Annotated in this window: 31 protein-coding genes; 12 read left to right on the top strand and 19 right to left on the bottom strand. The window is 73.8% G+C overall.

Translation table 11 applies throughout. The features are described from left to right. Nucleotides 1-109 precede the first annotated feature (109 nt). The 4 genes from IF37_RS0123905 to IF37_RS0123920 all read left to right on the top strand — a co-directional run bounded on the left by IF37_RS0123905 (nucleotide 110) and on the right by IF37_RS0123920 (nucleotide 5,010). Nucleotides 110-1,942: an LpqB family beta-propeller domain-containing protein gene (locus IF37_RS0123905; protein ID WP_030746044.1), complete on the top strand. Its 1,833-nt coding sequence runs from the start codon at nucleotides 110-112 to the stop codon at nucleotides 1,940-1,942. A gap of 230 nt (nucleotides 1,943-2,172) precedes the next feature. Beyond that, a complete protein-coding gene (locus IF37_RS0123910; protein ID WP_030746047.1) occupies nucleotides 2,173-3,054 on the top strand; it encodes a ComF family protein in 882 nt (293 codons plus the stop codon). Between the two features lie 313 nt (nucleotides 3,055-3,367). Continuing rightward, nucleotides 3,368-4,060, top strand: a complete 693-nt coding sequence (gene raiA / locus IF37_RS0123915) for a ribosome-associated translation inhibitor RaiA (protein ID WP_030746050.1) — start codon at nucleotides 3,368-3,370, stop codon at nucleotides 4,058-4,060. 203 nt (nucleotides 4,061-4,263) lie between these two features. Further along, on the top strand, nucleotides 4,264-5,010 hold the full coding sequence (locus IF37_RS0123920) for a response regulator transcription factor (protein WP_030746054.1): 747 nt from the start codon (nucleotides 4,264-4,266) through the stop codon (nucleotides 5,008-5,010). Nucleotides 5,011-5,013: 3 nt separating this feature from the next. Here the strand turns inward: IF37_RS0123920 and IF37_RS0123925 are convergent, their stop codons facing one another. Both IF37_RS0123925 and IF37_RS0123930 read right to left on the bottom strand, forming a co-directional pair. After that, a complete protein-coding gene (locus tag IF37_RS0123925; RefSeq protein ID WP_030746058.1) occupies nucleotides 5,014-6,189 on the bottom strand; it encodes a winged helix-turn-helix domain-containing protein in 1,176 nt (391 codons plus the stop codon). A 52-nt stretch (nucleotides 6,190-6,241) separates the two neighbouring features. Beyond that, nucleotides 6,242-6,835, bottom strand: a complete 594-nt coding sequence (locus IF37_RS0123930) for a GNAT family N-acetyltransferase (protein WP_030746060.1) — start codon at nucleotides 6,833-6,835, stop codon at nucleotides 6,242-6,244. A gap of 253 nt (nucleotides 6,836-7,088) precedes the next feature. Here IF37_RS0123930 and secA point away from each other — a divergent pair, with 253 nt between their 5' ends. After that, nucleotides 7,089-9,899, top strand: a complete 2,811-nt coding sequence (gene secA / locus IF37_RS0123935) for a preprotein translocase subunit SecA (protein WP_030746063.1) — start codon at nucleotides 7,089-7,091, stop codon at nucleotides 9,897-9,899. 209 nt (nucleotides 9,900-10,108) lie between these two features. Here the strand turns inward: secA and IF37_RS0123940 are convergent, their stop codons facing one another. After that, nucleotides 10,109-10,588: an Rv3235 family protein gene (locus tag IF37_RS0123940; RefSeq protein WP_030746066.1), complete on the bottom strand. Its 480-nt coding sequence runs from the start codon at nucleotides 10,586-10,588 to the stop codon at nucleotides 10,109-10,111. Between the two features lie 330 nt (nucleotides 10,589-10,918). On the opposite strand from IF37_RS0123940, the gene IF37_RS0123945 reads away from it, so the two are divergent. Next, complete coding sequence (locus tag IF37_RS0123945; protein WP_030746069.1) at nucleotides 10,919-11,431, top strand: hypothetical protein; 513 nt, start codon at nucleotides 10,919-10,921, stop codon at nucleotides 11,429-11,431. Nucleotides 11,432-11,489: 58 nt separating this feature from the next. Then, a complete protein-coding gene (locus IF37_RS0123950) occupies nucleotides 11,490-12,158 on the top strand; it encodes an HAD family hydrolase (protein ID WP_030746071.1) in 669 nt (222 codons plus the stop codon). Between the two features lie 66 nt (nucleotides 12,159-12,224). On the opposite strand, the gene IF37_RS0123955 is transcribed toward IF37_RS0123950, so the two are convergent. Further along, a complete protein-coding gene (locus IF37_RS0123955) occupies nucleotides 12,225-12,791 on the bottom strand; it encodes a DJ-1/PfpI family protein (protein WP_030746074.1) in 567 nt (188 codons plus the stop codon). 625 nt (nucleotides 12,792-13,416) lie between these two features. Here IF37_RS0123955 and IF37_RS0123960 point away from each other — a divergent pair. Further along, the gene (locus tag IF37_RS0123960) at nucleotides 13,417-18,360 is read left to right on the top strand and encodes an NAD-glutamate dehydrogenase (RefSeq protein WP_030746077.1); all 4,944 of its coding nucleotides are present in this window, start codon (nucleotides 13,417-13,419) and stop codon (nucleotides 18,358-18,360) included. Between the two features lie 167 nt (nucleotides 18,361-18,527). Further along, complete coding sequence (locus tag IF37_RS0123965; RefSeq protein ID WP_253915832.1) at nucleotides 18,528-20,045, top strand: hypothetical protein; 1,518 nt, start codon at nucleotides 18,528-18,530, stop codon at nucleotides 20,043-20,045. Nucleotides 20,046-20,090: 45 nt separating this feature from the next. Here IF37_RS0123965 and IF37_RS0123970 read toward each other — a convergent pair whose 3' ends face one another. The 4 genes from IF37_RS0123970 to IF37_RS0123985 all read right to left on the bottom strand — a co-directional run bounded on the left by IF37_RS0123970 (nucleotide 20,091) and on the right by IF37_RS0123985 (nucleotide 25,887). Further along, entirely contained in the window at nucleotides 20,091-21,740 is a 1,650-nt protein-coding gene (locus tag IF37_RS0123970; protein ID WP_030746082.1) for a glycosyltransferase family 2 protein, read from the bottom strand. After that, complete coding sequence (locus IF37_RS0123975; protein WP_030746084.1) at nucleotides 21,737-23,974, bottom strand: CDP-glycerol glycerophosphotransferase family protein; 2,238 nt, start codon at nucleotides 23,972-23,974, stop codon at nucleotides 21,737-21,739. Before IF37_RS0123975 ends, IF37_RS0123970 begins: the two co-directional genes overlap by 4 nt. Before the next feature lie 136 nt (nucleotides 23,975-24,110). Next, the gene (locus tag IF37_RS0123980) at nucleotides 24,111-24,980 is read right to left on the bottom strand and encodes an ABC transporter ATP-binding protein (RefSeq protein ID WP_052845331.1); all 870 of its coding nucleotides are present in this window, start codon (nucleotides 24,978-24,980) and stop codon (nucleotides 24,111-24,113) included. Beyond that, nucleotides 24,973-25,887 (bottom strand): ABC transporter permease, encoded by a 915-nt coding sequence (locus IF37_RS0123985; protein WP_030746091.1) that lies wholly within the window; start codon nucleotides 25,885-25,887, stop codon nucleotides 24,973-24,975. The genes IF37_RS0123980 and IF37_RS0123985 overlap by 8 nt, the downstream gene beginning before the upstream one ends. A 203-nt stretch (nucleotides 25,888-26,090) precedes the next feature. Here IF37_RS0123985 and IF37_RS0123990 point away from each other — a divergent pair, with 203 nt between their 5' ends. Next, nucleotides 26,091-26,729 (top strand): TetR/AcrR family transcriptional regulator, encoded by a 639-nt coding sequence (locus IF37_RS0123990; protein ID WP_030746094.1) that lies wholly within the window; start codon nucleotides 26,091-26,093, stop codon nucleotides 26,727-26,729. A gap of 44 nt (nucleotides 26,730-26,773) precedes the next feature. Here IF37_RS0123990 and galE read toward each other — a convergent pair whose 3' ends face one another. From galE to IF37_RS0124005, 3 genes are read right to left on the bottom strand one after another with little or no spacing between them, the layout of a single operon-like run. Then, nucleotides 26,774-27,754: a UDP-glucose 4-epimerase GalE gene (galE, locus tag IF37_RS0123995; RefSeq protein ID WP_030746097.1), complete on the bottom strand. Its 981-nt coding sequence runs from the start codon at nucleotides 27,752-27,754 to the stop codon at nucleotides 26,774-26,776. Further along, nucleotides 27,751-29,475 (bottom strand): glycosyltransferase family 2 protein, encoded by a 1,725-nt coding sequence (locus tag IF37_RS0124000; protein ID WP_079165856.1) that lies wholly within the window; start codon nucleotides 29,473-29,475, stop codon nucleotides 27,751-27,753. Before IF37_RS0124000 ends, galE begins: the two co-directional genes overlap by 4 nt. Nucleotides 29,476-29,525: 50 nt before the next feature. Next, nucleotides 29,526-30,797, bottom strand: a complete 1,272-nt coding sequence (locus IF37_RS0124005) for a glycosyltransferase family 87 protein (protein WP_173456974.1) — start codon at nucleotides 30,795-30,797, stop codon at nucleotides 29,526-29,528. A gap of 240 nt (nucleotides 30,798-31,037) precedes the next feature. On the opposite strand from IF37_RS0124005, the gene IF37_RS0124010 reads away from it, so the two are divergent. Then, nucleotides 31,038-32,540, top strand: coding sequence for a glycosyltransferase family 39 protein (locus IF37_RS0124010; protein WP_030746107.1), 1,503 nt, complete (start codon nucleotides 31,038-31,040; stop codon nucleotides 32,538-32,540). Here IF37_RS0124010 and IF37_RS0124015 read toward each other — a convergent pair. Next, nucleotides 32,488-32,967 (bottom strand): MarR family winged helix-turn-helix transcriptional regulator, encoded by a 480-nt coding sequence (locus IF37_RS0124015; RefSeq protein WP_030746109.1) that lies wholly within the window; start codon nucleotides 32,965-32,967, stop codon nucleotides 32,488-32,490. The genes IF37_RS0124010 and IF37_RS0124015 overlap by 53 nt on opposite strands. A 128-nt stretch (nucleotides 32,968-33,095) precedes the next feature. Here IF37_RS0124015 and IF37_RS0124020 point away from each other — a divergent pair, with 128 nt between their 5' ends. Next, nucleotides 33,096-33,509, top strand: a complete 414-nt coding sequence (locus IF37_RS0124020) for an organic hydroperoxide resistance protein (protein WP_030746112.1) — start codon at nucleotides 33,096-33,098, stop codon at nucleotides 33,507-33,509. Nucleotides 33,510-33,563: 54 nt separating this feature from the next. Here the strand turns inward: IF37_RS0124020 and IF37_RS0124025 are convergent, their stop codons facing one another. The 7 genes from IF37_RS0124025 to IF37_RS0124055 all read right to left on the bottom strand — a co-directional run. Continuing rightward, complete coding sequence (locus IF37_RS0124025; protein WP_030746114.1) at nucleotides 33,564-35,762, bottom strand: bifunctional glycosyltransferase/CDP-glycerol:glycerophosphate glycerophosphotransferase; 2,199 nt, start codon at nucleotides 35,760-35,762, stop codon at nucleotides 33,564-33,566. Between the two features lie 6 nt (nucleotides 35,763-35,768). Then, nucleotides 35,769-37,970: a CDP-glycerol glycerophosphotransferase family protein gene (locus IF37_RS0124030; RefSeq protein WP_030746116.1), complete on the bottom strand. Its 2,202-nt coding sequence runs from the start codon at nucleotides 37,968-37,970 to the stop codon at nucleotides 35,769-35,771. A gap of 125 nt (nucleotides 37,971-38,095) precedes the next feature. Next, nucleotides 38,096-40,312 carry a bifunctional glycosyltransferase family 2 protein/CDP-glycerol:glycerophosphate glycerophosphotransferase gene (locus IF37_RS0124035; RefSeq protein WP_030746118.1) on the bottom strand — a complete coding sequence of 739 codons (2,217 nt, stop codon included), beginning with the start codon at nucleotides 40,310-40,312 and terminating at the stop codon, nucleotides 38,096-38,098. Nucleotides 40,313-40,466: 154 nt separating this feature from the next. Next, entirely contained in the window at nucleotides 40,467-41,375 is a 909-nt protein-coding gene (locus tag IF37_RS0124040) for a carbohydrate ABC transporter permease (RefSeq protein ID WP_030746121.1), read from the bottom strand. Beyond that, nucleotides 41,372-42,652 (bottom strand): carbohydrate ABC transporter permease, encoded by a 1,281-nt coding sequence (locus tag IF37_RS0124045; protein WP_030746124.1) that lies wholly within the window; start codon nucleotides 42,650-42,652, stop codon nucleotides 41,372-41,374. The genes IF37_RS0124040 and IF37_RS0124045 overlap by 4 nt, the downstream gene beginning before the upstream one ends. A 70-nt stretch (nucleotides 42,653-42,722) precedes the next feature. Continuing rightward, nucleotides 42,723-44,102 (bottom strand): ABC transporter substrate-binding protein, encoded by a 1,380-nt coding sequence (locus tag IF37_RS0124050; protein WP_030746127.1) that lies wholly within the window; start codon nucleotides 44,100-44,102, stop codon nucleotides 42,723-42,725. Nucleotides 44,103-44,328: 226 nt separating this feature from the next. Continuing rightward, the coding region (locus IF37_RS0124055) for an FtsK/SpoIIIE domain-containing protein (RefSeq protein WP_030746130.1) at nucleotides 44,329-47,402 on the bottom strand (3,074 nt) is incomplete at its 5' end.

A 47,402-nucleotide genomic window follows, 5' to 3' on the forward strand; every position in this document is an offset into this window, starting at 1 on the left:
CCCCGGCGCGCCGGGGACGGGCCGGCCGCGCGTCCGGCGCCCGACGCGGGCGGGGACCGGCCGGAGGCCGCCCGGCCGCAGGACTCGACCGAGCCAGGGGAGGCATTTCGTGGCCGCTGACCGCGAGGGGGGCGCACGGCGGCGGCCGGGGCGCGCGGTGGCGTTCGCCGCTTTGGGCATCGTTCTGCTGGCCGGTTGCGCCTCGATGCCCGACAGCGGGGACCTGCGGGACGTGGAGTCCACGCCGCGCCAGGACACCGGGGTGCGGGTGTTCGCCATGCCACCGGCCGACGGCGCCGGTCCCGGCGAGATCATGCAGGGCTTCCTGGAGGCGCTGACCAGCGACGACCCGCAATACGACACGGCCCGCAAGTATCTGACGACCGACGCGGCGCACACCTGGCGGCCGGAGCGGTCGGCCACCGTCCTGGCCAACGGGCCGAGCATCGAGACCGATTGCAGCCCGGGCGGCCGGGAGGAGACCAACAGCGTCACCTGTGTGCTCACCGGCAGCCGGGTCGCCACGGTCGACGCGCAGCAGGCCTACCAGCCCGCCGGCGGCACCTACCGCAAGAAGCTGCACCTGACGAAGAACCCCAAGAGCGGGCAGTGGCGCATCGACGGACTGCCCGACGGCGTCGTCATGGGCAAGTCGGACTTCCAGCGGAACTACAAGTCCGTCGACAAGTACTACTTCGCCTCCGACACGGCGGTCGGGGCGGGCGGACAGCCGGTGGCGGTCGCCGACCCGGTGTTCGTGCGCGGCAAGGTGGACCCGATGACCCAGCTGGTCCGTTCGCTGTTGAACGGGCCCACCGCCTGGCTCGGACCGGTGGTCAGGTCGAGTTTCCCGACCGGTACGGCGCTCGCCAAGGGCACGTCCGGGCTGGCGCCGGACGACCAGAACCGGCTGACCGTGCCGCTGAACCTCAAGCCGTCGCAGGTCACGGCCGGCAAGTGCACCGAGATGGCGACGCAGGTGCTGTTCACCCTGCGGAACCTGACACCGACGCTGGACTCCGTCGAGCTGCGGGGCACCGGTGACGACCGGCTGTGCGAACTGTCCGAGGAGCGCGCCGAGTCCGCCGCCTGGCACGGCTCGTCCAAGCGCCCCGAGTACGTGTACTTCATCGACGGCAAGCGCCGGGTGGTGCGGATGCAGACCGCGAGCACCGGCACCGGCTCCGTCCCGGTGCCGGGCCCGCTGGGCGAGGGCGGCAGGGGGCTGCGCTCGGTGGCGGTGTCGAGGGACGAGCACACCGCGGCCGGGGTCGGGGACGAGGGCGCGTCGCTGTACGTGACCTCGCTGGCGGCGGACAGCTCGCTCGGCGAGCCGCTGGTGACCAGCACCGGTGCGACCCCCGAGGAACGGCTGTCCACGCCGAGCTGGGACGCGCGCGGCGACCTGTGGGTGGCCGACCGCGATCCGAACCGGACCCGGCTGTTCGTGCTGGAGCAGGGCGCCGAGAAACCGGAGCAGGTCGCCGTGCCCGATCTGTCCGGGACGATCGAGGAAGCGCGCGTGGCCGCCGACGGGGCGCGGATCGCGCTGGTCGTGGCCAAGGACGGCAAGCAGTCCCTGCTCATCGGCCGCATCCAGCGCGACGACGGCACCGGGCAGGGCATCTCGGTGGACGGACTGCGCTCCGCGACACCGGACCTGGAGCAGGTCAGCGCCCTGTCCTGGGCCGGGGACAGCAGGCTGTTGGTCGTCGGGCAGGAGCAGGGGGGCGTGCAGCAGATGCGCTACGTCCAGGACGACGGATCCACCCTCGACGGTCCGGCACCGGGCGCGCTGACCAGCGTCAAGGCGATCGCCGCGTCCGAGGACGAGCACGTGCCGCTGGTGGCCCACTCGGAGGACGGGATCGTGCGGCTGCCGTCCGGCGCGCAGTGGCAGAAGGTCGACAAGGACGGCACGGCACCGGTCTATCCGGGCTGACGGCACGCGCATGGCGCCGGTCCGTCCGGGCCGACGGCACGCACACGGCTCCGGTCCATCCGGGCTGACGGCACGCGCATGGCACCGGTCCGTCGGGGCCGACGGCACGCGTCGTCCCCGCGTTGGACCGCGCTGGCCCGTGCCGGTCCTTCGCCGGTGGCGGGAGGTTGTCCACAGGTGGTTTTCCACAGGGGTGGCCGGCCCGCGGTGGTGTCGGCACAGTGGTGGTCATGCGGGGCTGGTGGCAGGACCTCACCGACCTGGTGCTGCCGGCCGACTGCGCGGGCTGCGGCGCACCTCGTACGGCGCTGTGCCCACGCTGCCGGGCGGTGCTGGACCGGGGCGTGCCGCGGCGGGTGCGGCCGTCGCCGGAACCGGCGGGGCTGCCACCGGTGCTGGCGGTGGCTCCGTACGCGGCGGAGGCGCGGGAGCTGCTGCTCGCCCACAAGGAGCGGGGCGCGCTGGCACTCGCGCCGGTGCTGGGCGCGGCGCTGGCGCGGGCCGTGCGGGCGGGTCTCGGCCGGGGCGGCGGTGCCGGTGCGAGCGGCGGTGACCGGCCGGGGGGTCCTGGGCGCGGGCCCGTGCTGCTGGTCCCGGTGCCCTCCGCCCGGTGGGCCGTGCGGGCGCGCGGGCACGATCCGGTGCGGCGGATGGCGCTCGCGGCGGCCGGGGAGCTGCGGCGCACCGGGACACCGGCCCGCGTGGCGGCCGTGCTGCGCCAGCGGCGGGCCGTGGCCGACCAGGCGGGGCTGGACGCCCGGCGGCGCCTGGAGAACGTGGCCGGGGCCCTGGAGGTGTCCGCGGACGGTGGCCGGCTGCTCGGCGCGGGCCGTGTCGTGCTCGTCGACGACCTGATGACGACGGGTGCCAGCCTCGCGGAGGCGGCGCGGGCCCTGCGGGAGGCGGAGGCATCCCGTCGCGATGGCGGAACGGCTGTGTATCGGGCCATAACCCGGGAAGGTAGGGAGGAACGATGGATGGGTGTACGCCGGGAGAGGAGGCAGTGGGTGCGCAGAGCACCGGAAAAAGTGCTGTCGAACGCCCTCGGACGGGTGTCGCTTGCCGCAGTGATCGCGGCTCCCGGCGATTCTTTCGAAAAGAACAGGAACTGATCGCCAACGTGCGTCGTTCCAGGTAGCGAGAGGCTCAATTCACTTGAACGGAGGTAAGTCGCAGTAGAGGGTGACGCCATCCGTCCGGGCGAGATATGTTCGGTTGTGAGGAAAGCCGCAGGCCACACCTCGCTTATCCGAATGCCGTGCCGCGGGTTTTTCCGCAATCACCCGCGGCGATGGGGTGGAGAACTCGCCCATGGGGGAGGAGGAGGTGGAAGTCACCGAGTCCGAGGTCCGGTGAGTACCGGACCTGGTGCGAAAGGGAGATGCTCCGCCGAGGCGGCGGAGCGATCCGGGAACGGAGTTCTGCGTGGACATCGTCGTCAAAGGCCGCAAGACCGAGGTGCCCGAGCGGTTCCGCAAGCACGTGGCCGAGAAGCTGAAGCTGGAGAAGATCCAGAGGCTCGATGCCAAGGTGATCAGCCTCGACGTCGAGGTGTCCAAGGAGCCCAACCCCCGACAGGCCGACCGCTGTGACCGAGTGGAGATCACGCTCCGCTCCCGCGGTCCGGTGATCCGGGCGGAGGCAGCGGCCAGCGACCCGTACGCCGCGCTCGACCTGGCGGCGGAGAAGCTTGACGCGCGACTGCGCAAGCAGCACGACAAGCGGTTCTCGCGCCGAGGCGCGCGCCGGATCCCGGCGGCGGAGGTCGCCGACCACGTCCCGGGCGCGGCGACACTGAACGGCGCCGGCCTCCCCGTCCACGACGAGGAATCGGACGGAGTGCCCACCAAGAAGATCGGCTCGCTGGAGGTCAAGGGTGAAGGCCCCCTCGTGGTCCGCGAGAAGACCCACGTCGCCTCCCCGATGACCCTCGACCAGGCTCTCTACGAGATGGAACTGGTCGGCCACGACTTCTACCTGTTCGTCGACTCCGAGACGAAGGAGCCGAGCGTCGTCTACCGGCGGCACGCCTACGACTACGGCGTCATCCACCTCAGCACGGACCCGATGGTCGCCGAGGCGCAGAACCCCGCGGCGGGTGGCACGCTGGGCGGCTGATCCGCCCGGCTGAAGCTGAGCCGGTGCCCCTGGAGCGCGCGTGCGCCCCCAGGGGCACCGGCGTGCGACCAGTTCGCGCCCCGCACGTCACCTCGGTGTCGCCCGGGCATGGAATCATGGCCGGACCGGCCCAACCGGTGGGCCGTTGCCTTGGGTTGGCGATGGCACAGGACAACAGGCCACAGCCTTCAGGGGGAGGAACGATGGCGGACACCTTCGGACCGATGCGGGCCGGGGATGCCGGCGGCGATGCCGACGGCAGGCGCCCGGAGGCGGACTCCGCGCGCGCGGAGCCGATCCGGGTCCTGGTCGTGGACGACCACGCCCTCTTCCGGCGCGGTCTGGAGATCGTGCTCGCGGCCGAGGAGGACATCCAGGTCGTCGGCGAGGCGGGCGACGGCGCCGAGGCCGTCGACAAGGCGGCCGACCTGCTGCCCGACATCGTGCTGATGGACGTCCGCATGCCCAAGCGCGGCGGCATCGAGGCGTGCACCTCCATCAAGGAGGTCGCACCCAGCGCGAAGATCATCATGCTGACGATCAGCGACGAGGAAGCCGACCTCTACGACGCGATCAAGGCGGGCGCGACCGGATACCTCCTCAAGGAGATCTCCACCGACGAGGTGTCCACCGCCATCCGCGCGGTGGCCGACGGGCAGTCGCAGATCAGCCCGTCGATGGCGGCCAAACTCCTCACCGAGTTCAAGTCGATGATCCAGCGCACCGACGAGCGCCGGCTGGTGCCCGCGCCCCGGCTCACCGACCGGGAGCTGGAGGTCCTCAAGCTCGTCGCCACGGGCATGAACAACCGGGACATCGCCAAGGAGCTGTTCATCTCCGAGAACACCGTGAAGAACCACGTCCGCAACATCCTGGAGAAGCTGCAACTGCACTCCCGGATGGAGGCCGTGGTCTACGCGATGCGCGAGAAGATCCTGGAGATCCGCTAGCGCCTACCCGAGGAGAGCGGCCAGCTCCCTGGCGAGGGGCTCGCGCAGCTCGGGCGCGTCCGCGCGCTCGACGCGGACGTTCGTGCAGTCCACCCAGGCCGCCGCCTCGACCAGCGCCCGGGCGACCGCCGGGACCGCCTTCGGACCGTCCAGGGTGACCTGCCTGGCCACCAGCGTGCGGCCCTCGCGCGCCGGGTCCACCCGCCCGACCAGCCGGCCGCCGGCCAGCACCGGCATCGCGAAGTACCCGTGGACCCGCTTGGGCTTGGGGACGTACGCCTCCAGCCGGTGGCTGAACCCGAAGATCCGCTCCGTGCGCGCCCGCTCCCAGATCAGGGAGTCGAACGGCGACAGCAGCGTGGTGCGGTGCCGGCCGCGCGGCGGTGCGGCCAGCGCCTCCGGGTCGGCCCAGGCCGGCCTGCCCCAGCCCTCCACCTCGACCGGCACCAGGCCCGAGTCCGCGATCACCGCGTCGACCTGCTCGCCCTTGAGGCGGTGGTAGTCGGCGATGTCCGCGCGCGTGCCGACACCGAGCGACTCGCCCGCCAGCCGCACCAGCCGGCGCAGGCACTCGATGTCGTCCAGTTCGTCGTGCAGCAGCGCGTCCGGGACCGCGCGCTCGGCGAGGTCGTACACCCGCTTCCAGCCGCGCCGTTCCACGCAGACCACCTCGCCGTACATCAGCGCCCGTTCCACGGCGACCTTCGTGCCCGACCAGTCCCACCAGTCGTTCGTCTTCTTCGCGCCGCCCAGTTCCGTCGCGGTCAGCGGGCCCTCCGCGCGCAGTTGCTTGATGACCTGCTCGTAGGCGCCCGCGGGGAGTTCGTGGTGCCAGTGCGGACGGTCACGGTAGGCGCGGCGGCGGAAGGCGAAGTGCGGCCACTCCTCGATCGGCAGGAGGCAGGCCGCGTGCGACCAGTACTCGAACGCGTGCGTGTCCGTCCAGTACGCCGCCTCCACGGCCGGGCGGCCGACCGCGCCCAGCCGGGCGTACGGCACGAGTTCGTGGGAGCGGGCGAGGACCGAGATCGTGTCGAGCTGGACCGCGCCGAGGTGGCGCAGCACCCCGCGGACGCCCGCGCGCCGGTCGGGCGCGCCGAGAAGGCCCTGGGCACGCAGCGCGATCCGGCGGGCGTCGTCCGCGGTGAGAGTGGTGAGGGGGCGCGGAAGGGTCGTCATGCGTCGGACGATAGAGGGTGCCACTGACAGCCCGCGACGGGCCGTTCCCGGATCAGCGCGGGTGCGGGCACGCGCTTTCGGCGTGCGCGGGCAGATACGGGGCCGTGGACGGCAGACCCAGGTCCGAGGGGAGCAGGGAGCCGATCCAGCAGTCCCGGCGCACCCCCTTGTTGTTGATCCCGGAGCGCAGCGTGCCCTCGACGGTGAAGCCCGCCCGTTCGGCCACCGCGCGGGAGGCGTGGTTGCCGACCTCGGCCCGCCACTCGACGCGGTCGACGCCGACCTCGGTGAACACCCACCGGCAGGCGGTGAGCGCGGCCTCCACGACATAGCCGCGGCCGCGGTGCTCCGCGGCCGCCCAGTAGCCGACCTCGGCCGTGCCGAGCGTGCGCATGGTGAGGGCGAGCATGGCGGCCAGCTCGCCGCCGGGGAGGAACACGCCGAAGGTGAACATCGACCCCTGCGCCCAGCCGTCGGGGACGATCCGCTCGGTGAAGCCGGTCGCGTGCTCGGGCAGATAGGGCGAGGGGATCGTCGTCCAGCGCTGGATGCCGGGGTCCTGCGCGGCCGCGTACACCGCGTCGGTGTCGCCGGGGCCGACCGGGCGCAGCAGGAGACGGTCCGTGGTGAGCGTGACGGGTTCCATCGCCCGATTCTGCGGGGGACGCCCGGGCGGAGCCACGTATTTTCGCGGCGCGTGAGCGGGTGATCACAATTCGCGCAATTCCCGGCACCGGTGCGGCACCATCCGGACGCCCCGTCCGTTGTCCCGGATGAAGCAGTCGTCGGATCGCCAGGCCTCCCGGCGCGGCCGGGTCCTCGCATACGATGGCCGTTGCTCAGTACGTCAGAAGGAAAACCGACCGTCCCAGGCCCGACCGGCAAGGAGACCAGCCCCCGTGTCCGTCCTCTCGAAGATCATGCGTGCAGGCGAAGGCAAGATCCTGCGCAAGCTGCACCGCATCGCGGACCAGGTCAACTCCATCGAAGAGGACTTCGTCGACCTCTCCGACGCCGAGCTGCGCGCGCTCACCGACGAGTACAAGCAGCGGTACGCCGACGGCGAGAGCCTGGACGACCTGCTCCCCGAGGCGTTCGCCACGGTCCGCGAGGCCGCCAAGCGCGTCCTCGGACAGCGTCACTACGACGTGCAGCTGATGGGCGGCGCCGCGCTGCACCTCGGCTACGTGGCGGAGATGAAGACCGGTGAGGGCAAGACCCTCGTCGGCACCCTGCCCGCGTACCTCAACGCCCTGTCCGGCGACGGTGTCCACATCGTCACGGTCAACGACTACCTGGCCGAGCGCGACTCCGAGATGATGGGCCGGGTCCACAAGTTCCTGGGCCTGGAGGTCGGCTGCATCCTCGCCAGCATGACCCCGGCCCAGCGCCGCGAGCAGTACGCGTGCGACATCACCTACGGCACGAACAACGAGTTCGGCTTCGACTACCTCCGCGACAACATGGCGTGGTCGCAGGACGAGCTGGTGCAGCGCGGCCACAACTTCGCCATCGTGGACGAGGTCGACTCCATCCTCATCGACGAGGCCCGTACGCCGCTGATCATCTCCGGTCCGGCCGACCAGGCCACCAAGTGGTACGGCGACTTCGCCAAGCTGGTCACGCGCCTCAAGCGCGGCGAGGCCGGCAACCCGCTCAAGGGCGTCGAGGAGACCGGCGACTACGACGTCGACGAGAAGAAGCGCACGGTCGCCATCCACGAGTCCGGCGTCAGCAAGGTCGAGGACTGGCTGGGCATCGACAACCTCTACGAGTCGGTGAACACCCCCCTCGTGGGCTATTTGAACAACGCCATCAAGGCCAAGGAGCTGTTCAAGCGCGACAAGGACTACGTCGTCATCGACGGCGAGGTCATGATCGTCGACGAGCACACCGGCCGTATCCTCGCCGGCCGCCGCTACAACGAGGGCATGCACCAGGCGATCGAGGCGAAGGAAGGGGTGGACATCAAGGACGAGAACCAGACGCTCGCCACGATCACCCTCCAGAACTTCTTCCGCCTCTACAACAAGCTCTCCGGCATGACCGGTACGGCGATGACCGAGGCCGCCGAGTTCCACCAGATCTACAAGCTCGGCGTGGTCCCGATCCCGACCAACAGGCCGATGGTCCGCAAGGACCAGTCGGACCTGATCTACCGCACCGAGGTGGCCAAGTTCGAGGCGGTCGTCGACGACATCGCCGAGAAGCACGAGAAGGGCCAGCCGATCCTCGTCGGCACCACCTCCGTCGAGAAGTCGGAGTACCTCTCGCAGCAGCTCAGCAAGCGCGGCATCCAGCACGAGGTGCTGAACGCCAAGCACCACGAGCGCGAGGCGTCGATCGTCGCGCAGGCCGGCCGCAAGGGCGCCGTGACGGTGGCCACCAACATGGCCGGCCGCGGTACGGACATCAAGCTCGGCGGCAACCCCGAGGACCTCGCCGAGGCGGAGCTGCGCCAGCAGGGCCTCGACCCCGAGGAGCACATCGAGGAGTGGGCCGCGGCCCTGCCCGCCGCCCTGGAGAAGGCCGAGCAGGCCGTCAAGGCGGAGAAGGACGAGGTCGAGGAGCTGGGCGGCCTCTACGTCCTCGGTACCGAGCGGCACGAGTCGCGGCGCATCGACAACCAGCTGCGGGGCCGTTCCGGCCGTCAGGGCGACCCCGGCGAGTCCCGGTTCTACCTCTCCCTCGGCGACGACCTGATGCGTCTGTTCAAGGCCGCGATGGTCGAGCGCGTGATGTCCATGGCCAACGTGCCGGACGACGTGCCGATCGAGAACAAGATGGTCACGCGCGCGATCGCGTCCGCGCAGTCGCAGGTCGAGACGCAGAACTTCGAGACCCGTAAGAACGTCCTGAAGTACGACGAGGTGCTCAACCGGCAGCGCGAGGTCATCTACGGCGAGCGCCGCCGCGTCCTGGAGGGCGAGGACCTCCAGGAGCAGATCCAGCACTTCATGAACGACACGATCGAGGCGTACGTCGGGGCGGAGACCGCCGAGGGCTTCCCCGAGGACTGGGACCTGGACCGGCTGTGGGGCGCCTTCCGGCAGCTCTACCCGGTGAAGGTCACCATCGACGAGCTGGAGGAGGCGGCCGGTGACCGGGCCGGTCTGACCGCCGAGTTCATCGCGGAGTCCGTCAAGGAGGACATCCACGAGCAGTACCAGGCCCGTGAGACGCAGCTCGGCTCCGAGATCATGCGTGAGCTGGAGCGCCGGGTCGTGCTGTCGGTCCTGGACCGCAAGTGGCGCGAGCACCTCTACGAGATGGACTACCTCCAGGAGGGCATCGGCCTGCGCGCGATGGCGCAGAAGGACCCGCTGGTCGAGTACCAGCGCGAGGGCTTCGACATGTTCACCGCGATGATGGACGGCATCAAGGAGGAGTCCGTCGGCTACCTGTTCAACCTGGAGGTCCAGGTCGAGCAGCAGGTCGAGGAGGTCCCGGTCGAGGAGGCCCAGCCGGTCGGCGAGGGCGTGCAGGACACGGTGCCGGCCCAGGCGGGCGCGCGTCCCGAGATCCGCGCGAAGGGACTGGACGTCCCGCAGCGCCGGGACCTGCACTTCTCCGCGCCGACGGTGGACGGTGAGGGCGGCGTGGTCGAGCGCGACCTGGAGGACGACGAGCCGGTGCGCTCCGAGTCCGACGGTCTGACGCGGGCCGAGCGGCGCAAGCAGGCGAAGGGCGGCCGGCGCCGCAAGAAGTAGCGCCGACGAGCCGACGAGCAGAGAAGGGCCGGGTCTCCCACGGGACTCGGCCCTTCCGCGTTGCCGGCGGTACCGGCCCCGGCCGCCCCGCGCCCACGGCGGTCGTACGCAGGCCGGTACCGGCCCGGGCCCCGCCCCCCGCTCACGGCGGTCGTACGGCGGCCTCCCGGCCCCCTCCCGGCGCGGTGGCGGGCGTTCGGGCCCGGGGGCTACGTCGGGCCCGTCTCCACCGCCGTGCAGCGCCAGCGGAGGTCCTGGCCCAGCTCCAGGCGGAACGCCATCGCCCGCAGCCGGTCGCCGGCGGAGATGCGGGCGAAGACCTCCAGGGCGCCCTCGCTCGGGACGTAGTAGCCGATGTCGTGGACGGCGGGGCGGGTACCGAAGGCGCGCAGCGGGCCGCGCTCGGCCAGGCGCACCAGGTCGTCGTAGGCGCGGCCCGCCGTGTGCCGGAGCATCCAGTGGACGGGCCGCCGCCCGCTCAGGACGGCGAGCAGGCGGTCGGCGAAGAGGTCGGTCGGGCGCGGCTGCGGTACGGCCGTCCCGGGCGCCGTGCGGGGCCGCTCGGCGCGCGTGGCCGCCGGCCGGCTGGGCGTGCGGGGTGGTGCGCCGCCCGGCCGGCGGGAGTCGCGGCGGGTCGGCGGACGATGCCGCGGGCGGGGCTGGGGGGTACGGCTCATGACCTTGTTCATGGGGGTCCCCGTTTCGGCGGGCCCGGGGGATACCGGGCGGTAACTCGCTGGTGGGCATCTTGTACGGGGTGCGGGAGGCGCCCGCAAGGAAGGAGCGGCGGGCGGGACGGGCTCCGCAGGTTCACCTATCCGAGTGAGGCGGGAGGCCGCCGCCCCCGTGGGCGGGCGGCGGGACCGGGTGAAACGGCAGCGCGGGGTGGACGTCCGCACGGGTGCGGGCAGGGACCCGAAAGGGGACGGGCGCACGTATCCTGAAGGCCCTCCGGGAGACGCGCCAGCCGCTCTCCCCGGGGCCCCAGCGGAGCCTTTGACCAGGAAAGAGCGGCCAGCATGCGCGTCTACGTCCCCCTGACCCTCCCCGCTCTGGCCGAGGCGCACCGGACGGGTGAGCTGGGGAGCGGTCCGTTCGTCGCGTACGCCGTCACGCCCGCACTGCGCGAGTGGTACCTCTCCGAGGACATCGAGGAGCTGGAGTACGCGGCGCTCGGCCGTGCCGCGCTGGCCTCGCTGCGGCTGCTGGCGGCGGACGCGGGAGCCGTCCGGCGCCGGGTCGTGGTCGCCGTGGACGTGCCCGACGGCGCGGCGAGCGCCGACCCGGACCGCGCGCTCGATCCGTCCGCCCTCGGTGAGGTGACCGTGGCGGTGTCGGTGCCGCTCGTGAAGGCGGCCTCCGTGCACCTCGACGCCGACGACGCGGAGGCGGACGTGGCCGCCGCGGCGGACGCGCTGGGCGCGGCGGACGGCGGGGACGACGACGCCCGGTTCGTCGTGGACGGGGCCGACGACCACGAGCTGCTGTGGTACGCCACGCAGGAGATCCCCAACCTGGTCGGCCAGGGCTGACCTGCGCCGATCGGGCCCGCAGCGCTGACTGTCAGTGGGGGCGGGTACGGTCTTGGACATGGGGACGCAGGCAAACGCGCACATCGTCTGGGACTGGAACGGCACGCTCTTCCACGACAACGACGCGATCATCGGGGCGACGAACGCGGCCTTCGCCGAGCTGGGGCTCGCGCCGATCACGCTGGAGCAGTACCGCGCGCTGTACTGCGTGCCGGTGCCGAAGTTCTACGAGCGGCTGCTCGGCCGGCTGCCCTCCGACGCCGAGTGGGAACTGATGGACGGCGTCTTCCACCGGTACTACGCCGAGCACCGGGTGCGGTGCGGGCTCACCGAGGGGGCGGAGGGACTGCTCGCGGGGTGGCGGTCGGACGGACACAGCCAGTCGCTGCTGAGCATGTACGGGCACGAGGAACTGGTGCCGCTGGTCCGGGGCTTCGGGATCGAGACGCACTTCCTGCGGGTGGACGGGCGCACCGGGCCGTCCGGGGGCAGCAAGGCCGAGCACATGGTGCGGCACCTGGAGGCGCTGACCGGGGTGGCGGCGCCGGAGCGGACCGTGGTGATCGGGGACGCGGCGGACGACGCGGTCGCCGCACGGCACGTCGGGGCCCGGGCGGTGCTGTACAGCGGGGGCTCGCACAGCCGGGCCAGCCTGGAGGGCGTGGGCGTGCCGGTGGTGGACACACTGGCCGAGGCGGTGGCGGAGGCGCGGCGGATAGCGGCGTAGCGGCTCGCCGGGCAGATACCCGCCGGGCCGGGGCGCACGGGTCCGCGCCCCCGGCCGGGCCCTGCCTCAGCTCGCCGGTGCCGTCGTGCGCAGTACCGTCAGGAACTCCCGCATCCACGCCGGATGGTCCGGCCAGGCCCGCGCGGAGACCAGCGTGCCGTCGACGACCGCCTCGGAGTCCTGGAAGCCCGCCCCGGCCGCCTGCATGTCCGGCTCCAGCGCGGGATAGGCGGTGACCCGGCGCCCGCGCAGGGAGTCGATCGCGGCGGTGAGCAGCGGGCCGTGGCAGATCTGGGCGACGGGCTTGTCGGCGTCGAAGAACGCCTTGAGGATCTTGCGCAGTTCGGGGTCGTTGCGCAGGTACTCGGGGGCCCGGCCGCCGGGGATGACCAGGGCCGCGTACGCACCCGGGTCGACCTCGGCGAAGGCCAGGTCGGCGGGCCAGGTGTAGCCGGGCTTCTCGGTGTAGGTGTCGTAGCCGGGTTCGAAGTCGTGCACGACGAAGCGGAGCGTCTTGCGGGTGGGGGCCGCGATGTGGACCTCGTAGCCCTCCTCGAGCAGCCGCTGGTACGGGTAGAGGACCTCCAGGGACTCCGCTGCGTCGCCGGTGACGATGAGGATCTTCGTGGGCATGTCGGCTCCTCGGGGCAGACTCCGGGCCCCGCGCGCGGGACGCCGGGCCGGACGGGCGGGTGGAACGCCGGGCGGTGCGGTGGGACTCCGGGCACCGTGCCCCCGCCGGGCCCGCTTGCCAAGAGGGCCCGGTGGTTTTCAGGGTGCGACGCGGGGCACGCGGGCGCGACCGGATACGTCACGCGCCCCCGCCCCGCCGCTGTGCAGACCGTCAAACTTCACCCCTTCGTTTTGTACACAAGCGGCTCATGACGCACCCCGGGTGAGGGGAGATAGCCTTGTGGCGTGATCAGCGCGATATCTCGCGGGGGCGATGCTGCCCCCGCCCCGCGCCCGGGCCGCACGGAGCACCTCCGTGACCGGGCGGCGGTCGCTGGTCTTCGCGGGCGGGGCGGGGGCGCGGAAGCCCCCGGGGCGCCGGGGACGGCCGGGATGGCGGCGGTGCCGAGAGCAGCGTCACACCCGGCGAATGTCTCGACAATGGCCGAATTCCCCCCGCTCATCTCACCTCGCGGCATACCGTCGGAAGCGACCGGACATCCCGGGCCGTGGCGTGGTGTCGCAAGGGAAGAGACCGTACTTCCTTCTACGTCACGCAACGGCGCGCGACAGGAGCCAGAGGACAATGCAGACCAAGCTGGACGAAGCCAAGGCCGAGCTGCTCGAAAGGGCCGCCCGGGTAGCTGAGAACAGCCCGGTCGGGGGGCACCTACCGACCGGGACGACGAGCGAGGGCACCCCCGGCACCCCGGACAGCGAATCCGTGCTCGCGTTCCTCCAGCGCTATTACCTGCACACCGCACCGGAGGACCTCGCCGACCGTGACCCGGTCGACGTCTTCGGCGCCGCGGTCTCGCACCACCGTCTCGCCGAGACCCGCCCCCAGGGCACCGCGAACGTCCGCGTGCACACGCCCACCGTGGAAGAGAACGGGTGGACGTGCAGCCACACCGTCGTGGAGGTCGTCACCGACGACATGCCCTTCCTCGTCGACTCGGTGACGAACGAGCTGACCCGGCAGGGGCGTGGCATCCACGTCGTCATCCACCCGCAGTTCGTCGTCCGGCGCGACCTGACCGGCAAGCTGATCGAGGTGCTGCCGACCCCGCCCGGCGGCGACCTCCCGCACGACGCGCACACCGAGTCCTGGATCCACGTCGAGATCGACCGGGAGACCGACCGCGCCGATCTGAAGCAGATCACCGCCGACCTGCTGCGCGTCCTGTCCGACGTCCGGGAGGCCGTCGAGGACTGGGAGAAGATGCGGGACGCGGCGACCCGGATCGCCGACGGCCTGGAGAGCGAGCCCGTCCCGGGCGACATGCCCCGGCCCGAGGTCGAGGAGGCCCGCGAGCTGCTGCACTGGCTGGCCAAGGACCACTTCACCTTCCTCGGCTACCGCGAGTACCAGCTGCGCGACGACGACACGCTCGCCGCCGTGCCCGGCACGGGTCTCGGCATACTGCGCTCGGACCCGCACCACGCCGAGGACGACCAGCACCCGGTCAGCCCCTCCTTCGAGCGCCTGCCGGCCGACGCCCGCGCCAAGGCCCGCGAGCACAAGCTGCTGGTGCTGACCAAGGCCAACAGCCGCTCCACCGTGCACCGGCCGTCGTACCTGGACTACATCGGCGTGAAGAAGTTCGACGCGGACGGCAACGTCGTCGGCGAGCGCCGCTTCCTCGGCCTGTTCTCCTCCGCCGCCTACACCGACTCCGTGCGCCGGGTCCCGGTGGTCCGCCGCAAGGTCGACGAGGTGCTGGACCGCGCCGGCTTCTCGCCCAACAGCCACGACGGCCGCGACCTGCTCCAGATCATGGAGACCTACCCGCGCGACGAGCTGTTCCAGACGCCGGTCGCCGAACTCCAGTCGATCGTCACGAGCGTCCTCTACCTCCAGGAGCGCCGCCGGCTGCGGCTGTACCTGCGCCAGGACGAGTACGGCCGCTACTACTCGGCGCTCGTCTACCTCCCGCGCGACCGCTACACCACCGGTGTCCGCCTGCGGATCATCGACATCCTGAAGGAGGAGCTCGGCGGCATCAGCGTCGACTTCACCGCCTGGAACACCGAGTCGATCCTGTCCCGGCTGCACTTCGTCGTCCGGGTCCCGCAGGGCACCGAGCTGCCCGAGCTGTCGGACACCGACAAGGAGCGCATCGAGGCACGCCTGGTCGAGGCGGCCCGCTCCTGGGCGGACGCGTTCGCCGAGGCGCTGACCGCCGAGTGCGGCGAGGAGCGCGCGGCCGAGGTGCTGCGCCGCTACAGCCAGGCCTTCACCGAGGGCTACAAGGCCGACCACAGCCCGCGGGCCGCCGTCGCCGACCTGGTCCACCTGGAGCAGCTCAGCGAGGACAAGGCCTTCAGCCTGAGCCTGTACGAGCCGGTGGGTGCCGCGCCCGACGAGCGCCGCTTCAAGATCTACCAGAAGGGCGGCTCGGTCTCCCTCTCCAAGGTGCTGCCGGTGCTGAGCCGGCTCGGCGTCGAGGTCACCGACGAGCGGCCGTACGAGCTGCGCTGCTCCGACCGCACCACCGCCTGGATCTACGACTTCGGTCTGCGCATGCCGAAGTCGCTCGGCGGCGGCAACGGCGACTACCTGGGCGACGACGGCCGTGAGCGGTTCCAGGACGCGTTCGCCGCGACCTGGACCGGCAAGGCCGAGAACGACGGCTTCAACGCCCTGGTGCTGAGCGCCGGACTGACCTGGCGGCAGGCGATGGTGCTGCGCGCCTACGCCAAGTACCTGCGGCAGGCCGGTTCGACCTTCTCGCAGGACTACATGGAGGACACCCTCCGCAACAACGTCCACACCACCCGGCTGCTCGTCTCCCTGTTCGAGGCGCGGATGGCCCCGGAGCGGCAGCAGGCCGGCGTGGAGATCACCGACGCGCTGCTGGAGGAGCTGGACGCGGCGCTGGAGCAGGTGGCCAGCCTCGACGAGGACCGCATCCTGCGGTCGTTCCTGACCGTCATCAAGGCCACCCTGCGCACGAACTTCTTCCAGCGGACCGACGGCGACGCCCCGCACGACTACGTCTCCATGAAGTTCGACCCGCGGGCCATCCCGGACCTGCCCGCGCCGCGCCCGGCATACGAGATCTGGGTGTACTCGCCGCGGGTGGAGGGCGTGCACCTGCGCTTCGGCAAGGTCGCCCGGGGCGGTCTGCGCTGGTCCGACCGGCGCGAGGACTTCCGCACGGAGATCCTCGGCCTGGTCAAGGCGCAGATGGTGAAGAACACCGTCATCGTGCCGGTCGGCGCGAAGGGCGGCTTCGTCGCCAAGCAGCTGCCCGACCCGGCCCAGGACCGCGACGCCTGGCTGGCCGAGGGCGTCGCCAGCTACAAGACGTTCATCTCGGCACTGCTCGACATCACCGACAACATGGTGGCCGGCGAGGTCGTGCCGCCGCAGGACGTGGTCCGGCACGACGGTGACGACACCTACCTGGTGGTCGCCGCCGACAAGGGCACCGCGACCTTCTCGGACATCGCCAACGGGGTGGCCGGGGAGTACGACTTCTGGCTCGGTGACGCCTTCGCCTCCGGCGGCTCGGCCGGTTACGACCACAAGGGCATGGGCATCACCGCCCGCGGCGCCTGGGAGTCCGTGAAGCGGCACTTCCGCGAGCTGGGCGTGGACACGCAGTCCGAGGACTTCACGGTCGTCGGCATCGGTGACATGTCCGGCGACGTGTTCGGCAACGGCATGCTGCTGTCCGAGCGGATCCGCCTGGTCGCCGCCTTCGACCACCGGCACATCTTCATCGACCCCACCCCGGACGCGGCCACCTCCTACGCCGAGCGCCGCCGCCTGTTCGAGCTGCCCCGCTCCAGCTGGGCCGACTACGACACCGGGCTGCTGTCGGCGGGCGGCGGGATCTTCCCGCGCAGCGCCAAGGCGATCACGCTGAACAGCCACATCCGCGAGGCCCTCGGCATCGAGGGCAAGGTCGCCAAGATGACCCCGGCCGACCTGATGAAGGCGATCCTCAGGGCGCCGGTGGACCTGCTGTGGAACGGCGGCATCGGCACGTACGTGAAGTCGTCGGCGGAGTCGAACGCGGACGTCGGCGACAAGGCCAACGACGCCATCCGCGTCGACGGCCAGGACCTGCGGGTCAAGGTCGTCGGCGAGGGCGGCAACCTGGGCCTGACCCAGCTCGGCCGGATCGAGTTCGCCGTGCACGGCGGCAAGATCAACACCGACGCGATCGACAACAGCGCCGGCGTGGACACCTCCGACCACGAGGTGAACATCAAGATCTTGCTGAACGGCCTGGTCGCGGACGGCGACATGACCGTCAAGCAGCGCAACAAGCTGCTCGCCGAGATGACCGACGAGGTCGGCGCGCTGGTCCTGCGCAACAACTACGCGCAGAACACCGCCCTGGCCAACGCCCTGTTCCAGGCCAAGGACATGCTCCACGCCCAGCAGCGGTTCATCCGCCACCTGGTGCGCGAGGGCCACCTGGACCGGGCGCTGGAGTTCCTGCCGACCGACCGGCAGATCCGCGAGCGCCTCACCCAGAGCCAGGGCCTGACCGGTCCGGAGACGGCCGTCGTCCTGGCGTACACGAAGATCACGGTGGCCGAGGAGCTGCTGCGCACCTCGCTGCCGGACGACCCGTACCTGCGCACGCTGCTGCACGCGTACTTCCCGACGGCCCTGCGCGAGCGCTTCGCCGAGGCCATCGACAACCACCCGCTGCGCCGTGAGATCACCACGACCGTGCTGGTCAACGACACGGTCAACACGGGCGGTACGACGTATCTGCACCGGCTGCGCGAGGAGACCGGCGCCTCCCTGGAGGAGATCGTCCGGGCCCAGACCGCGGCCCGCGCGATCTTCCGCTCGGCGCCGGTCTGGGACGCGGTGGAAGCCCTGGACAACAAGGTCGACGCGGGCGTCCAGACCCGCATCCGGCTGCACTCGCGCCGCCTGGTCGAGCGCGGCACGCGCTGGCTGCTCAACAACCGGCCGCAGCCGCTCCAGCTCGCCGAGACGGTCGAGTTCTTCGCCGAGCGGGTCGAGCGGGTCTGGCAGGAGCTGCCGAAGCTGCTGCGCGGCGCGGACCAGGACTGGTACCAGCACGTGTACGACGAGCTGTCCGCGGCCGGCGTGCCGGACGAGCTGGCCACCCGCGTGGCCGGCTTCTCCTCCGCCTTCCCGGCGCTCGACATCGTGTCGGTGGCCGACCGTATGGGCAGGGAGCCGCTGGACGTCGCCGAGATCTACTACGACCTCGCCGACCGGCTGAACATCACCCAGCTCATGGACCGCATCGTCGAGCTGCCCCGCACCGACCGCTGGCAGTCGATGGCCCGCGCCTCCATCCGCGAGGACCTGTACGCGGCCCACGCGGCGCTCACGGCGGACGTGTTCGCCGCCGGCAACGGCAGCTCGACGCCCGAGCAGCGGTTCTCGGCGTGGGAGCAGAAGAACGGCGCGATCCTGGGCCGGGCCCGCACCACCCTGGACGAGATCCGCGGTTCGGACTCCTTCGACCTCGCCAACCTGTCGGTGGCGATGCGCACGATGCGGACGCTGCTGCGCACGCACTCGTAGCCGTACGACGACAGGCGCCCCGGGCCGTGGCGGCCCGGGGCGCCTTCGCGTCCCCGCCGCCTTCCTTCCCGGCTTTCCCCTTCGCGGCTTCCCCCTTCCCGGCTTCCCCCTTTCCGTTTTCTCCCTTTCCTGTCCGATCGGGGTGTTTCGGATAGGGTCGGTGAACCATGTACACCGCGCCGTCCGACACCGAGCCGGAGCGCCGTACGGCACCGGCGCGCGGCTCCGTGGCGCGCGCCGGCCGGGTATCGGCGCGGGCCGCCGCCGCGCTCGTCGTGGTGCTGCTGCTCCTGGTCGTCCTCCGGCTGCCGTGGGCGGGCGACCTCGGCATGCACGCGGCCACGATCCAGCGCCTCCGGCACAGCCTGGCGCACCCCGGCGACCCGCTGGTCGACGCCGCCGCGCCGAGCCCGTACTACTCGCCGTGGACGCTGCTGCTGGGCGCCGTGGCCAGGCTGACGGGCCTGTCGGTCTTCGTGGTGCTGCGGCTGGCCGCGCTCGCCGGACTGGCTCTGCTGGTGACCGGCGTACGGAGCTACGTGCGCACCCTCACCGACCACCGCGCCGCCCCCGCCCTGGCCCTGCTGAGCCTGCTCCTCCTGTGGGGTCCGCTGCTGTTCTCCTGGAGCGGCTTCCTCGGGCTGAACTCCCTGGCGCTGACGGTGTCGTACCCCAGCGTGTTCGCGCTCGGGCTCGCCTTCCACTTCTGGGCGTGGCTGACGCGGGCCGCGCGCGGACGGCCCACCTGGCGGACGGGGCTCGCGCTCGGCGTGCTGTGGGCGCTGATCCTCCTCTGCCACCAGTTCACCGGGGTGGTGGCGTCGCTGGGCGGCCTGGCCGTGCTGCTCGCGGCGCGGCCGGCGCGCGGGGCGCTGCTCCGGCTCGGCGCCGGGCTGCCGGCGGGACTTCTGGTGCTCGTGTGCTGGCCGTACTACGACTTCTTCGCGCTGTTCTCCGCGGGCGGGGACCTGGAGGCCGTCCACCGGCCGCTGTACCGGCACCTGGCCGGGCGGTTCGGCTTCGTGCTGCTCGGGGTGGCGGCGCTGGGGTTCCGGCTGCGCCGGGACGTCCGGGACCCGCTGGTCCTGTTCTTCGCGTTCGGTGTCCTGGTGTTCGCGGCGGGGGGCCTGACCGGCCACTACTCCTGGGGCCGTGCGCTGCCCGCCGCGCTGGTCCCGGCCCAGCTCGCGGCGGCGCTCGAGGTGGTGTCGGCGGGGCGGCGGCCGGTGCGCGCCGGATGGGCGGGCGTGCTGCTCGCCGCGCTGGCGGCCGGTGCGTGGACGCAGGCCGGGACGCTCGGGTACGTGGTGGGGCGGGACGCGCTGCCCCGGGTGGTCGCGGCGAAGTACCGGACGCCGTGGACGGGATACCAGTGGATCGTGCGGGCGGGGGTGCGGTACGGGGACGTGGTGATGGCCCGGACGACGCCGGCCCGGCAGATCCCCGCGTACGGGGCGTACACCGTGGCGCCGGGGTATCCGGATGTGTTCCTCGCCGACGAGGGGAGGCGCCAGGCGGCGGTGCGGCGGTACTTCGCGGCGGGCACGGAGGTGGCGCGGCGGCGGGCCATCCTGCGGGAGTACGGGGTGCGCTGGGTGGTCGCGGGCACGTCCGCGAAGGCGCCGTGGCTCAGCGAGACGGCCAGGGGGCCGGGCGGCCAGGTCCTGTACCGGGTGGTGCCCTGAGCCGGTGCCGCACGGGCCGGGCGGACGCGGCGCGGGGCCGGCCCCCTACCTGAGCACGCTCGCCACCAGCCGCGCGGCTGCCCGCACCCGGGGCCGTGCCACCCGTCGGGCCACCGGACGGATCACCCGTGCCGTCACCCCCGTCGGCCGCCAGCTCAGCTGGAGGCGGCCGGGGCCCATCCCCTCCGGTCCGACCGTGAGGTCGTGGTGCGCGACCCGGACGCGGCGCGGCGGGAAGTCGAGCGGCGCCAGGAGCAGGGCCGCGTTGGACAGGCCCTGCTGCTCCAGGCGGACCAGGGGGTGCCGGACGCCCGCGAAGCCCTGGAGCGGGAGCGAGGCCGCGGCGAGGTCGAGGCGGACCGTGCCGTCGAAGACGCCGGGGCGGACCGGGTCCAGCCGGAACGGCACCGTCATCCGGCGCCTGCCGGGCGTGAGCAGCAGCGAGGCACGCTGAGGACCCACGGGCAGGCGCAGGCCGGGGTCGTAGGTGCGGATCGCGAGGGTCAGGGTCGCGCCGGAGCCGAACGTCAGCTCCGTGATCTCGTGGCGGAACCACGCGGCGGGGAACGGGCGGGTGTCCAGTTCGAGGTCGGACAGGTCCAGTTCGCGGCGGGCCCGCTCCGTGACGGGCACGCCGTCACCCCAGTAGGGGACGCCCGTGCCGTCCGACGTCACCCGCCGCGGTGCCACCCCGTGCCCGAGCCCGCGCGCCGCCAGTCGGGCCTCGGCCGTGCGGCCCTGCCGCAGCAGTTCCAGCACCACCCGCTCGGGCCGCGGCAGTCTGGCGTAGGCGCCGGGGGACAGCGTGTCCAGATAGGGGTTCATGAGCTCCGCGAAGGACGCCAGCCACTCCTCGTCCCGGTACGGCAGGTCACCGGCGTACATGCGGAAGTCGTGCTTGAGGAACTTGTAGTCCTTGTCCTCCCGCAGCCCCGCGTGCCCGCTGGCGGCCAGGAACTCGTCGATCAGCCGCTGGACGTGCACCCGGTCGCGGACGTTGGAGATCCGGTGCCGCTGGTTGGAGATGGAGGCGGCGGACTCGGCGGCGAACGGCTCGATGTACCAGATGTACACCGGGTCCGGGACGATCGTGAAGGCCTTCGCCAGGCAGTACGCCTGCGCCGAGAACAGCTGGTCCTCGTAGTGGATGCCCTCGGGGAAGCGCAGCCGGTGGCGGTCCAGGAAGGAACGGGCGTACATCTTGCCGGTGGACAGGTGTTCGAAGAAGAGGCGGGGGTCCTGTTCGATGCCCTCCACCGTGCGGCGTTCGGTGACCAGGTGCGGCATCCAGGTGGAGCGGCGCCCGGTGTCCACCCGGACCCGGCGGACCGCGCCCATCGTGAAGTCCACCTCGCGTTCCCGGTGGGCGGCGAGCAGCGAGGCCACCGCCCCCGGCGGGAGTTCGTCGTCGCTGTCGAGGAACATCAGGTACGGCGCCCGGGCGATCTCGACGGCCCGGTTGCGCGGGGCGCTGCATCCGCCGCTGTTCTCCGGCAGCCGGATGTAACGGATGCGGTGGTCGCGCGCGGCCAGCCGCCGGGCCACCGTGGGGGTGTCGTCCGTCGAGTGGTCGTCGCTGATGACGATCTCGATGTTCGCGTGGGTCTGCGCGCGCAGCGAGGCGACCGCGCGGGGGAGGCGGGCGGCGTCGTTGTAGACGATGACCGTGACCGTGACGTCGGGGCGGGTGGTCATGCCACGGCCTCCTCGGGCGTCGGTGCGGGAGTGCGGTCCTCGACGGGGAGCACGGGCGGCAGCGCCTCCTCCGGTTCGCCGAGGAACACCCGTCGTACGACCCGTTCGGCGGCGCGTCCGTCGTCGTACTCGCAGAACCGGCGCCGGAAGGCGGCCCGTGCCTTGGCCGCGCCGGCGTCGCGCCAGGCGCCCGAGGTGAGGATCTCCGTGAGTTCCTCCTGGGTGCGGGCGACCTGACCGGGGTGCTCGGCCATCAGGTCGAAGTAGACGCCGCGGGTGGTCCGGTAGGTCTCCCAGTCGTCGGCGTGGATGACGATGGGACGGTCCAGGTTGGCGTAGTCGAACATGATCGACGAGTAGTCCGTGACCAGCGCGTCCGCGGCCAGGCACAGTTCCTCGACGGGGTCGTAGGCGGAGACGTCGATGATCCGGCCGGAGCGGCGCAGAGCGGCCGGCGGGGAGGCGGTGCCGCCGTAGAAGTAGTGGGCGCGCACCAGCAGGACGGTGTCGTCGCCGAGCCGGTCGGCGAGGGCGGCGAGGTCGAGGCGGGGGGTGAAGCCGGCCTCGTAGTCGCGGTGCGTGGGGGCGTACAGCACGGCCGTCCGGCCGGGGGCGATGCCGAGGCGGTCGCGGGCCGCGCGGACCGCCCGGGCGTCGGCGGTGTAGAAGACGTCGTTGCGCGGATAGCCGTAGTCCAGCGAGGTGAAGCGGGACGGGTAGGCGCGCTGCCACATGCGGGTGGAGTGGCTGTTGGCGCTGACGCTGTAGTCCCACTTGTCCACGCGGGCCAGCAGGGCGGCGAAGTCCAGGCCCTGGGCGGCGGCCGGGTGGTCCATCTGGTCCAGGCCCATGCGTTTGAGCGGGGTGCCGTGGTGGGTCTGGAGGTGGACGGCGCCGGGTCGTTTGACCACCGCGTTGGGGAAGTTGACGTTGTTCGTCAGGAACGCGGCGGTGGCCAGCGTCTCCCAGTAGCGGCGGGTGCCGGGGACCACGTGGTCGGTGCCGGGCGGCAGCAGGGCGGCGTTCTCCTTGCTCACCACCCACACCCGGCGGATGTGCGGGGCGAGTTCGGCGAGCTTCGCGGCGATCGCGGCCGGGTTGCAGGCCACCCCGCGGTCCCAGTAGGCGGCGAACACGGCGAGACGGGGGTCGAGCGGGCGGCTCAGGGCGCGGCGGTACCGGTGGTCGCGGAGCTGGGCGCCCAGCTTCCGCCTGCGGGTCCGTACGGCCGTACGGGCGGCGCGGCGGGCGCGGTTGGCGCATCGGAACGCGCGGTACCTGGTGTACGCGCCCTCCTCCAGCAGCGCGTGGCGCACGCCGTCCGGGCCGGGCGGGCGCCGGTGGTCCTCCGGGCGCCAGCGGACCGCGGCCAGGGAGGCGCGGCGGAAGAACTCGCGGGCCACCGGGTCGGGCAGGTCCTCGCGGGCGAAGGTGCGCACCAGGTCGCGCACCATCAGGTCGTACAGCACCGCCCGCGGGGCGCGGCGGTCGCGGGTGAGCGGGAGCAGGGCCTCGTAGCGGTCGACGAGCGCGAGCCGGTCCTCGGGGGCGCGTGGCGGCAGGCTCTCCGGGCGCAGCACCCGGTGCTCGTACGCCGTCTGGTTCAGGCAGGCGACACGGCCGGCGCACAGCAGCGCCGCGTGGGCGGCGAGCGGCTCGTCGTCGCTGTTCAGCCGGTCCTGGTGGGCGTGCCAGAAGGCGGCGCGCAGGGCGCGGTTGCCGAGCAGCGGGGTGAGCCGCAGCAGGTCGGCGGCCTCGTCCAGCGGCCGGGCGGCCCGGCCGACGGCGGCGAGGTGGCGGCCGTCGCGGGAGGGGGCGGAGGCGGTCCGCCAGGTGGTGGTGACGTGGTCGAAGAGGAGCACGTCGACGGGGACCGCGGGTTTCCCGGGGCCCGCCGCGCCCGCGGTGTCCGCGCGGTCCAGTTCGGCGGTCCGCTCGGCGATCAGCCGGGGGGCGCCGGCCGGCAGGCCGTCCTGGGCGTGGACGAAGTGCAGCCAGCGGCCGGACGCGCGGGCGGCGCCGGCCGCCCGTGCCGCCGCGTCACCGGTGCCGTCCGGCAGCGGGACGACGATGGTCTCGGGCGCGTGGCCCTCGGCCGTCTCCCGCGCCCAGTCGCCGACCGCGGCGACGATCACCTCGGCGTCGGGGAGGGGGTGCGCCGCCAGGGAGTCCAGCAGCTCGGTCAGATGCCCCTGTGCGTTCGGCCCGTGGACGATCACGCTCAGCTGGGGCATCGCGGTGGACTCCTTCGACTCGACGTCTCCCGGCGTACCTTCCATTACATAATGTCACTAAGTGGATGAAACGGGTAAGGGTGCGTCCGGATGGGTGATGGTCGCCCCGGCGGAGACCGGCCCGGCGGAGGCCGCCTCAGCGCCGGCCGGCCGCGGCGGCGGGCTGCGGTGCGGGCTTCTTCGGGGCCGGCTTCTTGTCGCCCGTGAAGGCCTCGTACTCCTTCATGACCTCCTCGGTCGGCCCGTCCATGCGCAGCTCGCCGCGCTCCAGCCACAGGACCCGCTCGCAGGTGTCGCGGATCGACTTGTTGTTGTGGCTGACCAGGAAGACCGTGCCGGCGTGCTGCCGCAGCTCGCGGATGCGTGCCTCGGACCGCTTCTGGAAGGAGCGGTCGCCGGTGGCCAGCGCCTCGTCGATCAGCAGGACGTCGTGGTCCTTGGCGGCGGCGATGGAGAAGCGCAGCCGGGCCGCCATGCCGGAGGAGTAGGTGCGCATGGGCAGGGTGATGAAGTCGCCCTTCTCGTTGATCCCGGAGAAGTCGACGATGTCCTGGTAGCGCTCCTTGACCTGCTCGCGGGACATGCCCATGGCGAGCCCGCCGAGGAAGACGTTCCGCTCCCCGGTGAGGTCGTTCATCATCGCCGCGTTGACGCCCAGCAGGGACGGCTGGCCGTCGGTGTAGATGTGCCCGCTCTCCACCGGGAGCAGTCCGGCCACCGCCTTGAGCAGGGTCGACTTGCCCGATCCGTTGGTGCCGATGAGTCCGATGGCCTCGCCCTTGTAGGCGGTGAACGACACGTTCCGCACCGCGTGCACCCGGCGCACGCCGGCCGCCTTCTCGGTCTGCTTGCGGCGCAGGATGCGGTTGAGGGCGGCGGTGGCGGTGCCGCGGCCGGCGCCGGTGCCGTTGACCCGGTAGACGATGTCGACGCGGTCGGCGACGACGGTGGGGACCTTCTCGGTGTTCTCGGTGTTCTCGGGGTTTTCGGGGTTCTGCTCAGCCACGGCCGTACGTCTCCTCAGCCTTCCAGAAGTAGATGAAGCCGCCGACGCCGGCGAGCAGGGCCCAGCCGGTGGCCGCCGCCCAGACGTGGGGAGGCAGGGCCGAGGCGTGGAAGCTGTCGATCAGCGCGAACCGCATCAGGTCGATGTAGACGGCGGCCGGGTTGAGCTGGAGCAGCACGGTGACCAGGTGCGGCAGGTCGTCGTGCTTGGTGATCTTGTCGATGCTCCACATCACGCCGGACACGTACATCCAGGTGCGCAGCAGGAAGGGCATCAGCTGGGCGATGTCCGGGGTCTTGGCGCCCATCCGCGCCACGATCATCGACACGCCCGCGTTGAAGGTGAACTGGAGGACCAGCGCGGGCACCGCCAGCAGCCAGGAGGCGGCGACCGGCACGCCGAAGCAGAGCAGGATGACGACCAGCGCGCACATCGAGAACAGCAGCTGCTGGAGCTGCTGGAGCGCGAAGGAGATCGGCAGGGCGGCGCGCGGGAAGTGCAGGGCGCGGACCAGGCCGAGGTTGCCGGAGATGGCGCGGGTGCCCGCCATGATCGAACTCTGCGTGAACGTCCAGATGAACACGCCCGTGACCAGGAAGGGGACGTAGTCCGGCACGTTGTGCTTGGTGCCGAGCAGCACGCCGAAGATGAAGTAGTAGACCGCCGCGTTCAGCAGCGGGTTCATCACCTGCCAGACCTGGCCGAGCTTCGCCTGGCTGTACTGCGCGGTGAGCTTGGCGGTGGCGAAGGCGCTGATGAAGTGGCGGCGGGCCCACAGCTGGCGGACGTACTCCGGCAGGGAGGGGCGGGCGCCGCTGACCGACAGGCCGTGCCGGGCCGCGAGCGCCGCGAGGTCGTCGTCGGCCGGGGCCTGGGTGGGGGGCGGTGTGTGGAGGACCTGGCTCACATCCGCTGCTTTCGCTCGGGGGAGGGGGTGCTGCGCCCGGCTCTCGCCGGGGGCGCCGCGTCCGTACCCGTCGTCCGGTGTTTCCTCACCGTTCTCTTCTCGTTCTCTTACGTCGGGACGGGACCGTATCGTCGCTACGCGAGAGTAGGCCCAATGGACGTCGGAACGCAACCGTTTCGTCGTCACGGCCTATGCTGTGCGGTATGACGACGAACGCCGCCGAGTCCGCCGACGAGCCGCCGGCGCGTCCGCGCCGCCGGGCGCCCGCCGGAGCCGCCGTGCTCCGGGAGGACGTGACCGAGGCCATCCGGGCGGCCGTCTTCGAGGAGCTGGCCGCCGTGGGCTACGCGCGCATGTCCATCGAGGGCATCGCCCGCCGGGCCGGCGTGGGCAAGACGGCGGTGTACCGGCGCTGGCGTTCCAAGCTCCACCTGGTCCTGGACGTCGTCTCGGCGATGGCGGTGACCGGCTTCCCGGTCCCCGACACGGGCTCCCTGGAGGGTGACCTGCGGCTGCTGTACGAGGTCACCTCCCGCGCCCTGCGCCACCCGGTCGCGTCCCAGATCATCCCCGACCTCCAGGCGGAGGCGGCCCGCAACCCCGACCTGGCGGAGGCCTTCCAGAAGGCGCTGCGGGACGGCCAGGACGGCGTCGCCAGCGGGATCGTCTCGGCGGCGCAGGCCCGGGGCGAGGTCCGCCCCGGCATCGACGCCGACCTGGCCCTGGACCTGATCTCCGGCCCGCTGTACTGGCGCTCGGTGGTGATCCGCGCGGGGAAGCCGCCCAAGGGCTACCTGGAGCGGCTGGCACGGGCCACTGCGGGGGCGCTCAAGGCCCTGTGACCGCCGGCCGCCGGCCGCCGCGGCCCGAGGGTCACAAGGCTCGGCTAGGAGCGTGCCGCCTGCGGGTGCCGGCCGATCCAGCCCTCCCACGCCGACGTGATCATGTCCGGTACGTCGTATCTGGCCCGCCAGCCCAGCTCCGTGGCGATGCGGGTCGCGGAGGCGACCACGCGCGCGGGGTCGCCGGGGCGGCGCGGGGTGACCGTCGGGGCGCGGTCGTAGCCGGTGACCGCGTTGACGTGGTCGATCATCTCGCGGACGGAGACGCCCTCGCCGCGCCCGATGTTCAGGGTCAGGGCGGTGCCTGGGGAGGAGCGGAGGGCCCGGGCCACGGTCACGTGGGCCTCGGCCAGGTCGGCCACGTGGATGTAGTCGCGGACGCAGGTGCCGTCGGGCGTCGGGTAGTCGTCGCCGAAGATGCGCGGTGCCGCGCCCCGCGTGAGCCGTTCGAAGACCATCGGGACCAGGTTGGACACGCCGGTGTCGGCGAGTTCCGGGGCCGCCGCGCCCGCCACGTTGAAGTAGCGCAGCGACGCCGTGGCCAGGCCGGCCGCCCGGCCGGTGGCGCGCACCAGCCACTCGCCGGCGAGTTTCGTCTCGCCGTACGGGGAGACCGGCCGGCAGGGGGTCTCCTCCGTGACCAGGTCGACGTCCGGCATGCCGTACACCGCGGCGGAGGAGGAGAAGACGAAGGACGGGATTTCGGCCGAGACCACCGCCTCCAGCAGGACGCGCAGCCCCTCCACGTTCTCCCGGTAGTAGTGCAGCGGCCGTTCGACCGACTCGCCCACCCGCTTCTTCGCCGCCAGGTGGACGACCCCCGTGATGCCGTACCCGGCGAGCGTCCGGGCCAGCAGCTCCGCGTCCAGCACCGAGCCGCGCACCAGCTCGACCCCGGCCGGCACCCGCGCGGCCAGACCCGTGGACAGGTCGTCGTAGACGACCGCGCGTTCGCCCGCCTCGGTCAAGGCCCGCACCACGTGCGCCCCGATGTATCCGGCACCGCCGGTGATCAGCCAGGTCATGTGCGGCCGTCTCCTCGTCGTTCGTCGGCTGTTCGTCGGCTGTTCGTCGGCCGGCCCGGTTCCCAGTGCAGCAGGCGGCGCAGCCGGCCGCGGGCCACCCGCAGCACGCCACCCGGGCCGGTCGCCACGCGCAAGGCCAGTGCGCCGGAGTGCGTGGCGTACGGCTGTGCCAGGAGTACGCCGTACACGGCGCTCGGCACGGCGTGCCGGCGCAGTCGGCCGGCGCCCGTGAAGGCGTGCGCCGTGACCTCGCGCCGCGCGCCGTCCGCGAAGCGGAGGGTCAGGCGCAGGTCCCAGGTGCCGGAGCCGAGCCCCGCCAGGTCCACGGGCACCCGGGCCGTCCAGCCGTCCGCGCCCGAGGGCGTGAGCGGCACGGTCGCGCGCCCGCGCGTGCGGCCGTCCTCGCGCGCCCGCCACTCCGCCCGCACCTCGCGCGGGCCCGCCCCGGCCACCCTGCCGTACAGCTCGTGCAGCCGCAGGCGCAGCAGCGAGGCACGCGCGCGGGGGCGCAGTTCCGCGTCCACCGCGAGCGGGAGCGTGGCGACGGGCCGGGCCAGCAGGGCGGCCAGGGAGACCTCCGGGAGGCCGGGGGACCAGACCGGGGCGCCGTCGGCGGCGCGCGCGTAGGGCGGCAGCAGGCGCGCCGGGCGGGCGGCGAGCTCCCGCAGCCGGGGCAGGTCGCGGGGCTCGGGGGAGGCCAGTACCACCCGGCCGAGCAGCCGGCCGGGGGCGGCGGGGTCGGGCTCCCAGTCGGCCGCGTCGTAGCGGGCGAGGTACTGCCGGGTGTGCGTCCACCACGCCCGCTGGTAGGGCGTGTCGCGCAGGATCAGGTCGCGCGCGTACATGCGCACCTCGTGGTCGAGGAACTTGGCGCGCGCCGCCCGCGCCAGCTCCCGCTGCCCGGCGCCCAGCAGGATGTCGTACGCCCGCGCGCACGCCTCGACGCGCGCCGTCCAGTTCGCGATGTGCTCGCGGTCCAGCGAGAGCGACAGCCGTTCGGCCGACCGGCGCACCTGCCACACGTACACCCGGTCCGGCACGAGCGCGATCCGCGGGCTCGCCGCCAGCACCCGCGCGGTGAAGACGAAGTCCTCGTAGAGGAAGCGGCCCTCGGGGAAGCGGATGCCGTGCGCGCGCAGGAAGCCGGTGCGGTACAGCTTGTTGACGCACAGCGTGTCGTGCACCAGCCGGGGGCGCTCGGCGGGGCGCTCGAGGACCGTGTGCGCCGTGTAGAGGGGCGCCTGCCACGGCTGTTCGCGCCCCGACGGCAGCTCCCGGCGCACGCACAGACCGCCCGCGACCTCGGCGTCCGCCCGGGTGGCCGCGCTCAGCAGCGCGTCCGCCGCACCGGGCGGCAGCACGTCGTCGCTGTCCAGGAACATCACGTACGGCGCCGTCGCCGCGTCGACCCCGGTGTTGCGCGGACTGCCGCAGCCGCCGCTGTTCGTCTCCCGGCGCACCACCCGCAGCCGGGGTTCGCCGGAGGCCAGCCGGGCGAGCAGCCCGGCACTGCCGTCGGTGGAGCAGTCGTCCACCGCGATCACCTCGGCGACCGCGGGTCCCTGCGCCAGCGCCGAGCGCACGGCGTCGGCGATGTGGGCGCGGTCGTTGTAGCCGATGACCACGACGGAGACCCGGGGCGCCGGCGCCCCGGCCGGTGCCGGGCGCGGGTCCCGGCGGGCGGTGTCTCGCGGTGCTGGGTGCCGCGGTGCTGGGTGCATGGGGTCCACGGGCCGAGGGTGGGGGTGGGGGAATGTTCAGTATTACCCCGTTAGGAGACGCTTAGCGCACGATCGGGAAGACGGTCGGCGCCGGCCCGGGACTGCGTCGCCGGCACCGCCGTCCGGGCCGGTGGCCGCGCGCCCCGCCACAGCCGTACGAGGGACAGCACGGCCGCGGCCGTCAGCACCCCGTTGCGGGCCAGCATCAGCAGGCACCCGGCCCAGCTGCCGTCGATCACCTCTCGGTAGCACATCGGGTACACCACCGTGCTCAGCGCGGACGCCGCCAGGACCAGCACCGCCACCGGCCGCTGACCGGTCTGCCGCGAGGTCAGGCACACGGCGGCCAGCCCGATCAGCCAGATCAGGTACTGCGGGCTGATGACCCGGCTGGTGACCGTGAACAGCAGCACCGCGCTCAGCGCCGCGTCGAACGGCGTGGCCCCGGTCCAGCGCCGCGCCCGCACCCGCCACAGCACCAGCAGCCCGAAGGAGAGCGCCGTCAACGCGAGCGAGGCGGTGGCGACGGCGTGCACGTGCGGGCCGACCAGCTCCATCGCGCCGTAGCGGTAGCGGACCCGGCCCGGCCAGCCGGCGTGCCGGGCCAGATTGAGCGCCGTACCGCCGAGCGACTCGAGCTGCACGCCCCGGCCGCCCTGCTCGCGGAGGAAGGACAGCGGATGGGTGAAGAAGACCGCGAGCAGGGCGAGGCCCGCGACGCCGGTCCACACCGCCGACGCCCACGCCGTGCGCGTCGGCCGGCCCCGGGGCGTGCCCAGCAGCACCAGCGCCGGCCACCCCTTCACCAGCGCGCCCAGCGCCCCGAGAACACCGCCCGCGCGCGGGGAGCGCGCCGAGGCCAGCAGGGACAGCACGGCCAGGGCGGTGACCTGGACGTCGTACCGGGCGAGCGGCAGGTGCAGCAGCAGCGGCAGCCCGCCGGTCCACGCGGCCGCGCCGAGCAGGCTGCGCCCGGGCCGGGTGCCCGCGCGCACCAGTGCCGCCGTGGTCAGCGCGTCCACGGCCAGGGTGAGCAGCACGAACGCCTGGAAGTACGTCAGCCCCGGCAGCAGCCCCGGCGCCAGCAGCACCGCGCCCGCGCCCGGCGGGTACTGCCACAGCGTGTCGTGCGCCGGGAAGGAGCCGTCCGCGAGCAGGCCGTACCAGTGGAAGTACAGCCGCCACACCTCCCGGGTCACCGCGCCCCCGCCGAGCAGCCGGGCGCCGCTGTGGACGGTCAGCCACAGCATCAGGGCACGGGTGGCGAGCCACAGGGCGGCGAGGGCGAGGACCGGGCCGGAGGTGACACGGAGACGGTTCATCACATGGGAGCCTAAGCGGTATGGATGGGGTATCCATGCTGATACGCCGTCAAGAACGGCAAATATTGGCTAATCGCAAGAGATCGGGCCGCCATGGTGAACGTCGGGCTTCCTGCGGAACCGCAGTCGCGTCGGCCGGCTGGAGCGACCACGGGCGTACCGACCGGTGCAACGAGCCACCCGCCGCGTCGGGTACCGGTGAGCCACCGGGCCGTCGCCGTCGCCGTGCCCGTACTGGTGATGCTGGCGCTCGGGCTGTGGCGGCTGGACCGGGGCGGGATGTGGCGCGACGAGGCCGTCACCTTCCAGGTGGGACGCCGTACGCTGCCGCAGATCTGGCTCCTGCTGCACGACGTGGACGCGGTGCACGGCCTGTACTACCTCCTGCTGCACGCCGTCCTCGCCGTCCACCCCGACGAGATCGTCCTGCGGCTGCCGTCGGTGTGCGCGGCGGCCGGCACGGCGGGCCTGGTGGCCGCCCTCGGCACCCGGCTGGTCCGGCCGCGCGTCGGCCTGTGGGCCGGACTGCTCTACGCCGTCACGCCGATGGCCGGCCACTACGCGCAGGAGGGCCGCTCGTACGCCCTGGTCGCGGCCGGCGCCACCGGGGCGAGCCTGCTGTTCGTGCGGGCGGTGCGGGGCGGCTCGTGGTGGCCGTACGGCGCCGTGCTCGCCCTCACCTGCTGGCTGCACGAGTTCGCCGTGCTCGTGCTCCTCGCCCACGCGGTGTCGCTGGCGCTGGCCCGGGCCGGGGCGCGGGTGTGGCGGGGCTGGGGGCGCTCGGCGGTGGCGGTGGTGCTCGCGCTGCTGCCGATGGCGCTGGTGTCGCGGGAGCAGGCGGCGCAGCTCGCGTGGCTGCGGGCGCCCACGACGGGGACGGCCGAACGGCTGCTGTACCGGTTCCTGGGGCCGACGGCCCCGGTGTTCTGGGTGTGCGCCGGGCTGGCCGTGGTGGGGCTGGCGGGGCTGGTGGGACGGCGCGGGGAGGTGACGTGCGCGGGGCTGGCCCTGCCGGTGGCGGTGGTGCCGCCGGTGGCGCTGATGCTGGCGTCGCAGGCGTCTCCGCTGTACGTCGACCGCTATGTGCTCTACGCGCTGTCGGGCGCCCCGCTGCTCGTGGCGTGCGGGGCCGACCGGCTGGCCGGGGCGGTGGGACGGCTGTCCGCCGGCGGCCGGCCGGAGGGGCGCCCGGCGGCGCGCTCCTCCGGCACGGCCCTCGCCGGAGTCCTCGCGGGGGTCCTCGCCGTCACCCTCTCCCTCGTGCACCAGTTCCCCCTCCTCCGGCAGGACCGGGAGCCGGGGTCGCGCGCCGATGACCTCGGTGCCGTCTCCCGGGCCGCGGCGCGGCGGACCGGCCCCGGCGATCCCGTGCTGTTCCTGCCGGCGGCGCTGCGGAACGTGGCGCTCACCTATCCCGGGGCGTTCCGGGGGACGCGGGACGTACTGCTGGTGGCGGGGGCCGCCGAGTCCGGGACGCTGTACGGGCGGGAGGCCGGGGCGGCGGAGGCGCGGCGCCGGCTCGCGGGGCTGAGCCGGGTGTGGGTCGTGGCGGACGGCAGGCTGCTGGCCGGCCGCCGGGCCCCGCGCGATCCCGTCGAACGGGTCAAGGCGGCCGTGCTGTGGCGGGAGTTCACCGGCCGGGAGCAGGCGGTGCGCGGCGGCACCGTCGTGCGGCTGTACGTACGGCCGGTCAGTCCGCGGCGCCTGCCTCCGTCCGCGCCGCCCCGTCCAGAGCGGCGGTGAGCCGGTCGAGCCGGGTGCGCAGCTCGCCGATCTCGGCCAGGTCGAAGCCGGTCGCCGACATGATCCGGCGCGGTACCTCCAGGGCCCGTCCGCGCAGCGCGTCGCCCTCCTCGGTGAGGTGGACCCGGACCGAACGCTCGTCCTCGGCGCTGCGCTCGCGCCGTACCAGACCGGCCGTCTCCAGCCGCTTGACCAGCGGGGACAGCGTGCCGGAGTCGAGCCGCAGCTGTTCGCCGAGCTTCTTGACCGGCAGCTCGCCCTGCTCCCACAGCACCAGCATCACCAGGTACTGGGGGTAGGTGAGCCCGAGGTCCTTGAGGATCACGCGGTAGACGCCGTTGAAGGCGCGGGAGGCGGCGTGCAGGGAGAAGCAGATCTGGCGGTCCAGGCGGAGCCAGTCGGCGTCGGGGGCGGCGGAGGCGGTCATGGCTCCAGGGTAACTCGGGTCGCGCCATTTAGTTGTGCACAACTTAATTGTGTGCTCTACTTGTCCTCGTACGGCGGCCGGGACAGGGTCCGCCGGGACACCGCGACTCAAGACAAGGGATGGTCACCATGGACGCGCTCTACACCGCCGTCGCCACCGCGACCCACGGCCGTGAGGGCCGCGCCGTCTCCTCCGACGGCAAGGTCGACGTCAAGCTGGCGCCGCCGGTGGAGCTGGGCGGCAACGGCGAGGGCACCAACCCCGAGCAGCTCTTCGCCGCCGGGTACGCGGCCTGCTTCGGCGGCGCCCTCGGCCTGGTCGGACGCAAGGCGAAGGTCGACGTCAGCGACGCGGCCGTGACCGCCGAGGTGGGCATCGGCAAGCAGGGCGAGGGCTTCGGGCTGAAGGTGACCCTGCGCGTCGAGCTGCCCGACACCGTGGACCAGGAGACCGGCCGCGAGCTGGTCGAGGCCGCCCACCAGGTCTGCCCCTACTCCAACGCCACCCGCGGCAACATCGAGGTCGACCTCGTCGTCGAGTAGTCGCCGCGTGCGGGACGGGGGCCGGTCCCGGCGGGGGCCGGCCCCCGCGCCGTACTACGCCGGGAACAGCGCGCCCGGGGCCGGTGCCTGGCCCGGAACGCGCGCCTTCGGGCCCGGCATCGCCTCGCCGAGCAGCAGGGTCCGCACCACCCGCTCGGCGGCCCGCCCGTCCTCGAACTCGCAGAACCGGTCCCGGAACGCGGCGCGCAGCCGCGCCGACTCCTCGTCCCGCCACGCCCCCGAGGCGAAGAGCCGGGCCAGCTCCCGGTAGGAGCGCGTGACATGGCCCGGCGGCTCGGCGGTGATGTCGAGGTAGGCGCCCCGGCTCGCCGTGAACGAGGGCCAGTCGTCCGCGTGCACCACGACCGGCCGGTCCAGGACGGCGTGGTCGAACATGACGGACGAGTAGTCGGTGACCAGCACGTCCGCCGCGAGCAGCACGTCCGCCAGGTGCGGTTCGTCGGTCGCGTCGACCACCACCCCGCGCCGGGCCAGCTCCGCGAGGCCCAGACCCCGGGCGGGGCCGTGCGCCAGCGACGGGTGCAGCCGGACCACGAGGGTGTGCCCCTCGCCGAGGTCGGCCGCGAACCGGGCCGGGTCGATCCGGTCCACGTGCCCGCCCCGGTGGTAGTCCCGGCGGGTCGGCGCGTACAGCACCACCGTGTGCTCCGCCGGGATGCCGTGCCGCTCCCGGAAGTCGCCGATGCCGCCGCGCACCAGCACGTCGTTGCGCGGGCTGCCGGTGCGCGCCGAGGCGAAGTGGCAGGGGTAGGCCCGCTCCCAGACCAGCTCCGAGTGGCGGTTGCCGACCAGGCTGTGGTCCCAGCGGTCCGCCCGGCGCAGCATCTGCGGCACGTCGAAGCCGAGCCGGGCACCCGGCTTGCCCAGCAGGTCGGCGCCCAGGTACTTCAGCGGGGTGCCCTGGTGGGTGTGGATGTGCACGCTGCCGGGGCGCTTGACCAGCGCGCCGGGCCAGTTGACGTCGTTGACGAAGAACTTCGCGCGCGCGGTGACCTCCAGGTAGCGCCGGGAACCGACGACCACGTGCTCCACGTCCGTCGGCAGCCGCGCGGCCGTCTCCGCGTCCCGCACCACCCACACCCCGCGCAGCTCCGGGGCGATCTCCCGGGCCTTGTGGTAGATCGCCGCCGGGTCGCCCAGCAGGCCCCGGTGGGAGGAGGCCGAGTAGACCACGAGCCGCTCGTCCAGCGGGCGGTACGCGTGCGCGGCCGCCCAGCCGGCCCGGGCCCGCGCGGCGGCCGTCCGGCGTACCCGCTCCGTCCGCCGGGCCGCCGCCCGCCCGGCCCGCTCCGCCCGCCGCCGCAGCCGGTACCCCGTCCAGGTCCCCTCCAGGACGGCGACCTCGCCGTCCGCCGGGGCGCCCTCGGGCCGGTGCCGGCGGAACAGCTCCGCCGTGCGCCGGAAGAACTCGGCCTTGTCGGCGGGCGGCAGCCGGTCCGGCTTGGCCAGGATGTCCAGGCAGTGCTCGCCCATCTTGCGGTGCAGGTACGGCCGCCACCGCGCCAGCTCCGGCCGCTCGGCCAGGAAGGCGAAGACCCGCTCGTACTGGTCGTGGATGTCGAAGTGCTTGCGGCTGGTGGTGGACAGGATGTTGCCCTGGCGGCGCTGCCGGTAGTTCAGGCAGATCCGGTCCAGGGCGGCGATCCGGTCGGCGCTGAGCAGCACCGGGAAGGTCCAGGGCGTGTCCTCGTAGTAGCCCGGCGGGAACGCGAAGCCGTGCTCCGCCACGAACTCCCGGCGGTAGACCTTGTTCCACACCACCATCAGCAGGTCGAGGATCTCCGGGTACTCCGCGGCGCCGAACGTGCCGTCCACGGCGAGCAGGTGCGCCAGCACGTTGCGCCGGGTGCCGCCCCACCAGTAGGTGCGCGCGTAGTCGAAGACCAGCACGTCCGGGTCGCCGGTCTCGGCGAGCCGGTCGGCGACGGCCCGCAGCGCGCCCGGCGTGAGCGTGTCGTCGCTGTCCAGGAAGAGCAGGTAGTCGCCGGTGGCGTGCGGCAGGCCCGCGTTGCGGGCGCGGCCGAGACCCACGTTCTCCGGCAGGTGCAGCACCTTCACGCGCGCGTCGCGCCCGGCGTACTCGTCCAGGATGGCGCCGCAGCCGTCCGGGGAGCAGTCGTCCACGGCGATCAGCTCCACGTCCGAGAAGGACTGCCCCAGCACGGAGTCCAGGCACTCCCGCAGGAAGCCCTGCACCTTGAAGCAGGGCACGATCACACTGAAGCGGGGCACGGCGGATCAGCTCCTCACGAGGGTCGCGGCGGCGGGGGCGGGGATGCGCTCCGCGAGCGGGATCACGGGCGGGACCGTCTCCGGCGGCTGGCCGAGCAGCACCCGCCGCACGACCCGCTCCGCGGCCCGTCCGTCGTCGAACTGGCAGAACCGCTCCCGGAACGCGGCCCGCAGCGCGCGGGACCCGGGACCCGCGTACGAGCCGTCGCGGAAGACGGCGGCCAGCTCCCGCGGGGTCCGGGCGACCGGACCGGGCGGCTCGGCCATCAGGTCGAAGTAGACGCCCCGGGTCTCCCGGTAGACGTCCCAGTCGTCCGCGTACACGACGATCGGCCGGTCCAGGTTGGCGTAGTCGAACATGATGGACGAGTAGTCGGTGACCAGGGCGTCCGCGGCCAGGCACACGTCCTCCGAGGAGCGGTGCGCGGTGACGTCGATGACCCGGCCGGAGCCCCGCGCCGCCCCCCGGTCGTAGAAGTAGTGGGCGCGCAGCAGCACCACGACGTCCTCGCCGGCGGCCTCGCAGAACGCCTCCAGGTCCAGGCCGGGCTCGAAGCCGGTGTGGTGGTCCCGGTGGGTCGGCGCGTACAGCACCGCCGTCCTGCCCTCCGGGACGCCCAGCTCGCGGCGAATCCGGGAGACGTCGCGGGCGGTCGCCGTGTAGTAGACGTCGTTGCGCGGATAGCCGTACTCCAGGTGCTCGTAGGAGCCGGGGAAGGCGCGCTCCCACATCTGGGTGGAGTGGCGGTTGGACGACAGGTTGAAGTCCCAGCGGTCCACCCGGCCGAGCAGCTTGGTGAAGCTGCCGGACTGCGCGGCCACCACCGGGTACGTCGACTGGTCCACGCCCATCGTCTTCAGCGGGGTGCCGTGCTGGGTCTGGAGATGCACGCTGCCGGGCCGTTTGACGACGCCCTCGGCGAAGTTCGCGTTGTTGATCAGGAACTTGGCGCGCGCCAGCACCTGCCAGTAGCGGCGGGAGCCGATCACCGCGTACTCGACGTCCCGCGGCAGGGTGTGTTCCCGGCCCGCCTCCACCAGGAACACCGAGCGGATGTGCGGGGCGAGTTCCCGGGCCCTGGCGTGGATCGCGGCCGGGTTGCAGGCGTAGCCGCGGCCCCAGTAGGCGCAGTACACGGCGAGGTTCTCGTCGAGCGGGCGGCGCAGGTCGCGGGCGTAGCGCAGCCGGGTGCGCAGCAGGTGCGGGCGGGGCAGCCGGCCGGCCGCGGCCCCGGCCGCCCGGTTGGCGCCGCGCAGCGCCCGGAAGGCGGTGTACGCGCCCGCCGCGAGCAGCCGGTGCTGTACGCCCAGGCTGCCGTCCGGCACCCGGTGGCCGGCCGGCCGGTACCGCCGGTACAGACGGGCCGCGCGGCGGAAGAACGCCCGGTGCCCGGTGAGCAGCCGCTCCGGGCGGGACGCCGTCTTCAGCACCAGGGCGAACAGCTGGTCGAACAGGGGGGCCGTCCGTTCGGCCGGCAGGGCGTGCCCGGCCGCCCCGGTCAGCACCCGCTCCACCTGGTCCAGCAGGGTGTGCTGGTGCGGTCCCGGCAGGTTGAGCCGGCTGCCCTGACGGCGCAGCCGGTGCCGTACGACGGCCCGGCGCAGCACCGCGATCCGCCCGGCCGCGACGCCGGTCAGCCCGCTCCACCCGAGGTCGGTGAAGTGGCCGTCGGGGAAGGTCAGTTCCCGCTCGGTGAGGAAGGCGCGGCGGTAGAGCGTGCCCCAGGCCGGCAGCAGCACACCGGTCAGCTCCGGCAGCTCGGCCGGGGCGAACGCGCCCTTCGGGGCCCCGGCCAGCAGCGGTGCGGCCGGGTTCGTCGGCTCGCCCTCCCACCAGGGGGCGCGCTCGTGCTCGGCGTACAGCACGTCCACGCCGCCGGTCTCGGCCAGCCGGGCGTCCAGCGCGGCGAGGGCGCCGGGCAGCAGCAGGTCGTCGCCGTCCAGGAAGAGCAGATAGGCGCCGGTCGCCGCCCGCATCCCGGCGTTGCGCGCCCCGCCCAGCCCGGCGGACGGCGGCGAGTGGACGGGGGTCACCCGGCGGTCCCGCCCGGCGTACCCGGCGGCGACCTCGGCGGCCGGGGCGTCGGGGGCGTCGCAGACCGGGATCAGCTGGAGGTCGCCGAAGGACTGGCCGAGAACCGAGTCCAGCGCCTGGGACAGCCGGCCGGCGACCCCGTGGGACGGGACGATGATGCTGAAGCGGGGCATTTCGTTCTCTCTGTCGTCTTGCGGACGCGGCCGGGCCGCCCCGCCGGGCGCCAGGTGGACGGCCGGCTCGGGGTGGGCCGCGTCGAGCCGAGGGGCGCGGGAACTCCCGGGAGGAACAACGCCGTTCAGCGGCTCTCGGTGACGGTGCGGGGACCGGAAGGTTGCGCCGGGGTGGACGGGTCCGGCGCGAAGCCCGCACGGGCCGGCGGCGCCGGGACCCGCTCCCGGAGCGGCACCACCGCCGGCACCTCCGTCTCGCCCAGCACCACCCGCCGTACGACCCGTTCGGCGGCGCGCCCGTCGTCCCACGGGCAGAACCGCTCCCGGAACGCCGCCCGCAGCCGCGCCGCGCGCTCGCCGCGCCAGTCGCCGCCGGAGAAGACGCCGATCAGCTCGTCCTCGTCGCGCGCGACCGCGCCCGGCGGGAAGTCCCGCAGGTCGAAGTAGACCCCGCGGGCCGCCGCGTACGCCGCCCAGTCCTCCGTGTGCACCACGATCGGCCGGTCCAGGTTCGCGTAGTCGAACATCACCGGGGCGTAGTCGGTGAGCAGCGCGTCCGAGGCCAGGCACAGCGCGGCCGGGTCCGGGTGGCCGGAGACGTCGATGATCCCGGGGCCCCGGACGGGGGCGTGGGCGCGGGCCAGGACCACGAAGCCCGGGCCGAGGCGGCGCAGGACCCGCTCCAGGTCCAGCGGCGGGGTCTGGGTGCGCCGGACGTCGCGCCACGCGGGGGCGTACAGGATCGCGACCGCGCCCTCCGGCACGCCCAGGGACGCCCGCAGCCGGGCGGCCTCCGCAGCGGTCGCCCGCTGGAGGACGTCGTTGCGGGGCAGTCCGTACTCCAGCGTGGTGTACCGGCCCGGGTACACCCGCTCCCAGGTCAGGGTGGAGTGCCGGTTGCCGGACAGGACGTAGTCCCACTGGCCGGCGGCGCGCAGCAGTTCCGCGAAGTCCGTGTCCCGGGCCGCCGCCGGGCGCTCCTGGAGATCGAGGCCCGCGTGCCCGAGGGGGGTGCCGGGCTGGGTCCGCACGACGACCTGACCGGGCCGCTTGCGCAGCCGCACCCCGAAGCCGGCGTCGGTGACCAGGTAGCGGGAGCGGGCCAGCGCCGACCAGTGGGCGGCCGTGCCCGGACGCAGCGGGCGCGGCCCGGGCGGCACCGCGTGCTCCTGCCCCGGCCACGCGATCCACGCCGTACTCAGATGCGGGGCGTACGCCCGGAACGCCTCCTCCAGCGCCGCCGGGTCGCCGCGTCCCTCCAGCGCCGTGAACACCGCCCGGTCGGCGCGCAGCGGCAGCCGCAGCTGGACGCGGTAGTGCAGCCGCAGCACAGCGGCGCGCAGGGCGCGCGCCGAGCGGAGCGCGGACCTGAGCACCCGCCGGCGCACCGCCGCGGCCAGCCGGAGCGCCCGGAACGTGCGGTGCAGACCGAAGCGGACCAGCGCGTGCCGGAGGCCGACGCGCGCCCCGGGCACGTGGTGGCGGCGGTAGTGGGCGCGGGCCCGGCGCAGGAACTCGCCGTGGCTGCCGCGCGGCAGCCGGCCGGGCTTGGTGAACACGGTCGCGCAGTGGTCGACCATCCGCCGGAACAGCTCCGGCCGCCAGCGGGCGAGCGCGGGCCGCTCCGCGATGTACGCGAACACCCGGTCGTACTGGTCGAACAGGTCGAAGTGCCGGCGGCTGGTGGTGGCGAGGATGCTGCCCGGCCGCTGCCGGTAGTGCACGCACACCCGGTCCAGGGTGGCGATCGACCGGGCCGTCAGCAGCACCGGGAAGGTCCAGGGGGTGTCCTCGTAGTAGCCCGGCGGGAACGCGAAGCCGTGCTCCCGGACGAACTCCCGCCGGTACGCCTTGTTCCAGGCCACCATCAGCACCCGCAGCAGCCCCGGCCGGTCCTGGAGCCGGAACGGCGCCGGGCCCTCCTCGGTGAGCTGGGCGGCGAGCTGGTTGCGCACCTGGCGGCCGTCCCAGTGGGTGCGCGCGTAGTCGAAGACCAGGACGTCCGGGTCGCCGGTCTCGGCGAGCCGGTCGGCGACGGCCCGCAGCGCGTCCGGGGCGAGCGTGTCGTCGCCGTCCAGGAAGAGCAGGTAGTCGCCGGTCGCCTCGGCCAGCCCCGCGTTCCGGGCCCGGCCCAGACCCCGGTTCTCGGCCAGGTGCACGGGCCTCACCCGGGCGTCCCGCGCCGCGTACTCGTCGATGACCGCGCCGCAGGCGTCCGGCGAGCGGTCGTCCACGGCGATCAGTTCCAGGTCGGGGTACGACTGCGCGAGCACCGAGTCCAGGCACTCGGACAGATACGCCTGGACCTGGTACGCGGGGACAATGACACTGAACCTGGGCACGGGACATCCATGGGTCGGTCGGCGCGGGCGTCTGGCCCGGGAACGGCCGATGGAGTGACGTGGTTACGGCCCGTACGGCATTCGGGTCACATCAGGTGAACGCGGAGGGGCGGGCCACCGCGGACCCGCCTCCCCGCGCCGTGGCGCCCGGCGGTCACTTGACCGCGCCCGCCATCACCCCGGACACGAACTGCCGCTGGAACGCGAAGAACACGGCCAGCGGGATCACCATGGAGATGAACGCGCCGGGTGCCAGCACGTCGATGTTGTTGCCGAACTGCCGTACCTGCGTCTGGAGGGCGACCGTGACCGGCTGCGTGCCCGACTTGGTGAACACCAGCGCGACCAGCATGTCGTTCCACACCCACAGGAACTGGAAGATGCCGAGGCTGGCGATCGCGGGCCCGCCGAGCGGCATCACCACCCGTGCGAACAGCCGGAGTTCACCGGCGCCGTCCAGCCGGGCCGCCTCCAGCAGCTCGCGCGGGATCTCCGCGAAGAAGTTGCGCAGCAGGAACACCGCGAACGGCAGTCCGAAGCCGGTGTGGAACAGGACCACCCCGAGGATGGAGCCGAACAGGCCGATGTCACCGAAGAGTTCGGCGATCGGGATCAGCGCCACCTGGACCGGCACCACCAGCAGGCTCACCACGCCCAGGAACCACCAGTCCCGGCCCGGGAACTCCATCCACGCGAAGGCGTACCCGGTCAGCGCCCCGATCACCACCACGAGGACCGTCGCCGGGACCGTGATCAGCACGGTGTTCAGCAACGAGTGGGTGATGTCGGAGTTCTCCAGCAGCTTCCGGTAGCTGTCCACGGTCAGCTGGGAGGGCTTCGTGAACACCGTCCACCAGCCGCTCGCGCTCATGTCCTCGGGCGCGCGCAGCGAGGAGACGAGCAGACCGATGGTCGGCACCAGCCAGAACAGACCCACGACGATCAGCACCACGCGGACCAGGCCGCCGCTCAGCGCGTCGGCGATCCGGGAGCCGGCCGACCGCCCGGCCCGCACCGGTGCCGCCGCCCGAGCCTTCCCGGCGCTCTCGGCGGTCGCCGTCATCGCCGCACCTCCCGCCGCAGCCGGCGCATGTTGAACAGCATCACGGGGATCACGAGCAGCAGCAGGAACACCGAGATCGCGCTCGCGACGCCCGGCCGGCCCTCCGCGAAGCCCTTGCGGTACAGCTCCAGCGCCAGCACGTTCGCGTCGTCCTGGGAGGAGCCCGGCGCGATGATGAACACCAGGTCGAAGACCTTCAGCACGTTGATCATCAGCGTGACGACGACCACCGCCAGCACCGGCGCCAGCAGCGGCACGGTCACCTTGCGGAACACCTGCCACTCGGTGGCGCCGTCCACCCGCGCCGCCTCCAGCAGCTCCCGGGGCACGCCCGCGAGCCCGGCCGCGATCAGCACCATCGCGAAGCCCGCCCACATCCACACGTACGCCCCGATGATCGCCGGGGTGACCAGCGCCGGGCCGAGCCAGCCGACCCCGTCGTACGGCTCCCGGAAGTTGCTCTCCGGCAGCCTGAGCCGGGCCCCGTCGGCCGCGGCGGGCAGCGTGAAGGTGCCGTCCCCGGCCGCCTTTGCGGCGGCGACGACCTCGCCGTCCTTCACCGCCTCGATCCGCATGCCCGCGTACCCCACCTCGGACGGGTCGGGCACGCCGAGCTTCCCGACGCCCTTGCCGCGGGTGAAGTCCTGCCAGGCGGTGCCGGTGACCTTGCCCGGCTCCGGCCGCGCTGCGACGGCCTCGCGCACCCCGTCCGGCAACCGGTCCGGGGCCACCCCGACGAGCGGCAGGGCGACCGGCCGCCCGGCACGGACGGGGGCCTCGGTGATGAAGCCCCCGCCGTCCGGCCGGAGCGGGGAGCTGCGGCCCGGGTGGGCCTTCGGGAACGCCGACGACTGCGCGAACGTGTCGTGCACGCCCACCCACACCGCGTTCGCGACGCCCTTGTCCGGGTCCTGGTCGTACACCAGCCGGAAGATGATCCCGGCGGCCAGCATCGAGATCGCCATCGGCATGAAGACGACCAGCTTGAACGCGGTTCCCCAGCGCACCCGTTCGGTCAGCACCGCGAAGACCAGGCCGAGCGCGGTGGAGACCGTCGGCGCGAACACCACCCAGACGACGTTGTTCCGCAGGGCGGTGCGGATGCCGTCGTCGGTGAACAGGGTCCGGTAGTTGTCGACCCCGGCGAAGCCGTCGCCGGAGCTGTCGTAGAAGCTGCGGACGACCGAGTACCCGATCGGGTAGACCACGAGCGCGCCGAGCAGCACCAGGGCGGGCAGCAGGAACAGCGCTGCCACGGTCCTGCGGGTGCCGGTCACGCCTCTGCGACCGCGGGGCGCGGCGGGGCCCGGTGGGGTCCCGGCCGCCGCTGCCGACGCCATGGCCGGATCAGCCCTTGTTCCCGTACGCCGCCGCCGCGTCCTTCTCCAGCCGCGCCTGGGCGCCCGCGACGTCCCCCGGATTCTTCAGGAAGTCCTGGAGGTCCTTCCACTCGCCCTTGCCGGGCGTCCCGCCGAAGGCCTGCGGCGCCTGGTCGGACATGTCGAAGCGGAAGTCGTCGCCGGACGCGATCAGCGCCTCGGCGATCTTCCGCTGCACCGCGTTCGGGTAGGCCGTAAGCGGCACGTTCCTGTTCGGCGAGAGGTAGCCCCCGAGCTTCGCCTGGATCGTGGCGGCGTCCGGGGAGGCGAGGAAGGTGACCAGGGCCTGCGCCGCCCTGGAGTCCTTCAGGATCACGGCCGCGTCACCGCCGGAGACCACCGGCGCGGCCGGGCCGACGGCCGGGAACGGGAACACCTTGGCGTCCGAGCCCACCTTCGCCTTGGTCTCCCCGATGTTGACCTGCACGAAGTCGCCCTCGTACACCATCGCGGACTTCGGCTGGTCGCCACCGGTGAAGGTCTGGGTGACCGACTGCGGGAACTCCGTCTGGAGGGCGCCGTTCCGCCCGCCCGCCAGGTAGTCCTCGCGGCCCCAGAGCTGGGCCAGGGTGGTCAGGGCCTGCCGCACCGACGGATCGGTCCACTTGATCTTGTGCTGGGCGAGCTGGTCGTACTTCTCCGGGCCCGCCTGGGACAGGTAGACGTTCTCGAACCAGTCGGTCAGCGGCCAGCCGTCCGCGCCGGCCACCGAGAACGGGGTGACCCCGGAGTCGTACACCGCCCGCGAGGCGGTCAGCAGGTCCTGCCAGGTCTTCGGTTCCCGGGCGCCCGCGTTCTCGAAGACCTGGGTGTTGTACCAGATCAGCGACTTGTTGGCGGCCTTGTAGTAGACGCCGTACGGCTTGCCGTCGACCTTGCCGATGTCCTGCCAGCCCTGCGCGTAGTTCGCCGCCAGCTGCTTTTGGCCCTCCGGCCCGACCGGCTTGGCCCAGCCCTTCTCCACGGCCTGCTTGATGGCACCGGGCTGCGGCAGCAGCGCGACGTCCGGCGGCTGGCCGCCCGCGATCTTCGAGCCGAGGAAGTTGATGATCGGGTCCTGCGCGGGGACGAAGGTGACCTTCGCGCCGGTGCGCTTCTCGAACTCGGCGAGGACCTGCTTGAAGTTGGCCTGCTCGCCGCCGGTCCAGACGGCGGACACCTCCAGACGGGCGCCGTCCAGCTTCGGCAGGGTGACGGTGGAACCGGTGGTCCCGCCGGTCCGCTCGCCGTGTCCCTTCTCGTCGTCGTCCCCGCCGGAGCACGCGGAGAGCGCGAGGGCTCCCGTGAGCAGGACGGCGAGCGTGGTGACGGCCCTGTGGTTCCGGAACGTGCTGCTCTTGCTGCGCATCACTTCCCCGTTCGTCGTTCTTCGTTGAACGTCGCTGAACGTCAGAACTCTGTCCGTGCGGTCCGGTGTACGCCGGGCCGCTCCGGGCGGGCAAGAGCGCCTGCGGGGTCCACCGGGGCATCGTGACCGGCTCGTGACCGTGGGTGTATGCGCACCGGTTTCCGGTGGCCGGGGCACGGAAGATCCCCCGGCGCGGGGGACGGCACTTCGGAGGAGGGGCGGCACCTCAGAGGAGCGAGGGCACCTCCGCCGCCGAGACCTGGCGGGCCGCCCGCTCGACCGCGCTCGCCAGCAGGGCCAGGTCGGTCGGGCCGTTGCCCAGCTCCCGCACCGGCCGGCGGGCCGGCGGATCGCCCATGCGCTCCCAGTCCAGCGGGACCACCGTGGGCCGCTGCGTCGCGGTACGCGGGATGCGGCCCGTCACCCGGCCGCCCTGGAAGCCCACGGCCCGCCCGTCCGCGTACGCCAGCCTGCCCCGACCCGGCGCCGGCAGGTCCGGCCCGGGCTGGAAGGCGTCCAGCACGACCCGCAGGGCCGCCTGGCGGGCCGGCTCCGACTCCGCCGTACGGCCGCCGGTCCCGGCCGCCGCCACCAGGTGCACACCGAGTCGCTCGCCCTCCCGGGCGACCGCCTCCAGCGCCCGTATCACCGATCCGGCGGCGGGCCGGCCCGGTGAGCCGAGCGGAGGGGAGACCAGCGCGTCCAGGTCGTCCACGACCACCACCAGCCGGGGCAGCGGGGGCGCCGCCCCGGCGCTCCGCCTGGCCGCCGCGCCCGGCCGCAGACGGAGGGTCGAGCTGGGCGGCGCCTCTATGTCACCGGAGGCGGAGACACCGGCCATGGAGGCACCGGCGGCGGAGGCGGACGCGGTGCGCTGGGCGACGATCCGGCCGGACGCCTCCCGCCCCGCGTGCCACCCGGCGAAGTCCGACCGGCCCAGCAGCTCCGCCCGGCGTTTCAGCTCGGCGGCCAGTGACTGGGCGAACTCCCGCATGCGCACCGGGTCGTTGGCGATCAGGTGGGTGGTCACGTGCGGTATGTCCGTAGCCACGCGCAGGCCCTCACCCCGGCCGGCGCCCGTGCCGACCCCGTCGCGGCCGTCCAGCAGCACCACGGCCAGCCGGTCCGGCCGCTCGGCGGCGGCCAGCGAGGCGACCACGGTCCGCAGCAGCTCGGTCCGGCCGCTGCCCGCCGGTCCCTCGATGAGCAGGTGCGGCCCGTCCGCCACCAGGTCGGCGGTGACCGGGCCGCGCGGCCCGGCGCCCAGCACCGCCCGCGCCCGCCCGCCCGGCGACTCGGTGTCGTCCGCCGCGTCCGCCCAGCGCGCCATCAGCGAGGCCGGGGTGGCCCGGGCCAGCCCCAGCTCGTCCAGCAGCCGCGCCGACAGCGGCAGCGGCGCGGCCACGCGCGCGTGCGGGTCGCCGGCCGGGTTGTCCGGGCGCAGCGGCGCCAGCGCCCGCGCGAACCGCTCCGCCCAGGCGGCGGAGACGGCGTCGACGGTGGCGCTCGTCCCGGGGCCGGCCGGGCCGCCCGGCGCGACCCGCAGCAGCTGGAGCGCGGTGGCGACGTCACCGCTGAGCAGCGCCACGGCACCGCAGTGCCGGAACGTCGGCGTCACCGCGCACGCGGCCTCGTACGTCCGCGCCACCGGGGAGGCCGGCGAGGCGGGCTCGGTCTCGGCGAGGCACACCACGTGGATACCGGCCCGCGGTCCGGCCACGGCCAGTCGCGCGAGGGCGTCGCGCAGCGCGGAGCCCCCAGGGTCCCCGTCCACCACGACGACGGTGAACGGCCCCGGGAACACGCCGGCGCCGGCCGGACCGGCGTCGTCCCGCGCCCAGGAGGGCCGGCGGACGGCCCCCTCGGCCCGGGCGCCCTCGCCGTGCGGGACGCGGCCGGGGGTCTCCCGGCTCGCGGCGCCGGTCGCCGGCTCCGCCCCGGGGACGACCGCGGGGCCGTGCGTGCCGGTCTTGGCGGAGGACGGGAAGGACCCGCCCCGGTCGTCGGTCCGGCCGTCGACGCGGGGGTGCCCGGTGTCGCGGAGGTGTCCGGCAGCGCCCGGCGCGCCCGGCGCGCCGGGTGTGCCGGTTCCGGCGGTGGGTGCGAAGGACGCGCTCCGGTCGTCGGTCCGGCCGTCGACGCGGGGGTGCCCGGTGTCGCCGCGGGCGGCATCACCGGGGCGCCCGGCACCGCCCGGCGCGCCGGACGGGGCGGTGCGCCCCTCGGCACCGGCCGCCGCCGCGGGGTGCGCGTCGCCCGCCGTGCCGGGGCGGGCCGTCGTCCGGCCCGTCGCCGCGTGGTCGTCCAGCCGGCGCAGCAGCTCCTCCGCGCGGGCCGCCGCCTGTTCGCGGTCGTAGGCCAGCAGCAGGCGGCAGTCCTGGCCGTGGCCCGGCCGGACGTGCGGCAGCCAGCCCAGCCAGGCCCACTCCGCGGTGCGGTCCGCGACCGGCCGCGCGTGGTCCGCGCTGATCAGCACGATCTCCAGCAGGTCGGGGGAGTGCAGCGCGGCGAGCTGGGCCAGCACCGCGCGGGCCAGCCCGGACAGCCGGGGGCGCGGGCCGGCGAGGCCCAGCGCGCCCGCCTCGCGCAGCGCGGCCGTCACGGGCACCGCCGGCAGCAGGCCCGAGCCGTCCGGCGCGCTCCGGTCGGCCGTGCCGAGCCGCACGGTCAGCGCCTCGGGGTGGTGCGGTCCGCGCTCCCACAGCCGGGGCCCGGGCCCCAGCGCCGTCAGCAGCAGCGCGGCGGGGTCCGGCCAGCTCTCCGGCCGACGCGGGGCAGCGGCCACGGGTCCGCCGGCGGCGCGGCCGGCCTCGTCGTACGCCGGCCCGGCGGCCTGCTCCCGGCGGGCGCCGGTCAGCCGCCGCGCCCAGGCGCCGAGCCCGCGCCGCCGGGGGCCCTGCGCGGCGTCCGCCGGTCCGGGGCGGGCGCCCTCCGGGAAGTCCGTGCCCCTGACCGGGGTGCCCTTCCGCCCGCCCGCCGGTACGTCCCCGGCAGCCGGTCCGCCGACCCCGGAGCGGCCCGCGTGCGTGTCCGCGCCGGACCCGGTGCCGGGCGCGCCGGAGGACGCGGACCAGCTTTCCACGCCCGGTGCCCCGGCCTGTCCCGGCACCACCGGTGACTGCCCGCGCCGGTGCTCCTGGGCCCCCGCGCCCGCGCCGGCGGCACCCCAGCCGCCGGCGTCGTGACGGTCGTACGCGTGCTGCGCGCCCCCGCCCGCGCCCCGGACGCCTCCGTCCGTCCCGGCGCCCGGCGCGCGCGTGGCGTCCCCGCCCCAAGCCGGCTCCCCGGCCCCGCCCGGAC

It is taken from the genome of Streptomyces sp. NRRL S-31 (assembly GCF_000718775.1).
GTDB lineage: Bacteria > Actinomycetota > Actinomycetes > Streptomycetales > Streptomycetaceae > Streptomyces.

Excerpts from the sequence above, each read along its gene's own strand:
- IF37_RS0123990 (WP_030746094.1), top strand. The coding sequence starts at position 26,091 with ATGACGACGAACGCCGCCGAGTCCGCCGACGAGCCGCCGGCGCGTCCG.
- IF37_RS0123910 (WP_030746047.1), top strand. The coding sequence starts at position 2,173 with ATGCGGGGCTGGTGGCAGGACCTCACCGACCTGGTGCTGCCGGCCGAC.
- IF37_RS0124010 (WP_030746107.1), top strand. The coding sequence starts at position 31,038 with ATGCTGGCGCTCGGGCTGTGGCGGCTGGACCGGGGCGGGATGTGGCGC.
- IF37_RS0123950 (WP_030746071.1), top strand. The coding sequence starts at position 11,490 with ATGGGGACGCAGGCAAACGCGCACATCGTCTGGGACTGGAACGGCACG.
- IF37_RS0124000 (WP_079165856.1), bottom strand. The coding sequence starts at position 29,475 with ATGCACCCAGCACCGCGGCACCCAGCACCGCGAGACACCGCCCGCCGG.
- IF37_RS0123925 (WP_030746058.1), bottom strand. The coding sequence starts at position 6,189 with ATGACGACCCTTCCGCGCCCCCTCACCACTCTCACCGCGGACGACGCC.
- IF37_RS0123940 (WP_030746066.1), bottom strand. The coding sequence starts at position 10,588 with ATGAACAAGGTCATGAGCCGTACCCCCCAGCCCCGCCCGCGGCATCGT.
- IF37_RS0123970 (WP_030746082.1), bottom strand. The coding sequence starts at position 21,740 with ATGACCACCCGCCCCGACGTCACGGTCACGGTCATCGTCTACAACGAC.
- IF37_RS0124030 (WP_030746116.1), bottom strand. The coding sequence starts at position 37,970 with ATGCCCCGCTTCAGCATCATCGTCCCGTCCCACGGGGTCGCCGGCCGG.
- IF37_RS0124040 (WP_030746121.1), bottom strand. The coding sequence starts at position 41,375 with ATGACGGCGACCGCCGAGAGCGCCGGGAAGGCTCGGGCGGCGGCACCG.
- IF37_RS0124005 (WP_173456974.1), bottom strand. The coding sequence starts at position 30,797 with ATGAACCGTCTCCGTGTCACCTCCGGCCCGGTCCTCGCCCTCGCCGCC.
- IF37_RS0124020 (WP_030746112.1), top strand. The coding sequence starts at position 33,096 with ATGGACGCGCTCTACACCGCCGTCGCCACCGCGACCCACGGCCGTGAG.
- IF37_RS0123965 (WP_253915832.1), top strand. The coding sequence starts at position 18,528 with ATGTACACCGCGCCGTCCGACACCGAGCCGGAGCGCCGTACGGCACCG.
- IF37_RS0123955 (WP_030746074.1), bottom strand. The coding sequence starts at position 12,791 with ATGCCCACGAAGATCCTCATCGTCACCGGCGACGCAGCGGAGTCCCTG.
- IF37_RS0124050 (WP_030746127.1), bottom strand. The coding sequence starts at position 44,102 with ATGCGCAGCAAGAGCAGCACGTTCCGGAACCACAGGGCCGTCACCACG.
- IF37_RS0123920 (WP_030746054.1), top strand. The coding sequence starts at position 4,264 with ATGGCGGACACCTTCGGACCGATGCGGGCCGGGGATGCCGGCGGCGAT.
- IF37_RS0124015 (WP_030746109.1), bottom strand. The coding sequence starts at position 32,967 with ATGACCGCCTCCGCCGCCCCCGACGCCGACTGGCTCCGCCTGGACCGC.
- IF37_RS0123945 (WP_030746069.1), top strand. The coding sequence starts at position 10,919 with ATGCGCGTCTACGTCCCCCTGACCCTCCCCGCTCTGGCCGAGGCGCAC.
- galE (WP_030746097.1), bottom strand. The coding sequence starts at position 27,754 with ATGACCTGGCTGATCACCGGCGGTGCCGGATACATCGGGGCGCACGTG.
- IF37_RS0123975 (WP_030746084.1), bottom strand. The coding sequence starts at position 23,974 with ATGCCCCAGCTGAGCGTGATCGTCCACGGGCCGAACGCACAGGGGCAT.
- IF37_RS0123960 (WP_030746077.1), top strand. The coding sequence starts at position 13,417 with ATGCAGACCAAGCTGGACGAAGCCAAGGCCGAGCTGCTCGAAAGGGCC.
- IF37_RS0123930 (WP_030746060.1), bottom strand. The coding sequence starts at position 6,835 with ATGGAACCCGTCACGCTCACCACGGACCGTCTCCTGCTGCGCCCGGTC.